The sequence below is a fragment of the Amycolatopsis arida genome, from assembly GCF_900115565.1.
Lineage (GTDB): Bacteria > Actinomycetota > Actinomycetes > Mycobacteriales > Pseudonocardiaceae > Yuhushiella > Yuhushiella arida.
The window spans coordinates 463,245-520,699 of record NZ_FOWW01000002.1; the positions used below are offsets into that span (position 1 = coordinate 463,245).

The following is a 57,455-nucleotide window of genomic DNA, read 5'->3' on the forward strand; positions in this document are numbered from 1 at the left end:
GGTGGACGTGTTCACGCGCTTCCTTGCCCCCGAGCTCGGCGCGAGCGTCTCGCCATTCGCCATGGCCCCCGCGGCGATCGCGGAACTGTCGTTCATCGCGTGGCTGCTGGTCAAGGCGGTGCGGGTTCCCGAAACCCGGCACGTGGGTTCCTGCCATCTCCCACTCCGGCCCTAGTTGGGCTGTCCAGGGAGGTGGTTCAGTCGGTTGACGGGTGGTTGGTCGTCGACCTCGCCGGGGTCGACGACCGCGCGGAATGCCGTCCGTGCCCCGAAGATCGAGCTGTGGAAGGCCGGCTACGGTCGCCACGCCCACCGAGTCCCCCACGGGTCGAGCCGACGGCCGAGCGGCGCATGTGGGCGTACCACATCACCGAGCGGTCCAGCTCGGGCACCACGCTTCCGCCGGACCTGGGCCGTCCTTCACTCGGCTGAGCCAGTTCTCGGTGGTCGGTGGCGTGTTGGGGACAGATGAAGTCGGATCGGGAGATCGAATTTCGGCATGGGGCGCCGGTCCGGGTGTGCCGTCCGCACCCTCTCACGCCACCAGCAAGCCAGTTAGTCGGTGACACACCGCCGCTAGTGCGTTCGGGGGGACCGGTACTGGTGGCCTCGATCTGGACGACGGCGACGACTTATGGTGGGTCCCGGGGATCTGACCATGGGTGCGCCTTCGGCCCGAACCGTCGCGCTCCGCGGCCCGTGCTCTGTTGGGGCGGTAGGGAGGCGGGCAGCCGTGGTGGGCGTGGTGGGGCACCGCGGACGCCACGCGGTGCGTCGTGGGCCGCGGTGGCGGGCGACTGGAGGGCGAGGGGGGATGAGAGGTGACGCGGGCCTCTGATCGGGTGTCGTTTCTGGGTGTACTTCGAATACGAGAGTTCCGGGCTTTGTGGCTGGCGGAGCTGCTGTCGGTCCTGGGGGATCAACTCGCTCGGGTGGCACTGGCGGTTCTGGTGTTCCAACGCACCGACTCCGCCGCGCTGACCGGACTGACCTACGCGTTGACGTTCGTGCCGAGCCTGATCGGCGGGGTCCTGCTGGCCGGCTGGGGCGATCGCCGTTCCCGGCGCGAGGTGATGGTCACGGCCGACGTGATCCGTGCGGTGCTGCTCGCGCTGATGATCATTCCGGGGGTGCCCTTGTGGGTGCTGTGCATCCTGGTGGCGGCGGTGACGCTGTTCGCGGGTCCGTTCAAGGCCGCCCAACAAGCGTTGTTGCCGGACGTGTTGCCAGGCGAGCGGTACATGGTCGGCATGGCCATCCGCAACATCACCAGCCAGTCAGTTCAGGTCGTCGCGTTCGCGGGCGGCGGAGTGCTCGTCGCGGTGGTGACCCCGACGGTCGGCTTGGCCATCGACGCGGCCACGTTCGCGGTCTCGGCCATCCTGATCTGGCGCGGGGTACGGTGGCGTCCCACGCCGGCCAGGGTCGCGCCGCTCGGGTCGGGGTGGCGATCGTTCGCCGCCGGGACAGCCGTGGGAGCGCGGGCGGTGTGGCGTGACCCCGCGCTGCGCACGCTGCTGGCGTTGAACTGGCTGGCCGGGTTCTACATCGTCCCGGAGGCGCTCGCCGCGCCGTTCGCGGCGAGCATCGGGGCCGGGGCGGCGGCCGTCGGCTGGCTGATGGCAGCCGATCCGATCGGCAGCGTGGCGGGGGCGGTCGTGTTCGGACGGTGGGTGCCCGAACCGGTACAGGTTCGAGCCCTCGGCCTGCTCGGAATCGCCGCGGGCGTTCCGCTGGTCCTGTGTGTCCTGCGGCCCGGCCTGGCGCCCGCCATCGTGCTGTTCGCGCTGTCCGGGATGCTGGCCACCGGCTACAACATCCAGGGCACGGTGTCGTTCGTCCGGCGCCTGCCCGACGACCAGCGCGCGCAGGGCTGCGGGCTGAACTCGTCCGGACTGATCACGGTGCAGGGCCTTGGCGCGCTCGCGGCCGGGGTGCTGGCCGACCTGGTCGGCCCGGCCCACGCCATCGCTGTCGCCGGCGCCGCTGGAGCGCTGGTGGCGGTGCCCATCGCGGTGGCGTGGAGCCGGGCAGGGCGCGGCGCGGCGCCTGCTGTCGTGAAGGGAGCGGTGTAATGGCGATCAGTTGTCGCGGTTACGCATCGCGCGCCTCCCGTCGGTCTGTCGCGGGTTCGCTGGGGTCAGCTGTTGAGAACGGCAACAGCGGGGGGCCTAGTTGTCGCGGTTGCGCACGGCGCACCTCCTTCCTTCAGTGCCCTGGCGGCCCCCACGACGCGTTCTGCCCTGGACGGGTCGTCGACCCGTCGCCGCTCGGCGCCACGCCCGGAGGCACACGATGAGTATGAGCGTTGAACATCAACCCTCGGCAACGGTCGAGCCGGTTCGGGAGAGCCTCGTCCCGCCACGGCGGTGGGCGCTGTGGGAGCAGCGGCCACGCGTCATCGCCTACTGCCTGACCAGCGAACTCGTCGCGCTGCTGGCCACCATCGCCTGGTGGCGAGCACACCCGCCGCGCGCCATCGACGTCGCGGTGCTCGGTGCGCTCGCCGGGCTCGGCCTTCTGCAGGCCGAACTGGGGCGACGGGTCGAGCGGGTGCGCCGTCGAGTGGCCGGAGCCGCGCACATCAACATGACATCCGTCTGGACCGTGGCTGGCGTGCTGCTGCTGCCGCCGGCCCTGGTCGGGGTGCTGACCGCGCTGCTCTACGCACATCTCGCGGTGCGCAGTTGGTACCGGCTGCAACGCGTGCCCGCGTTCCGCACCGTGAACAACGCGTGCGTCATCGTGCTCACCTGCTACGCGGCCGGCCTCGCGCTGACGGCACTGGGCACGCCGGGCATCCACTCGGCGGTCACCGCCGGTTGGGCGGGAGCCGGTGCCGTCGCCGTCGCGCTCACGGTCTACTTCGTCGTCAACGCCGCGCTCGTGCTGCCCGCTCGTCAGACAATCGGTCGAACCCTCGTCGACCTCGCCGGCGGGTGGACGGACAACGCGCTGGAGTTCGCCACCCTGTGCCTGGGTGTCCTCAACGCACTGGCGCTGGCCACCCTGCCCGGCCTGGCCCTGCTGGTCCTGCCACCGCTGCTGATCCTGCACCGTGCCGTCCTGGTCCGACAGTTGGAGGCCGCGGTCAACCGCGACAGCAAGACCGGAGTCTTCAGCCTCGCCGGATGGCACGATCTCGCCGAGCGCGTCCTGGCACGCGCCGAACGGACTTGCTCGAGCTTCGGCCTCTTGATGATCGATCTGGATCACTTCAAAAAGATCAACGACACCGCCGGCCATCTGGCAGGCGACCAGGTCCTCACCGCCACCGCCAACACCATCACCAACGCCGTTCGCGACCACAACGACGCCGTCGGCAGATTCGGCGGCGAAGAGTTCGTCGTGCTGCTGCCCGACGTCTCCGCCGCCGACATCGATGCCGTCGCCGAACGCATCCGCCACGCCGTCAACACACTCGTCGTCGAAGTCGACCTCCCCACGCCGGACGGCAACGGCCCGACCACGCTCATCAACGAGCTGTCCGTATCCATCGGCACCGCCATGTACCCGACCGCCGGAACCGGCATACGACGACTACTCGACGCCGCCGACCGCGCCCTGTACAGCGCCAAGAACACCGGCCGAAACCGCGTCGTCCACAGCACAACAGCACCCTGACAAACACCTGCTCAGCGGGCGGGCGTCACTTGTGTAGGTGCTGTCCGTGCCCCCGACCGGGCTCGAACCGGCACTGAATCGATTTTAAGTCGACCGCCTCTGCCAATTGGGCTACGGGGGCACCGTGAGCCTATGGCACTCCAGGTCAGGACTTCGAGGCGCGGGTGAACTCTTCCTTGGGGTTGTTGATCTGCCCGAGGGAGACCACCTCGCGGCGGAACAGGCCGCTGAGCAGCCAGTCCATCGTGATCCGCACCTTGCGGTTGAACGTCGGCATCGCCTTGACGTGGTAGGCGCGGTGCATGACCCACGCCGGGTAGCCCTTGACCTTGACGTTGAACGTGTCCGCCACACCCTTGTGCACCCCGAGGCTGGCCACCGAGCCCACGTTCTTGTGGCAGTAGTCCTTCGGCCGGCCGCCGCGCAGCGTGCGGATGACGTTCTTGGCCAGGTGCCGCGCCTGCCGCACCGCGTGCTGCGCGTTGGGCGGGCAGGTGGCGGTGGGGTCGGCCTCGGTGCGGGACAGGTCCGGCACCGCCGCGTTGTCCCCCGCCGACCACACGTCCGGGTGGCCGACCACCTGCAGCCCGGCCGTCACCTGCACCCGGCCGCGCTTGTCCAGCGGCAGGTCGGACTGCGCGAGCACCGGGTTGGCCTTCACCCCGGCGGTCCAGATGATCGTGTCGCTGTCGAACTCGGTGCCGTCGGAGAGCACGACGTGCCCGTTCTCGAACGACTTCGCCGCCGTCGACAGGTACACCTCGATGCCGCGCTTCTCCAACTGCTCGACCGTCCACACGCCGAGCGTCTCGCGCACCTCCGGCAGGATCCGGCCGGCCGCCTCGACCAGCACCCAACGCAGGTCCTCGGGCTCGATGTTCTCGTAGTACCGGCACGCGAAGCGGGTCATGTCCTCGAGCTCGGCCAGCGCCTCGATCCCGGCGAACCCGCCACCGACGACGGTGAACGTCAGCAAGCGCTTGCGCAGCTCCGGGTCGAGCGTGCTGGCCGCCTCGTCCAGCTTGGTCAGCACGTGATTACGCAGGTAGATCGCCTCGCCGATGGTCTTGAACGCGATGCCCTGCTCGGCCAGCCCCGGGATCGGCAGGATCCGGGCGACCGAGCCGAGCGCCACCACCAGCACGTCGTAGGACAGCTGCTCGACGTGCCCGTCGGCGGCCTCGACGGTGACCGAGCGTCGGCCGTGCTCGATCCTGGTCACCCGCGCGGTGAGCACGTGGCACCGCTTGAGCAGCCGGCGCAGCGGAACCACCACGTGCCGCGGCTCGATGGACCCGGCCGCCGCCTCGGGGAGGAACGGCTGGTAGGTCATGTGCGGCTGCGGATCCACCACGGTGACGGACGCCTCGTTCGCGCGGAGCATCTTCTGCAGTCCCAACGCGGTGTAGAGCCCGACGTACCCACCACCCAGAACCAGGATCCGGGTCGGTTCCGACTTCGCTGCGGCCATGGCAGTATCGTCGCACCTCCGGCTCCGTGCCGCTCGTGGGCCCCAACCGGCTGTGACCTGCGTCGCCGGCCCTTCCGGAACGATTCAGTACGGGATTCGGCGCGGCTCGACCCGAACCATGTGCGGCATCCCGCTCGAGGCGGTCACCGCCCGCTCGGCGCGCTCACCGGCAGGCCCGCCGCCGCGCCGGCCGCGCGCAGCACCGACCGCAACATCTCCATGCTGAGCAGCCCGGTCTGGGTGTTGCGCTGCGACACGTGGTAGCTGCCGAACAGGTGCAACGCCGGCTCGCCGGGCAGGACGTACCGCACGCCGTGCCCGAACTTCGGCCGCGGGCGCGGCACCGGCCAGCCCGCCTCGGCCAGCACCGGCAGCAGCGCCTGCCAGCCGAACGCCCCGAGCACCACCACCGCGCGCACGGTCGGCCGCAGCAGGGCCAGCTCCGCCGCCAGCCAGTGCCGGCAGGTGTCCCGCTCCCCCGGCGTGGGCCGGTTGTCCGGCGGCGCGCAGTGCACCGGCGCGGTCACCCGGGTGCCGTAGAGCTCCAGGCCGTCGTCGCGGTGCACGGCGGTCGGCTGGGAGGCCAGCCCGACGTCGTGGAGCGCCTGGTAGAGGAAGTCCCCCGACCGGTCACCGGTGAACATCCGCCCGGTGCGGTTGCCGCCATGCGCGGCCGGCGCCAGCCCGACGATCACCAGCGCCGCGTCCGCCGGACCGAAGCCGGGCACCGGGCGCCCCCAGTAGGTCTGGTCGGCGAACGCCGCCCGCTTGGTCGCGGCCACGTGCTCGCGCCAGGCCACCAGCCGCGGGCAGGCGCGGCACTCGCTGACCGCCGCGTCGAGCTCGTCGATCGTCCCTGGCGAAACCGTCACCCTCCCATTGTCCCGTCCTCTACGTTGGTCGCATGCCCGAGAAAGCACGCAACGACAATGCGGAGCCGAACAACACCGCGCAGCCACGAGCCGACGCGGAGACCAAGCCCGCCGAGCCCACCGACGACCTGGTCACCAGCCAGCACACCATTGGCGTCGAAGGGCGCGAACTGGCCTACACCGCCCAGACCGGACGGATCGTGCTGCGCCAGGAGGTGCTCACCGACGGCAAGTTCGAGGGACACCAGGCCAAGGCCGAGTTGTTCGTCACCGCCTACACCCTCGACGACACCGATCCCGAGACCCGGCCGGTGACCTTCGCCTTCAACGGCGGCCCCGGCTCGTCCAGCGTCTGGCTGCACCTCGGTGTGCTGGGCCCGCGCCGCGCGGTGTCCGGCGACGTGGACTCCCCCGAGCCGCCGCCGTACCGGCTGGCCGACAACCCGGCCACCCTGCTGACGCACAGCGACCTGGTGTTCATCGACCCGGTGTCGACCGGCTACTCCCGGGCCGTCAACGGCGAGAAACCCAAGGACTACCACGGCTTCACCCCGGACGTGGAGTCCGTCGGCGAGATCATCCGGCTGTGGACCTCACGCAACGGCCGCTGGCTGTCGCCGAAGTTCCTGGCCGGCGAGTCCTACGGCACGTTGCGGGCCGCGGCGCTGGCGACGCACCTGCAGCATCGGCACGGGATGTACCTGAACGGGTTGATGCTGATCTCGGCCGTGCTGGACATGGGCAAGATCCGGTTTAGCGAGGGCAACGACCAGCCCTACGCGCTGTTCGTGCCGACGTACGCGGCGATGGCCCACTACCACGGCCGGCACGGCGACCGGCCGCTGGCGGACGTGCTGGCCGAGGCCGAGGAGTTCGCCGCGCGGGACCTGCCGTGGGCGCTGGAGCGCGGCGCGCGGCTGACCGCCGAGGAGCGCGCCGACGTGGTGCGCCGGCTGGCCACGCTCACCGGGCTCGCCGAGTCCTATGTGGATCGAGTGAACCTGAGGATCGAGCACGTGCGGTTCTTCACCGAACTGCTGCGTGACCGCGGATTGACGGTGGGTCGGATGGACGGCCGGTTCACCACGTGGGAGCCGGACGGCGGCCGGGAGCTGATGAGCGACGACGCGTCGATCTCCCGCATCCTGGGCGCGTACTCGGCGTGCTTCAACCACTACGTGCGCGCCGAGTTGGAGTACGCCAACGACCTGCCCTACGAGATCATCTCGATGGACGTCAACAAGGCGTGGTCGTACGCGGACTTCGAGGGCAGGGCGGTGTCCGTCGTGGACGGGCTCAGCGCGGCGATGCGGGCCAACCCGCATCTGAGGGTGCACGTGGCGTCCGGCTACTACGACGGCGCGACACCGTACTACGCCGCCGAGCACACCCTGGCCCAGCTCGCGATTCCCGGCGAACTCCGGTCCAATCTCGACACTGCGTACTACCCTGCCGGACACATGATGTACGTGCACGACGAGTCCCGGGCCCAGCAGGGCGCCGACCTCGCCGAGTTCGTCCGCACCGCCAGCAACCGATAACCCGGCCGGCGTGGGTGCCCGCGGCGCCGGCGGGCACCCACGACCTGCGGACGGATAGACCTCTGGCCGCTTCCCCTTCCCTCGATCGGTGGGAATGTGTCACTCCGTCGGCGGATACCGTCGCCACGCGGTCCGCGACGGGGACTGTCCTGGTATCCGACCCGGTACTGTTCCGCCCGCATCGCATCGTTCATGCGAAAGAAAGGGAAGACATGAGGAGAATCGCCTCGTCGGCGACGTTGCTGGCGGCAGCGTTGTTCCTGGCGAGCCCGGTGGCGAGCGCCGAGCCGGCCCAACCTCCAGCGGGCTCGATCGAGCAGGGGGATGGTTACGCCTTCTTCGACTGGGAGAACTGGCAGAACCGGGCGGCGTGGAAACACTGGATGGAGCCGTCGGGAACCTTGAACCCAGAAAAGATGGCATTCACGCGCTCGGTTACTGACGTCGCGGATCTGTTCACGCCGATCGAGGATTGAGCGCACCGCGGTCCCTCGCTCCGGTGGTCACACCACTCGCCGGGCACCCCACCGATGTCACGTCCCTGGCCTGATCGGGCACCGGTCAGGCCAGGGACAGGGCGATGCCGTCGAGGATGTCGTGCTCGCTGACCACGAGGTCGGCTGGTCCGCCGCGGCGGACCAGCTCCTCGGCCAGCACCCGCACGATCACCGCGCCGCCGCCGATGACGTCGACCCGGCCGGGGTGGATCACCGGGTTGGCCGCGCGGGTGGCGTGGTCGACGGTGAGCAGCCGCTCCGCCACGCTGTCGATGTCCGCCTTCGACAACCGGGAGAGGTGGGTGCGGGTGGAGTCGTACCCGGGCAGCTCCATCGCGACGGCGGACAGCGTGGTGACGGTGCCGGCCACGCCGATCCAGGTGCGCGCCTTGCTGACGTCGACGGCGTCGAACGCCTCGGCCAGCACCTGCCGGGCCAGCTCGCGGGCCGCGTCGACCTCGGCGGGCCCGGGCGGGTCGGAGCGCAGGGTGCGCTCGGTGATCCGCACGCACCCGATGTCCACCGACCGGGCCGCGTGCACGTCGGCCTCGCGGCCGTCCCACGAGCCGAGCACCAGCTCGGTGGAGCCGCCGCCGACGTCGACGACCAGGAACGGGCCGTCGTCGGGGTCCTGCTCGCCGACCGCCCCGGTGAAGGACAGCCGGGCCTCCTCGTCGCCGCTGATGACCTCGGCGTCGACGCCGAGCACCTCGCGGGTCATGGCGAAGAACTCGTCGCGGTTCGCGGCGTCCCGGGTGGCCGACGTGGCGACCATGCGGACCCGCTCCACGCCCTTGCGCCGCGCGGCGATCGTGTAGTCGACCAGCGCGGCGCGGGTGCGCTCCAGTGCCTCGGGGGCCAGCCGCCCGGTGGCGTCCACCGCCTGCCCGAGCCGGACGATGCGCATCTCGCGGTGCAGGTCGCGCAGGTCGACGCTGCCGTCGTGGCGGTGCGTCAGCTCGGCGACGAGCAGCCGGATGGAGTTGGTCCCACAGTCGATCGCGGCAACACGTGGCATGCCGCCACCCTAGCCGGCCGCCGTTCCCTCAGGGGGTCGACGACCCGCTGCTGGGCTCAACGCCGGACGGCGTGTCCGAGCGGTTGGTCCCGGAGGTGGGCTCACCGGTTTCGGGGTCGCACGGCGCTGGCGACTCGGACCCGGACTCCGACTCGGACTCCGACCCGGTGGCGGCCTCCTCCCCCGGCGTCGGCGTCTCGCAGGTGTCCTCGCCCGGCTCGGTCGACGGATCGTCACCGCTCGGCGGCGGGTCGCTCGGCGTCGAGGGCGGGTCGCTCGGCGTCGAGGGCGGGTCGCTCGGGGTCGAAGGTGGGTCGCTCGGGGTCGAAGGTGGGTCGCTCGGCGTCGTCGGGTCGCTCGGGCCCGGCTTGCTCGGGTTCGTCCCGTTCTCCGCGGGGAGCTCGTTCGACGGCGAGCCAGGCCGGGTGGATGGCTGCCCGCCGGGCGCGGGCGTCGACTCGCCGGGCAGCCCCGGCGGCGGGACCGGCGCCGGCGCACCGGACACCGTCGTCGTGTTCACCGGCACGCCGATCGGCACCCGGCTGTTCGGCACCGCCGCCACCCCGCTGCGGTACGCCCGCGCCCACGCGATCACCGTGTCCACATAGCTCTGCGAGTTGTTGTACCGGAACAGCGCGGCCCGCAGCTGCGCGTCGTCGGCGAGGTCCAGTCCGCCCGAGCACAGGTACCGCCCGGTGGCCAGCGCGGCGTCGAAGATGTTGTTCGGGTCGGTCACGCCGTCGCCGTTGCCGTCCGAGGCGTAGCGCGCCCACGTCGACGGGATGAACTGCGTCGGCCCCACCGCGCGGTCCCACACCGGGTCCCGGTCGTGGCGGCCGCCGTCGGTGTCCCGGATGGCCGCCACCGGCCCGACGCCGTTGAGCACCGGCCCGAGGATCGGCTCCAACGTCGTGCCGTTCGCGTCGACGTAGCCACCGCGCGCGTGGTTCGACTCGATCCGCCCGATGCTGGCGATCAGCGCCCAGTCGAGATGGCATCCCGGCGCCTCGCGGGCCATGATGTCAGCCGCCCTGCGATAGGCGGCCAACGCGGTGTCCGGGATGCCGAGCGGCCCGGTGACCGACTGCGGCAGGTACGCGGGCAGCGCGGCGGGGGTGGGCGAGTCCGGCAGGCTGCCGTTCACCGACACCGTGGGAGCCTCGGAGGGCAGGCCACCCGCCAGCCCGGCGACCGGGTGGCCCGGCTCGTCGCCGGCGGCGAGGTTCACCCACTGTGCGCTGCTGCCGGTGACCAGCATCGTGGGCAGCACGGCCAGCGCACCGGCCAGCATGGCGGTGCCGGTCCGGTGCCGGACACCACATCTCCGCACCGCGCCGGACATTGCCTTCGGCACTCGATAGACCCGCACTCCCCAGCCTCCCGTGATCCAACACACCCGTGGGCAGTCCGATGTTGCGGCACACGATGTGAAACCCGTGTTGCCGAGCGCCCTCAGACTGACATTCGTACCGCCTCGGCCGAAGCCCCGACACCGTATTTCGGCGGGAATTGCTCCATCCGCAGCAACGATGCCGACGAGCACGTGTACCGCGGTGCGCCCGACCATCGCCGGAACGCTCACCGGGACGACAGGATCACTCCGCGGCGCAGTCGCCGGCGGGCCACTCGTCCCGCAGCAGCTCCACGGTCTCGTCGCCGAACGGGTTCACCCCTGGCCCGCAGGCCAACGTGTGCGCCAGGTGCACGTGCAGGCACTTCACCCGCCCCGGCATGCCCCCCGCGGTCACCTCGTGCCCCAGCGGCTCGATCGCGTTCCGCTGCGCCAGGTACGACTCGTGCGCCCGCCGGTACGCCGCGGCCAGGTCCGCGTCCTCGGCCAGCCGCTCGGTCATCTCCCGCATGACCCCCGACGCCTCCAGTGTGCCCACCAAGGACGTCAGGCGAGGGCAGGTGAGGTAGTACAGCGTGGGGAACGGGGTGCCGTCCGCCAGCCGCGGGTTGGTCTGTACCACCGCGGGATGCCCGCTCGGGCAGCGTGCCGCGACGGCCCGCAGCCCCCGCGGCGGCCGGCCGAGCTGCTCGGCGATGACCGCCCGGTCGTGCTCGGTCACGGGCTCGAGGTCGCTGTCCACCCGAGCAGCGTAACCAGGCGGCTCAGCGGCCGGTCGCGCTGTCCCACAGCCGTTCGTACCAGGTGCCCTCCGGTACCGACCGCTGCCCCGGCGGCGGCTGCTCGGCCCGCGTCCTGTCCTCGGGCAGCTGCACGATGTACGGCGTCTCGCCCGGCATCACGTAGCGCAGCCGCCGCCGCGCCTCGGCCTCGATCTGCGCCGGGTCGTTCTGCTCGGCCTTGCGCTGCTCGAGCCGCGCGACCCGCTGCTCCAGCTCGGCCTTGCGCTGCTCGTACTCGGCCAGCTCCGAGCGCTGGCTCAGGTAGGTGCGCAGCGGCACGGCGAGGGTGAACACCAGCGCGCCCACCACGATCGCGGCGAGGGCCGCCCGCCGCGTGGTGGACAGCCCGAGCACCTTGGCGGCGCCGGTGGCGCGGGTGGCGCTCAGCCCGCGGCGGAGCCGGGCGCGGCGGCCACCCCGGCGGGTGCGCTCAGGGCGGCGGGGGGACGAGCTCTGCGCCCGACCCCCGGCGCGCCGGCCGCGCGCTCTGCCCCGCTCCGCCACGCTGGGTCAGCTCTCCGGGGAGAACCTCGGGAAGGCCAGGTCGCCGGCGTAGCGGGCCGCGTCGCCGAGGGTCTCCTCGATCCGCAGCAGCTGGTTGTACTTCGCCACCCGCTCGCCGCGCGCGGGGGCGCCGGTCTTGATCTGCCCGACGCCGGTGGCGACGGCGAGGTCGGCGATCGTGGTGTCCTCGGTCTCACCGGAGCGGTGGCTCATCATGCACTTGTAGCCGTAGGAGGTGGCCAGCGACACGGCGTCCAGCGTCTCCGACAGCGTGCCGATCTGGTTGACCTTCACCAGCAGCGCGTTGGCCGCGCGCCGGGTGATGCCCTCCTCCAGCCGGTCGGGGTTGGTGACGAACAGGTCGTCGCCGACCAGCTGCACCCGCTCGCCGAGCTCGGCGGTCAGCCGCACCCAGCCGTCCCAGTCGTCCTCGCTCAGCGGGTCCTCGATGGACACCAGCGGGTAGGCGTCGACCAGCTCGGTGTAGTAGCCGATCAGCTGCTCGGCGCTGCGCTTGGTGCCCTCGAAGGTGTAGGCGCCGTCGGCGAAGAACTCGGTCGCGGCCACGTCCAGCGCCAGCGCGACGTCGCGGCCCGGCTGGTAGCCGGCCTTCTCGATGGCGGTCACGATGATGTCCAGCGCCTCGCGGTTGTTCGCCAGGCTCGGCGCGAAGCCGCCCTCGTCGCCGAGCCCGGTGGCCAGCCCGCGGCCCTTCAGCACCGACTTCAGCGCGTGGTAGACCTCGGCGCCCCAGCGCAGCGCCTCGCGGAAGGAGTCGGCGCCGATCGGCGCGATCATGAACTCCTGGATGTCCACGTCGGTGTCGGCGTGCGCGCCGCCGTTGAGGATGTTCAGCATCGGCACCGGGAGCACGTGCGCGTTCGGGCCGCCGAGGTAGCGGAAGAGCTCCAGCTCGGCGGAGTCGGCGGCGGCCTTCGCGACGGCGAGCGAGACGCCGAGGATCGCGTTGGCGCCCAGCCGGGACTTGTCCGGCGTGCCGTCGAGGTCGACCAGCTTCTGGTCGACGATCCGCTGGTCCACCGCCTCGACGCCGGCCAGGTCCGGGCCGATCTCGTCGAGCACCGCGGCGACCGCGCGCTCCACGCCCTTGCCCAGGTAGCGGCCGGCATCGCCGTCGCGCAGCTCGACGGCCTCGTGCTCACCGGTGGACGCCCCGGACGGCACCGCGGCACGGGCCAGCGTGCCGTCGTCGAGGGCGACCTCGACCTCGACCGTCGGGTTACCGCGCGAGTCCAGGATCTCGCGCGCGCCTACCTGCTCGATGACCGCCACGCCTTGCTCCTCACGGGTTGTGCCAGAGACGTCCGGCACCAGCGTAGCGGCCGGTCGAGGTCACCCGTCGGAGGCACGCAGGCCCGGCGGCGCGGTGCCGTTGCCGTGGTCACCCGGCCGCACCTCCTGCCAGCCGGAGGGCAGCTCCACCGTGTCGGAGATCCGCTGCCAGAACGACCAGCTGTTGCCGCCGCAGTCCTGCACGGAGAACACCCTGGCGCCGTAGGGCTGGTCCTGTGGCCGGCTGACCTCGGCCTGCTCGCCGACGGCCGCGCACACCCGCTCGTAGTAGGCGTCGACGTCGTCGACGTAGACCACGTTGAGCTGGCCGACCGGCCCGTCGACGCCCTTGGCCGCCCAGTAGTCGGCGCCGACGCCGGTGATGTGCACCTCGGCGGCGCCGACCAGCAGGGTGGCCTGGAACACCGCGCCGGCGGCGTCGACGTAGCGGACCTTCTCGGTGAAGCCGAAGACCCGGGTCAGCCACTCGACCGCCTCGGTGGCGTCGCCGTAGTAGAGGTACGGCGCCAGCCCGAGGTAGCGCGGCCCGGGGTCGCTCGTCACGGGATCGGTCATGGCCGACAAGTCCACCACACTCGGGTCAACCGGTCGGCGGCAGGTCACAGGTGCCCTGGCCGGGCAGGGGCCGGTCCAGGTCGAAGAACTCGCCGGGAACGCCGGGGTTGGGCAGGGTGTGCGGGGCCGGCTCGCTGTAGGCCGGGGCGAGCAGTCCCCTGGCCATCGGGCCGCAGGCGATCGAGTAGCCGTGGCCGCGGCCGGACTCCAGGTAGATGCCGCGGTTGCGCGGGTACCAGGTCTCCCCGACGCGCAGCAGGTAGGTGATCTCCCAGCGCTCGGCGGCGACGATGTCCAGCGGGGCCCGAGCGGCGGCCGGGTCACCGATGTCGAAGGCGTAGGCCACCACGTAGTCGGTGCGGACGCGCAGCTCGCCGCGCCGCTCACCGGGCTCGGCGGTCATGGTGCCGTTCACCCTCGGCTCGGCGGGCAGCAGCCGGAAGCCGGGGGCGACCCGGGTGGCGTAGTAGGACGGCCACCTGCCCGGGTCGGCGAACGCGCCGCGCACCTGGTCCTGGTAGCTCGGCGCGAAGTGGCCGACAACGGGCTCGACGTCACCGCCCTGGACGACCGACCGGTCCAGTCGCGCGCGCACCAGCAGCGACCTGACCTGTTCCAGCGCGGCGGCGACCTCGTCGGCGGAGAGGCTGCCGACCTCGTGCGGGGGTGGGAGCACGATGCCGTCGGCCCCGGCCGGCCAGTCCTGCGCCGGAGTTCCGGCGAACGGGCGGGCAAGGTCGATCTCCGGGGGTGCCGGGGGCTCGGGCTCGCGGATGTGCAGCGCGTAGGTGGCGGCGGCCACCGCGATGAGCACCGCGCCCAGGAGGAGTGCCGTACGCGGGAGCCGGAGGCGCCGGACGAGGGCGCGTCGGGCGGCGCGGCGCGCGTTGCGTTCGGCCCGCCGGTTCCATTCCGGGTCGCGCAGGTCCGGATGGTCGAACGGATCGGTGCGCACTCCAGCCCCCTTGTCGCGTTTTGCGGGTTGATCGGGCGCCGCGGTGTCCGCGTTAGCGAGGGTGTTGGCCGGGCGGATCAGCGGGTACCGTCGAAAGGACCATGACAGAGCAGGAACCGGACACCGGCGAGGATCGGCTGCGGGCGTTCCGCCGGGCCGAGGAGCTGGTGCGGCGGCGCCCGCTGGACGCGTTGAAGGCGCTGGAGCCGGTGCTGGCGGCCGAGCCGGACAAGCCGAGCGTGCAGTTGCTGGCTGGGCGGGCGTACTTCCACTCGGCGCAGTTGCGGCAGGCCGAGACGGCGTTGAGCCGGGTGGTGGAGCTGGACCCGGCCGACCACTACGCGCGGTTCGTGCTGGGCAGGACCCTGCAGCGCCTCGGCCGGCTGGTCGAGGCGCTGGGGCAACTGCGGATGGCCTCGGCGATGAACCCGGTGCCCGAGTACCAGGACGCCATCGGCGAGGTCCGCGCCCGGCTGGCGCTCGGCAGCTCCTGAGCGTTCCTGGCCTTCCTCGTCCGGCGGTGGGGCTGTCCTCACCCCGTCCTCTGTGGCCTGCCGGATGTTCGAGTTCCGGTCTCGCCCGTAACGTTCCGCGTGACCTCAACCGAGCGAAGGGGGACGATGTGATGCGGGCGAGAAGGGTTCGGCGGCTGGTGGCCGGCGCGTTGGCGCTGGCCGTCGGTGTCTCGTGCGTGACCGCCGGAACGGTCGCCGCGGAGCCGCGCGGCGGGCACGCCGACACCAAGGCGATCGTGGACGGCTTCGTCGAGCAAGGGGTGCCCGGGGCGATGGTCTTCGCCCGCGACCGCCACGGCAGCTGGACGGTCACCAGCGGCACCCGGAAGCTGGGCACCCATCGGCCGATCCGCCCGTGGGACCGGGCGCGGGTCGCCAGCAACACCAAGATGTTCGTCGCCGCGGTGGTGTTGCAACTCGTCGGCGAGGGCAGGGTAGGGCTGGACGCGCCGATCGAGGAGTACCTGCCGGGGTTGGTGCGGGGCAACGGGTACGACGGTCACGAGATCACCGTGCGGCAGCTGTTGCAGCACACCAGCGGGATGGCCGACTACGTCCGGGACGTGCTGACCGACCCGAGCGCCGGCGACCGGGTCTGGCGACCGGAGGAGCTGGTGCGCCTGGGGTTGAGCCATCCGCCGCTGTTCCCACCGGGCACCGGCTGGCAGTACTCCAACACCGGGTACATCGTGCTCGGGATGCTGGTCGAGGCGGTGACCGGAAACGGCGTCGGCACGGAGATCACCGACCGGCTCATCCGGCCGCACGGGCTGTGGCAGACCACGTATCCGGACGTCGGGCAGAAGCGAATCCGAGGTCCGCACGTGCGCGGCTACCACGCGTTCCCCGGCATGCCGATCGCCGACGTGACCGATTTCGAGCCCAGCATCGCCGGTGCGGCGGGGGCGCTGGTCTCCACCGGCCCGGACCTGACGCGGTTCGTGCGCGCCCTAGTCTCCGGGAAGGTGCTCCGCCCGGATCTGCTCGCGGAGATGCGCTCGACGGTGCCCGCGGGCGGAGGCGCCTACGGGCTCGGGATCAGGGAGTACTCCCTTCCCTGCGGTGGCGTGGCGTGGGGACATGGCGGCAACATGCCCGGCTTCGACTCGTTCACGGCGACCACGGACGACGGGCGCTCGGCGTTCGCCGTGGCCAACGGCCACCGCGCGGCCGGCGGCCCTGCCGACCTGCGGAAGGCGGTCGAGTCGGCGCTGTGCTGACCGATGCCGGAACGGCCCCGCCTTGGTCGGCGGGGCCGTTCCGGCATGGAGTCGCTGAGCTCCACGAGACTTCACTGGCCGGTGGCGTAGGTCTCGGCGGCGAGGAAGACGTCCTGGGCGTAGCCGACCGACTGGTTGTAGGTGAGCACCGCGGTCCACCACCCGTCGGGGCTGCCGAGGTCGCCGCCGCTGGCGCAGAGGTAGCGGGCGGCGGTGAGGGCGGCGTCGTCGATGTTCTGCGGGTCGGGTGGTGCGCCGTCCCGACTGGCGCGGGCGGACCAACGCGCCCACGTCGCCGGCAGGAACTGCATCGGCCCGACCGCCCGGTCCCACCGGGTGTCGCCGTCCAGCCGGCCGCCGTCGGTGTCCGGGATCTCCCGCACGCCGGGTGCGCCGTCCAGTGGCGGGCCGACGATCGGCGGTGAGATCACCCCGTTCGCGCTCACCTCGGCGCCACCGAGGCGGCCGTGCTGCGACTCCACCCGCCCGATCGCGGCGAGCGTCCCCCACGACAGTCGGCATTCCGGCGCCGCCGTGCGCATCCACATCTCCGCCCGGCCGTACGCCGCCAGCGCCCTCGCCGGCACCCGCGTGCGCGTCGCCATCTGCTCGGCCCACGCGTCGAGCTCGGCCTGGTCCGACGCGTCCAGCCGGTCCTCCGGCGCGGCCGGCGCCGGGGTGGGCGCGGCCGCCCACGGCTCGGGGCGCGGCGCCTCCACGCTCGGCTCGGCCGGCGGCGGCTCCTCGTCGTCCCGGTTGACGCCGATCGTGAGGACCAGCACGAGTCCCGCCACCACCAGCGCCACCGCGAGCGCGATCCGACCCAGCGCGCGGGGCGGCGGCAGGAAGCCGGGTAAGGAACCAGCGGTCACCCGGTCAGGTTACGGGGACAGTGACGGAACACCGCGTGGATCACCGCGGCCGCGGCCGGCTCGTGGTTTCCGGCGTGGCCCTGTGCGCAAGGATGACGCCATGGCGGACGACTCCACGACGATCGAACTCACCCGGTCCGAACTCCGGGAGGTCGCCGGCTACGCGGTGGCGTGCGCGCGGCCCGCGTTGGCGATCTTCGAACGTGATCGCCCTGACGATCGGCGCCCGCGAGCCGCCATCGACGCCGCGCGGGCGTTCGCGGACGGAGGCGAGCGGACCAAGGCGCTCCGGGACAGCGCGTGGGCGGCACAGCGAGCGGCTCAGGAGGCCCGCGATGCGGGACAGGCCGCGGCGAGCGACGCCGCGCGCGCGGCCCTCGCCGCGGCCGGTGCGGCGTTCCTCCACCCCCTGGCGAAAGCCACTCAGGTCAAGCACATCCTCGGGTCGGCCGCGCATGCCGCACGAGCGCTCGAACTCTCCGCCGGAGCCGACCCCGCCGTCGGAGCCGACCACATCGCACGGTCGCGGATCCTCGCGTCTCCCGTCGTGGTCGACGTCCTGCGGCGCTACCCGGCCGCCCCGAGTGGCGGTGGGCGGGTCGGAGAGCTGGTTCGTCAGCTGGACGCGTCGCTCCGGTGATCCCCGGCGGTGCGCTGGACGGGTGATCGGACGGTTTCGCCGTTGGCGGAAAGCGGATCCGCGGGCCCGTCGAGCCGCCTAGGCTGGCCGGGCAGCCCAGGAAACCGTAGGGGGACGTATGGAAATTGTTACCGGTACCGCGGCGGGCGTACCGTTCACGGCGCTGCCACCGGCCGGCGACACCGACGGCCCCGCGCCGTTGATCGTGACCTGGCACATGCTGGACGCGCCTCGCACGGACGCGGCCTTCGCGGCCGCACTGCCCATGACCGGGGTGCCCGCCTGGCGGGTGCACCTGGGCATGCCGATGTGCGGCGCGCGAATGGTCGACGGCCGTGTCGACGCCGTCATCGAGCTCATCCGCGAGGACCCGTTGATGGCGTACCTGGCCCCGTTCCTCTCCCAGGCCGCCGATGAGTTCCCGGCCGCGCTGGCCGCGCTGCGCGATCAACTGCCGGTCGACGACGAGCCGGTCGCCGTCCTCGGCGGTTCGCTCGGCGGAGCCGTGGCGCTGGAAGTGCTGACCACGGGGCGGATTCCGATCAGGGCGGTCGCGCTGGTCAACCCGGCGGTGCGGATTCGGTCCGCCGTGGAGCTCATCGAGGCCGGGTTCGGACAGGCCTACCCGTGGACCGCCGAGTCCCACACGACGGCCGACGAGCTGGACTACGTCGCCCGCGTCGCCGGAGGCGTTGCGGCACAACCGCCGCTGCTCCTCGTCAGCGGCGAGCGGGACCACCCCGCGTTCCGAACGGACGCGGCCGCTCTGGTCGACGCGCTGCGCGAGCGGTACGCGCGCCCGGACGACGTCGAGCTGACGACGGTGCCGGACCTGGCACACCCGCTGGCCGAGGAACCCGGCCTGGAACCGGCGCCGCAGCTACCCGTGACCAAGGTGGTCGACGACATCCTGACCCGGTGGTTCCTCCGGCAGCTCACCGCGACCTGAGCGACACCAAGATCACCGGCAGGTGCCGCGCCAGTGACCAAACTGGAACCGGCGACGCCCGTTGCCCACGCATGACCAACCCGATGGACAATAACCGTCTGCTACAAGGCCACGCCGCTCCTTGCGCACGCGTCGTTCGGCGCGCTTGGCACACCTACCAGTATGGCGCGGTCCGAACAGCGCCGGCGGCGGCCCGCGGAGGGCAACAACTCTCAGGATGACGCGCCGTAGCAGGTGGCGATCGCCGCGGCGCGGTTGCGCAGGGAGGAGCGCAACCACGGCGGGGCCAGGGCTTCCGCGTGCGTGGCGAGCTGCCACAGCGCCCATTCGGCGTGTCTCGGATCCTGGAAGGTCACCTCCAGCCGCAGCCAGCCGTCCGCGTCGGCTTCTTCGGCGCGGACGGCCAGCGCGGTACCCACCAGGTCCTCTCGCCGCGCCGGGTTCACCCGTACCAGCACGGCGACCTGGTCGCCGCCGGTCCGAAACCGCGTGCTGCGTTCCCGCCAGGCCCGGTCCAGATCGACGTGGTCTGGTCGCTGTGCGGGTTCGTCGAGTTCCTCGGCCGCCAAGACCCGGGACAGCCGGTAGGTGCGGTCCGCGCCAGACCTCGTGGCCAGCAAGTAGCCCTGGTCGCGTACGGTGACCAGGCCGATCGGGTCCACCGTGCGCCACTTCGGGGTCTCGTCCGCGGCCGCGTAGTGGATGCGCAGCTTGTGTCCGGCGAACACCGCGCTCCGGACCTCGGCCACGATGGTGTCGGGCACCTCCTCAGCGACGACGCGGCGCGAGAGGAGGTCGGTCTCCGGGTCGATGAGCAATCGCTGCGCCGCGCCAGCCGCGGTGTCCCGATAGCCTTCGGGCAGCGCGTCAACCACCTTGAGCATCGCGGAAGCGAGCGCCGAGCCGAGGCCGAACACCTGCACGCCGCGCCGGGATCCGGCGACCAACAGGGCGAGCGCCTCGTCGTGGTTCAGTCCGGTCAGCTCGGTCTGGAAACCGGGCAACAACGCGAAACCGCCGTGCCTGCCGCGTTCGGCGTAGACCGGGACGCCGGCCGCGGACAGCGCCTCGATGTCGCGCAGCACGGTGCGGGTGGATACCTCCAGCTCGCGGGCCAGCCTGGCCGCGGACAGCCGACCGCGCTGGCGCAGCAGCAGCACCAGCGAGACCAATCGGTCAGCGCGCACACGAAAACTCTACCGAAATACACGACACGGGATGTCGTGATTCGTTGGGAGGCTTTCAACACGGCGTCAACGATGGGCGGCTACCGAGCCGGCGGACGTACGTACTGTCGATGAATCGAATGGAGCTGATGTGGCTGTGGAGCGAACGGCGGTCAACCCGTGGACGTGGTCGGTGGAGATGGGGTACAACCAGGGTGAGATCGTCTCCGGGCGCACCCGGACCCTGTACTGCGCCGGGCAGACCGCGATGAGCGGCGACGGCAAGCCCCAACATGCCGGTGACATGGCGGCGCAGTTGGCGCTGAGCCTCGACAACCTGGAGGCCGTTCTCGGCGAGGCCGACATGTCCCTCGGAAACCTCGTCCGGCTCAACGTCTACACCACCGACGTCGATCTGCTCTTCCAGCACTACGGCGTGCTGGCGTCGCGGTTGGGCGCCGCCGGGGTGGCGCCGACCACCACGATGCTCGGGTTGACACGGCTGGCGATCCCCACCCTGATGGTCGAGCTCGAGGGGACCGCCGTCGCTTGATGCGACCTCGCCGCCTCCGCTGCAGGTGAGTGGTTTCCGGTGCTCAGGATGGTGACGATCGGCGACCGAGGACGACCGCCACGGGGTCGGCAAGCGCTCGCGCCGCGAGCTGGCAGTCGAGTACACCGGCCGCTACCCAGCGAGATCCTCGACCGCGCCGACCGCACGCCGATCGTGTTGGTGCCGTCGAGCAGGGACCGCGGCGCTGCTCGGTGTCGAGCGCGCCGCTGGGCATTCCACCGCTCGTTGATCGCCCAGCGGCTGACCGAGCAGCGCCGCGTCCCGATCGAGCGCCTGAACCCGTTCTGACGCGTGGATTTCTCGGGCACGAGGTCATCTCGTACTCTCGCGCAACCCCGTTGTCCCATGCCACACAGCGCGACCGCCGAGGTCGAGCTGCGGCGGCGGTATGTGCGGATGATCGCGCTGGTGGCCGAGGTGGAGCGGCGGGACCTGGGTCGGCGGTGGGGGTATGCGGGCAGCACCGGGGTGGTTTCGGGAGGAGCTGCGGCTCTCGCCGCGGGAGATCCGTACCCGGTTGGGGTTGGCCGCTCAGGGCGAGCACCAGAGCCGCCATCGCACCGGAGGCAGGGGATCCCCCGTGCTGAACGCTCCCGGGCGGAAAGTCAGCGGGGCCAGTAGCGGCGCCAGCCGTCGGCGTCCAGGGTGGCCGGCTCGATGCCGGCCGCCCGGGCGGCCCGCTCGGCGGCGCGCACCCCGCGGGCGAACTCCTTGGCCACCGCGCGCAGTGCGCCCTCCGGGTCGACCCCGGCCCGGCGGGCCGCCGCGGCCAGCCGGAACAGCTTCGCGCCCTCGTTCACCGGCTCGGGGAACAGGTCGAACGGCAGCCCGGCGCGCCCGGTGCGCTGCCCGAGCTTGCCGGCCAGCGCCGCCGCCGGCTGCCCGGTCGCCACGCCGTCCAGAATGGACTCGCGTTGCTTCTCCGTCTGCTTGAGCTCCTCCCAGCGCGCCTGCTGGTGCTCAGCGGAGTGCACGGCCTCACCCTCGCCGAACACGTGCGGGTGCCGGCCGACCAGCTTGTCCACCAGCGCCCGCGCCACCTCGTCGATGTCGAAGGGGTCGGCGGCGTCCTCGGCGGCCACCCTGGCGTGGAACAGCACCTGCAGCAGCACGTCGCCCAGCTCCTCGCACAGCGCGGCCCGGTCGCCCTCCTCGATGGCCTCGAGCAGCTCGTAGGTCTCCTCGACCAGGTACTGCCGCAGCGAGGCGTGGGTCTGCGCGGCGTCCCACGGGCACCCGCCGGGCGAGCGCAGCCGGTCCATCACCTCCGCGGCCCGGACCAGCGGCGGCACCGGCGTCGACACCACGGCCGCGCCGTGGGCGATCAGTGCCGCGGCACCGGGCTCGGCGGCGTCGGCCGCGACCAGCACGACGCCGGGCAGCCCGGTCAGCTCGCCGGGCGCCGGCGCGGGCTTGGCGTCCAGCGCGGTGCGGGTGGCCTCGGGAAGGTCGGCCGCGGCGTAGACGAACTCCGCGGCCCGCAGCACCGGCCACGCGGCGGCGGGCAGCACCCCCGGCAGCGACGCCGGGGTGAGCACCACCGTGGCGCGGGCGCGCGATGAGGTCATGGCTGCACGGTACGCGGGTGCAGCAGGTGCCCGGTCACCTCCTCCTCACTGGGCACCACGGACATCCCGGCCGCGTCCCACACGCCGTAGCGCGGGTTCACCCGCACGCCCAACTCCTCGGCGATCGGCTGGAGCATCCGCAGGCCGACGCGGTAGAGCTGCTGCGGGTCGGACTGCCGCGCGCCGTTCGGTTGCCCGGCCGCGCCGCCCTGGCTGGGATCCTCCTGCCCGGGGTCGGTCTGCGCCGGGTCGCCCTGGGATGGCTCGCCCTGGCGAGTGCCGGCCTGCGCGGCGTCGCCCTGGGACGGCGCACCGTGCGCCGCGTCCGGCTCGCTCGGGTCTGGCTGGGTGGGATCGGACCGGGTCGCGTCGGGCCGGTGGGGATCGGGCCGCGTCGGGTCCGCCTGCGCGGGCAGGCCGGGCACGCGAGCGGACTGGTGGGTGCCGCCGCCGTTGGCCGGGCGGAGCTGCCGGTCCTTCACCAGCGCCACCAGCCACCCGGACTCCTGCCGGCTCGGCTGGATCACCACGACGGTGCCGGGGGCCGAGCCGAACAGCGCGCTGCCGGCTAGCTCGGGGCTGGACTGGATGGCCTGGGCGAGGCTCATCCGCTGGTCGATCACCTGGTGACCGGCCTCCCGCAGGACGCGCGGGGCGGCGGCCGGGGCGGCGACGAGTCGCTCGCCGAGGTCGCGGGCCTGGTCCTCGGCGGTGTTGCCCGGGCTCTCCTGGGTGATCACCGTGCCGACGAAGTCCACGCTCAGCCGGTCGACGTAGCGCTGGCCGAGCTGCTGCAGCAGGAGCTGGTCGGCGGCGACGTCACGGATCCGGTCGGGCGTGACGCCCACCGAGCGGGCGGCCTGGTCGACCCCGCCGGCCGAGTCGACCAGCTCGGTCACCTCCCGCGGGTCCACCCGCAGCCCCTCGCGCTCGGTGGCGACGCCGAGCAGGTGGTGGACGATCCGGCTCTGCACGATCTGGCGGGAGATGGTGTCGAACTTGCGCTGCTCGCGAGCCTGCTGGGCCTCGGGCACGTTGTCCAGCAGCCACTGGATCTCGCTCTGCACCGCGTCGAGCGGGATCGAGTGGTCGCCGACGATCGCGGCCGACGTGACCTGGCTCGGGCCGGATCCGCAGCCGGCGAGCACGAGCGCGGAGACGACGGCGACGGCGACGGCACGAGCGGTGAGCAGCACCCGGGAACGACCGATGATCCTCATCACAACGGGTACCCTCTCACAGCCCCGCCGGCCGCCGGCAAGAGCCGGCCGGCTGCCCGCAACAGGGCGGCGACCCAACGGGCTGACCAGGGCGGCGGCCCGAAGGGCCGGGTCCACCAGGGCTGCCCCCGGGGCTGGCCACCGGGGCTACAGCCGGGCGAGGAGGGCGTGCCACGCGGCGGGCGGCACTTCCAGGTGGCCGGCGCCGGGCGCCTTCGAGTCCCGCACCGCGACCGCGGTCACCCCGTGCGCCACCTCCACGCAGTTGGTCTGACCGTTGGCCCCACTGTGGCTGCTCTTCTGCCACGCGACCTCCACGCAGTTGCTCTGCCCGTCGGCTCCGCTGTGCGTGCTCTTCTGCCATCCCACCTCGACGCAGTCGGTCTGACCGTTGGCGCCGCTATGGCTGCTCTTCCGCCAGGCAACCTCGACACAGTCGCTCTGCCCGTCGGCCCCGCTGTAGCTGCTCTTACGCCACGTGAGGTCCCTCGTCTCCTGGGGGATCATCGCCGCCGACCTCCGCTCGGTAGTACTCGCTTGCCAACTCGGCAAGCCACTCCCGAGATTCTTCCGCACTCAAGGCCACTTCGGCGAGCCGTCCGACGATCTTCTGGTTGGCCGCGACGTGTTCCGGTTCGTCGAGGAACACACTCGCGCTGGGCGTGTGGATGTACACCACCGGTTCGTACTGGGCGTAGCGCATGATCCGGAAGGCGCCGCCGAACGCGCCGAATGGGCCTGCCGACGCTGGGATCACCCGAATGTCGCAGTGCGCGCGGTTGGCGACCGAGAGCACGTGCACGACCTGCCGGTACATCAGTTCCGCGCTCCCCACGACCGAGCGGAGCGCGTGTTCGTGAATGTAGAAGGTGAACTTCAGCGGCCGTCGGCGGTTCAGCAGTGTCTGCCGAGCGCAGCGCACCTCAATGAAGTTTTCGATCTCCTTCTCTGGCACCTGCTTTCCCCAGCGGAACAGCTCGCGGATGTAGTCCTCGATCTGCAGCAGCCCCGGCAACACGATCGGCTCATAGCTGGTGATCGACCGTGCGGTGCCCTCGTGCACCATCAGCGAGCGCAGCTGCTCCGGGAGGAGCTGACCATGGGCCTGGAGTCGGTATTCGCCGTCGGTTTCTCGAACGAGACTCAGGATTCGTTCCATGTCCTCCCTGCTGGCGTTGCAGTGCGTGAGATACACCGCCGCCATCACCTCGCCGATCCCCCTGAGCCCGGTCTCCACCCGGGAAACCTTGCTGACCGAGCAGCCGATCCGATCCGCGAGGTCCTGCTCGGTCATGTTCGCCGCCTCACGGATTCGGCGGAGCTCGTTGCCGACTTCGCGCAACCGCGCGGTCGCTTCTCTCGATGCCATGGGACAACGCTAGAACGCCAGGCGTGCCAACGGGTTCAGGACGCGCGCCATTCACCACAAAGGAGGTCCGCTTGCCATCCCCGAAAGGAGTGCCGGCTTGCCGCGCCGGCACGAACAATGATCATTGTTCGGCCGCGGGGGCGTCACCGGTCTCCGGTGGAAGTGCCAGTGCGACACCGTCGAGCAGCCTTTGCAGGCCGAGCTCGAACAGCTGGTCCAGGTCGAGGTCGAAGTCGCCGGCGGCGAACAGGCGGCGCATGTGTGGGAAGTCGCCGCTTCCGATCAGCTCTTGATAGGCCGGCAACTGGTCGTCCATCCACTGGTCGCCGGTCCGGCCGGTGTCCGCCTCGGCCTCGGCCTCCCATTCCAGGTTCACCGCGATTCCGCGCACGTAGCCGAACAGCGTCAGGTGCAGCGCGAACATCTGGTGCACGTGCATTCCCCGACCGTCCAGCGCGGCCAGTGCCCACTCGGTGTGCAGCAGCGCGTTGCGCGACGGATGCGGCCGGGTCAGCGAGATCGCCTGGGCCAGCCACCGGTGCCGGCGGAACGTCCGCCACTCCAGGCGGGCCATCGACTCGAGGCGCTCCCGCCAGCCCGGCGGCGCGACCTCGGGCAGCGACTCCACGCCGAACGCGACGTCGATCATCGCCGCGACCAGCGCGTCCTTGCTCGGCACGTGCCGGTACAGCGCCATCGGCACCACGCCCAGCTCGGTGGCGATCCTGCGCATGGACAACCCGGCGAGCCCCTCGGCGTCGGCGATCCCAATGGCCGTGCGCACCACCCGATCCCGGCTCAGCTCCGGTGTGGACGGTCGGGTCGAGCTAACCGGACGCTCCACCACCACGGTGCCGATGCCCGGAACCGCGCGCACCAACCCTTCCCGCCGCAGCGCGGCGAGCACCTTGGTGGCGGTGGCGATCGCGACCCCGTGGTCGCGGCTGATCCGCCGGGCGGAGGGCACCCGGTCGCCGGGGGCGAGCTCGCCGGCGGCGATCCGCGCGCGGATCTCGGCGGTGATCCGCGCGTAGGGCGGGTCGGGCAGGGTCATCAGACCGTCCTCCGGGAGCGAGCGGGCCGGCGTTCTAGTACGCCTGGCCGGTGTTCTAGAACTCTAGCAGGTGTTCTGCCTCCTGTGTACGTTGTACACGTCAAGCGGAACGACCTGGGAGAACGACATGCGCGACACCACCGTCCTGATCTCCGGCGCCAGCGTCGCCGGCCCGGTGCTGGCCCACTGGCTGCGCCGGCACGGCTTCCGGCCGATCGTGGTCGAGCGGGCACCGGCGCCGCGGCCGGGCGGGCAAGCGATCGACATTCGCGGGGTGGCCCTCGACGTCGTCGAGCGGATGGGCGTGCTCGACGAGATCCGCGCCACCGCCACCGGTATGCGAGGAATGTCTTTTGTAGACGAGAGCGGCACGGAGCTGATGCGGTCCACCGAGGAGACCCTCACCGGTGGGCGGCTGGACAGCCCGGACGTGGAGATCATGCGTGGCGACCTCGCGGGCATCCTGCGCCGGGCGAGCGCCGGCGGCACCGAGTACGTGTTCGGCGACCGGATCACCGGGCTGGCCCAGTCCGCCGAGGGCGTGGAGGTGACGTTCGCGCACGGCGCGCCACGGACCGTCGACCTGGTGATCGGCGCGGACGGGCTGCACTCCGGGGTGCGGGCACTGGCCTTCGGCCCGGAGCGGGACTTCTTGCGGTTCCTGGGCACGTACGTCGCGGTGTTCAGCTGTTCCAACTTCCTCGACCTGGACCGGTGGCAGGTGTTCCACCGCTCGGAGGGCAAGATGACCGGCGTGTTCTGCGCGCGGGAGAACACCGCGGTGCGCGCGCTCATGGGGTTCGAGTCGGCGCAGCTGGACTACGACTCCCGCGACGTCGACGCGCAGAAGCGAATCGTCGAGGCGGCCTTCGCCGGCGAGGGCTGGGAGGCCCCTCGGCTGATCAAGGAGATGTGGGCGGCCGACGACTTCTACTTCGACTCGGTGAGCCAGATCGTGCTGGACCGCTGGTCGTCGGGCCGGGTGGCGCTGGTGGGCGACGCGGGGTACGCCCCGTCCCTGCTGTCCGGGCAGGGCACCAGCCTCGCCATCGTGGGCGCGTACGTCCTCGCCGGCGAGCTCGCGAGAGCCGGCGGCGACCACACCGTCGCGTTCCCCGCCTACGAGTCCCGCATCCGCGACTTCGTCGAACGGAACCAGCGGTTGGCCGACCATCCGAAGGACCGGGAGCCAGGCCCGGACGAGATCACCACCGTACTCCAGGACGCCGCCACCGCCCTGAACCTGCCGACCTACCCCTGACCCCCACCCACACGTGTCCGCGGTCCCTGCACACGTGTCCGCGGTCCCTGCACACGTGTCCGCGGTCCCTGTACGCGTGTCCGCGTCGCGCGGCGCGAACAGGCGTGCACAACGCGCGGACACGCGCTCGTAGCGCGCGGACACGGCGGATCGGCGGGTCAGGAGACTCCGGCGGCCGCCGGCTGCTTGGCCAGGCTCTGCAGGAGTTTGGTGCACCAGTCGAGCAGGGCCTCGTCCCGCAGGGGCGGCGCGCCGATCCGCCCACCGGCCGGGCCCTCGGTGGGCCTCGGCACGGCCACGGTGTTCGTCACCGCCTTGTACATCGCCTTCGGGTAGAGCCGCTTGAGGCGCACCAGCTGCGAGTCGGCCAGGGGCAACGGGGCGAAGCGGATCGTGTTGCCCTGGGTGGACACCTCGGTCACCCCGGCCGCCCGGCAGACGTGCTTGAACGCCGCCACCGCCAGCAGCCGCCGCACCGGCGCCGGTGGCTGGCCGTACCGGTCCACCAACTCGTCGTGCACCGCGTCCAGCCCCTCGGTGTCCGGCGCCGCCGCGATCTTGCGGTACGCCTCCAGCCGCAGCCGCTCCCCGGGTACGTAGTCGTGTGGGATGTGCGCGTCGATCGGCAGGTCCACCCGCACCTCGGTGGGTGTCTCGTCCTCGACCGGCTCGGCGCCGGCATGTCGGCGGAACACGTCCACCGCCTCGCCGACCAGCCGCACGTAGAGATCGAAGCCGACCCCGGCGATGTGCCCGGACTGCTCCGCGCCGAGGATGTTGCCGGCGCCCCGGATCTCCAGGTCCTTCATCGCCACGGCCATCCCGGAGCCCAGCTCGGTGTTCTGCGCGATCGTCGCCAGCCGGTCGTGCGCGGTCTCGGTCAGCGGCGCCTCCGGCGGGTACAGGAAGTACGCGTACCCGCGCTCCCGGCCGCGGCCGACCCGCCCGCGCAGCTGGTGCAGCTGGGCCAGCCCGAGCAGGTCGCCGCGCTCGACGATCAACGTGTTGGCGTTGGAGATGTCCAGCCCGGTCTCCACGATCGTCGTGCACACCAGCACGTCGTACTCGCGCTCCCAGAACCCCTGGATGATCTTCTCCAGCTTGTCCTCGTTCAGCTGCCCGTGCGCGGTGACGATCCGCGCCTCGGGCACCAGCTCGCGCAGCCGCCGCGCCGCCTTCTCGATTGACGACACCCGGTTGTGCACGTAGAACACCTGGCCGTCGCGCAACAACTCTCGGTGGATGGCCGCGGCGACCTGCTTGTCGTCGTAGGCGCCGACGTAGGTGAGGATCGGGTGCCGGTCCTCCGGCGGCGTCAGGATCGTCGACATCTCGCGGATCCCGGCCAGGCTCATCTCCAGCGTCCGCGGGATCGGCGTCGCCGACATCGTGAGCACGTCGACGTGCGTGCGCAACGCCTTGATGTGCTCCTTGTGCTCCACCCCGAACCGCTGCTCCTCGTCCACGATGACAAGTCCGAGGTCCTTGTACCGGATCCCGGTCTGGAGTAGACGGTGGGTGCCGATGACGACGTCCACCTCGCCGTCGGCCAGCCCGGCGATGGTGCGCTCCGCCTCGACCGGGTCGGTGAACCGGGACAGCCCCCTGATCGTCACCGGGAACGCGCGCATCCGCTCGGCGAACGTGTTCAGGTGCTGTTGCGCGAGCAGCGTGGTGGGCACCAGCACCACCACCTGCTTGCCGTCCTGGACCGCCTTGAACGCGGCGCGCACCGCGATCTCGGTCTTGCCGTAGCCGACGTCGCCGCAGATCACCCGGTCCATCGGCACGCCGCGCTCCATGTCCCGCTTGACCTCGTCGATCGCGCCGAGCTGGTCGGGGGTCTCGGTGAACGGGAACGCGTCCTCCAGCTCCCGCTGCCACGGCGTGTCCTGCCCGAACGCGTGCCCCGGCGCGGCCTGCCTCGCGGCGTAGAGCTGCACCAGCTCGGCGGCGATCTCCTTGACCGCCTTGCGGGCCTTGGCCTTCGTGTTCTTCCAGTCCGAGCCGCCCAGCTTGTTCAGCGTCGGCAGCTCACCACCGACGTAGCGGGACACCTGGTCGAGCTGGTCGGTCGGCACGAACAACCGGTCACCGGGGTGGCCGCGCTTGGCCGAGGCGTACTCCAGCACCAGGTATTCGCGGGTGGCGCCACCGACCGTGCGCCGCACCATCTCCACGAACCGGCCGATGCCGTGCTGGTCGTGCACCACGTAGTCGCCGGCCTTGAGCGCCAGCGGGTCCACCGCGTTGCGCCGCCGGGACGGCATCTTCGTGTTCAGGTCGCGTGTGGACTGTCCGGCGGTGGCGCCACGGCCGGTGACGTCGGACTCGCTGAGCACCACCAGCGCGCGGTCCGGGGACACGAACCCGTCGGTGATGCCGCCGCAGGTCACCGTCACCACGCCGGCCCGCGGCGGCTCGGTGACCCCCTCGGTGGCTCGCGTCGCCGGCACCTCGGCCGCGGCGAGCTGCTCGACGGTGCGGTCCGCGGTGCCGCCGCCGGCCACCACGATCACCGCGGCGCCGCCGGCGGCGGTGTGCGCGCGCAGGTCGGTCAGCACCCGGTCGAAGTCGCCGCGGTAACTCGGGGCGGCCTCGATCGGCAGCCGGTAGACGTCGGCGTCCTCGCTGGTGAGCTGGGACAGCGTCCACCACGGCCGCTTCGTCGCGCCCGCGTGCTTGGCGACCTCGCCGAGGTCACGGTAGGCCGACGCGCCGAGGTCGATCGGCACCTGCCCTCCCCCGCCGGCCACGTTCCAGGACGCCTCCAGGAACTCCTGGCCGGTGCGCACCAGGTCGTGCGCGCGGGCGCGGATCTTCTCGGGGTCGGCCAGCAGGACGTGGGTGCCCTCCGGCATGGCGTCGGTGAGCAGTTCCAACTCGCCCTCGCACAGCGCCGGGATCAGCGCCTCCATCCCCTCGCACGGGATGCCGTCGGCGAGCTTGGTGAGCATCTCCGCCAGGTGCGCGTCGGCGGCGTGCGCCTCGGCCAGCTCCCGGGCCCGCGCCTTGACCCGCTCGGTGAGCAGCAGCTCGCGGCACGGCGGCGCGAGGAACTCCTGGATCTCGCCCGGCAGCGACCGCTGGTCGGCGACGGCGAACGCGCGGATCTCGCTCACCTCGTCGCCCCAGAACTCGACACGGTAGGGGTGGTCGGCGGTGGGGGGGAACACGTCGAGGATGCCGCCGCGGACGGCGAACTCGCCGCGCTTCTCCACCATGTCGACGCGGGCGTAGGCCAGCTCGACCAGCCGGCCCAGCACGCCCTCGAACTCCTGCTCCTCGCCCACCCTGAGCTCGATCGGGGTGAGCGCGCCGAGCCCGGGCGCCATCGGCTGGATCAGGCTACGGACCGTGGCGACCACGACGCGGAGCCCGCCGTGCCCCGGCCGGGTGAGCTGGTGCAGCACGGCCAGGCGTCGCCCGACCGTGTCCGCGCGGGGGGACAGCCGCTCGTGCGGCAGGGTCTCCCAGGACGGGAAGTGCGCCACCGCGTCCCGGCCGAGCAGGCTCTCCAGCGCGGTGGTCAGCTCGTCGGCCTCGCGCCCGGTGGCGGTCACCGCGAGGACCGGCCGGCCGGCGCCCTCGGGCGCGGCCAGCGCGGCGGCCACCAGCTGGCGGGTCGCGGGTGGGCCCTCCAGCTCGAGCAGGGGCGCGCCGGCCCGCTCGACCACGCCGCGGAGCGCGGGATCGGGCAGGACGGCGGACAGCAGTCCGGACAGGCTTGCCTCGGTCACCGAAAGTTCCCCTCACGCACGGGCAGCCCCTGCCGTGGGAGGCGGGCAGGGGTTGGCACCCCCAGCCTACGTCCGACCGGGTCACGGCCTCCGAGTGGTTGGGGTGACACGGCGCAGTTCGGCGACATACGGCGAACCGACGCCAGCGGGCGCATCCTTGGGGCATGCGTGCGCGCCTGCTGGGAGTCGCCGCCCTGCTCGTCCTCGCCGCCTGCGCCGCCGAGACGCCGGCGACCGAGACGCCCCGCCCCGCGCCGGCCAGCGGGTTGCAGGTCGAGGAGGTGGCCGGCGGGCTGGAGCACGGCTGGGACATCGGGTTCCTTCCGGACGGCCAGGTGCTGGTGACCCAGCGGCCGGGGCGGATCTCACTGATCTCCGGCACCTCGCCCGGGGCGACCGTGACCGAGGTGGCGGCCGACCTCGACGACGTGCACGTCCGCGGCGAGGGCGGGCTGATGGGAATGGTCGTGCACCCCGACTTCGCGCGCACGCGGCGGTTCACCACCTGCCAGACGTACCGGGAGGGTGACGAGCCGGTGGACGTGCGGCTGGTTACCTGGACCCTCGCGCCGGACGGCCGCAGCGCGACGCGGGTGGCGAACCCGCTGACCGGGCTGCCGGTGAACGACAGCGGCCGGCACTCCGGCTGCCGGCCGACGATCGCCGCGGACGGGGCGCTGCTGGTCGGCACCGGGGACACCGCCGACGACCCGACCATCCCGCAGGACCGGCACAGCCCGGGCGGCAAGGTGTTGCGGATCGACCTGGACACCGGGGCGCCGCTGCCGGACAACCCGTTCGCCGGGTCGGCGCATCCGGCCGAGCAGCGGATCTACACGTACGGGCACCGGAACGTGCAGGGCGTCGCGGTGCACCCGGAGACCGGTCAGGTGTTCACCTCCGAGCACGGGCCGGTCGCGCACGACGAGCTCAACCTGCTGCGGCCCGGCGGCAACTACGGGTGGGACCCCTCGCGCGGCGGCACGGTCGACTTCTACGACGAGCGCGTGCCGATGACCGACCTCGAGCGGTTCCCGGACGCGGTGCGCGAGCTGTGGACCTCGGGCACGGTGACCGAGGCGCCGTGCGGGACGGCGTTCCTCACCGGGTCGCACTGGGGTCCGCTGGAGAACCGGCTGGCGATGGTGGCGCTGCGCGGGCAGAAGCTGTTGCTGTTCACGCTGGACGACGCCGGCGCGGTGACCGAGGTGACCATGCCGCCCGAGTTCGACGACCGGTTCGGCCGGCTGCGCGCCGCCCGCAGCGGCCCGGACGGCGCCCTGTACGTCACCACCTCCAACGGCGAGGACGACAAACTGCTCCGCGTCACCCCCGCCTGATCCTTCACTCGACGCCTCACCCAGGAAGATCGAATTCCGGAGTGGTGGCCCGATTGGCGGGGCTGATTGGTGCGCTCGGGTCACGCCGACTGGTGTGGTCTGTTCGGGCATTCCCCTAGTTGATCGTTGTTTCCGGCGCGACCGTTGCCCTAGCGTCGCCGTGACGCCCAGGGCGTACGGGCGCTCGTCGGGGTGGGCGCGTCATTGTACAGGGGGAGCTTCTGATGGCTCGCAGTCGATTGCGTGGCCGTGCGCTGCGCGAATTATCGTCAACGGCACTGGTCGCGACGTTGATCATTTCTTCGGTCAGCACACCGCCGGCGAACGCGTCGGTCAGCGCGGGCGAGTTGGTGATTCCGGGGTCGGCGTGGGCACCGCCGGACGCGGTGAACCGGGCTCCGGTGGGTGGTCCGCCCCCGCAGGGTGCGCCGCGCCAGGAGGTGAATCCGCAGGCCCAGCGGCATGATGCGGAGGTGGCGCGGGATTGGTGTGGCAATTCCGACTACGGGACAAAGCGGGATTATCCTTTGGAGCGGTTTCCGATCTCCGATCGGTCGGAGTTGCTGGTCAACACCGCCAACGGCAATGTGGTCATCACCGCCAGGGACCTGACGATCAAGGGGACGGGTCAGGACCTGTCGTTGAGCCACGTGTTCAACAGCACGGAGAGCTTCGACCGGTCGGCTGCCTTCGACGAGAAGTGGCGGCTCACCACGGGCGCCGATGTCCACCTCGACCTCAGTTTCAGTAATGGCGTGGTGTTGCGGGGGCCGAGTGGCTACTGCGTGATGTTCGACAAGAACGGCGACGGCTCCTTCCGGCCGGCACCAGGATTGGACGCGCGGTTGCGCCGGCTCGACAACGGCGGCTACGAGGTGACCTGGTACAACACCAACGAGCGGTGGACGTTCAACGCCGAGGGTTGGTTGCTGTCCCAGGCCGACCGCAACGGCAACACCAACTCGCTGCGCTACTTCGGCAATGGTGACCTGGCCTCGATCACGGACTCACAGGGCCGGGTGACGACCTTCCGCTACGACGACGGTGGTCGGCTCACCGCCATCGTCGACCCGACCGGGACGGTGGCCGCCAGCTATGCCTACCAGGACGGGCGGTTGGCCAGCTACACCGACCGCGCCGGTGACCGCACCACCCTGGAGTGGGACACCGGCACCGGCAACCTCCTCGCATTGACCGACCCCTCGCGGGGACGCTACGAGTTCATGTCCACCGAGTACGGGCGTATCACCGAGCTCGCCACCCCGGGGCCGAACGGCCCGGCCCGCACGCGCTTCGACTACGACAGCCAGGACACCTACGACGTCGACAAGACCATCAGGACCGACGCCAACGGCCACCAGACGATCTACGAGTACGACCGCCAGGGCCGGCAGATGAAGGCGACCGACGCGCTCGGGCACAGCCGGTCGCAGACCTGGACCGCCAACAGCGACATCGCCGTCACCACCGACGGGCTGAACAACTCCACCACCTACCGCTACGACGAGCTCAACAACCTGATCAGCACCCAACTGCCCACCGGCGCCACCACCAGCGTCGGCTACACCGACGCCGCCCACCCGCACCTGCCCACGACGGTCACCGATCCGCAGGGCAATCGGCTCAGCCGCGAGTACGACGACGCGGGCAACCTCACCAAGATCCACTCCGACGGCCTCGACGTCGACCTGTGGGTGCACACCTACCACCAGCCGCACGGCACACTGGCGTCCCGGAAGAACGGCAACGGGCACACCACCCGGTTCGAGTACGACGAACGGGGCAACCTCACCGCCGAGATCCCGCCCGCGCCGATGGGCGCCACCCGCTACACCTACGACTCCCTGTCCCGGATCACCAGCGTCACCGACGGCCGCGGCGTGCGCATCGACTACGCCTACGACAAACTGGACCGCGTGGTCGCCATCAGCCACGACGGTCGGGTTCTGCAAACCATGGACTACGACGGCATCGGCAACCTCACCGAGCGCGCGGTGCCCGGCGTGACCACCACGTTCCGGTGGACCAAGACCGCCGCGGCCAGCCAGCCCACCCGGGTCGAGCGCCGCGACGGCACCAGCACCGAGGTGGTCACCTACGGCTACGACCCGGTCGGCAACCTCACCACACTCGCCGACGGCGGCGGCACCACCCGCTACACCTACGACAAGGCCTACCGGCTCACCGCCCTGGCCGATCCCTTCGGGCAAACCACCACCTTCGCCTACGACGACACCGACCGGCGCACGCGGACGACCTTCCCCGGTGCCGGTACCCAGCACAACGGCTACGACAACTCCGGCCGCCGAACCAGCCTGCGCGTGACCAACACGGCCGGCACGGAACTGTTCGCGGCGACCTACTCCTACACGCGCGGCGACGGCAGCGACAGCGACCAGATCCAGTCCACCACCATCGCCGGCGTCACCACCAACTACACCTACGACAGCCTCCGCCGCGTCACCCGCGCCGGCAGCGTGACGTTCGGCTACGACAACGCCAACAACATGACCAACCGAGCCGGCACCACGTTCACCATCAACCCCGCCAACCAGTTCACCCAGGTCGGCGACCAGGTCAACGAGTTCGACGGCGCCGGCAACCTGGTTGGCTCCCAGAACCCGATCAGCAGCTTCACCTACAGCGCGACCAACCAGATGCTCGAGGGCTACCTCAACGGAACCCGCATCTTCGACGCCACCTACGACACCGTCGACCAAACCCAGCGACGCCGCATCACCGAAACCCACAACGGGGTCACCACCCAGCACGTCTTCCAGCAGACCGCGCTCGGGCTGACCCAGGTCATCGACAACGGCTACCGAACCAGCTACACCCGCGACCCCGACGGCACCCTCATCACCGAGAAAGCCGCTGACGGCACCCGCTACAACCTCATCACCGACCACCAGGGCAGCGTCCTGGCACTGCTCGACAGCGGCGGGAACCTCGCCGCCACCTACCGCTACGACACGTACGGCGCTGTCCACACCAACGGCTCCGCGGCCGAGGACAACCACCTACGTTGGCTGGGCCAGTACCAACTCCGCGGCGGCCTCCACCTCCTCGGCCACCGCTACTACAACCCCAGCTTCGGCCGCTTCACCCAACCCGACCCCACGAAACAGGAGCCCAACCCCTACACCTACGCCAACAACGACCCCATCAACAACAGCGACCCAACAGGAGCAGCGGTCAATTCTTGCCTCCAGTCAAACCTGGGCGCGATATCAGTCGCAGGTGGAAGCATGATTAGCATGGTCACCTTCGTAACAGCTGTCACAACGGTGAGCACGCTCGGTGTGGGGCTGGCTATTGGCGGCTTCGGTGTCGCTATCGTAGGAGCGGTGGCAAATACTCCTCCTCAGGAGGCATGTGGATGAGTGGATATTGGGGAATAATCTTCGGCGTGCTCAGTATGATACTGGCTCTTATTGGGCTGATCGTGGTAAGGCGACAAAATCGCGATAAATGATGGACGATTTGATATTCTCCGCATTGTGCAGCAATTGTAGTCGCGGTCTGGCCATCGAAGGAGGATCACGACCACTTCAACTGACGGAGCATCGGGTACGCGTACCTGAACATCGGCACAACGCATAAGCGAGTGGTGGTCGTGCAACGGAACCTCTCCAGTTGCACGACCACTGCTTGTTTCGACCAGCCGATCCAACAGGGGCGGCCGTGAATCAGCCCTACCTCGGGCCAAGGTGTCCGTCGTTCACCATTGGTCGGACAGCGCCGCCCGCAGCGGCCCGGACGGCGCCCTCTACGTCACCACCTCCAACGGCGACGACGACAACCTGCTCCGCGTCACCCGGTGTGATCGGGCACCACAACGGAGGACTTCACCTGATGCGTCCGAGGCGGCCACTCTGGATGACGTTCTGGGCCTTACTGGCACTCGCCCTGTGGAGCACGATGTTGTTTCTCGACGGCCCCGTCGTCATCGTTGCTTCCTTCGCCGCATGCGTGTCGCACTCTGGCCTTCTAAAGCCAATCAAGACTTCTTCACCTGACGGCCGGCCAGGACGTCACGACTCCGTAATGGTGTTCCTTGCCCGCGCCACCGCGCCGTTGACCCAAGATGGAGGCGACGAGCGATCCGACGAGGAGGACGGTTCATGGGGCGAGTGCGTTCGATCGGCGCGACCATCGCGGCGGCGCTGGCGGTGGTGGCGATCGCGGGCTGCGGCACGGAGGTCGACCCGCCCCCGGCACCACCCGCGGCAAGCCAGCCGACCATGTCGGAGACCGCGATGCCCGAACGGGACGAGACCGGCATGGCCGAGCAACCCGCCGTCCCCGAGCGACTCCGGTTCACCGGCACGACCCTCGACGGCACCCAGTTCACCGGCGAGAGCCTCGCCGGCAAGGCCGCCGTGCTCTGGTTCTGGGCGCCCTGGTGCCCGAAGTGCGCCGCCGAGGCACCCACGGTCGCCGAGGCCGCGCGGGACACCGCGGGCCGGGTCAGCTTCGTCGGCATCGCGGCCCAGGACGAGGTGCCGGCCATGCGGGACTTCGTCGGCAGGCACGGCGTCGGCGACTTCCCGCACGTCGCCGACGAGGAGGGCGCGATCTGGCAGCGCTTCGGCGTGACCTACCAGCCGGCGTACGCGTTCGTCCGTCCCGATGGGACGGTCGACGTGGTCAAGCAGCAGCTGTCCGCGCGGGAGCTCACCGAGCGCGTGAACGACCTGGCCGGATGAACCTCGAGACGCTCGGCTTCGCGCTCGCCGCGGGCATGGTCGCCTCGGTGAACCCGTGCGGGTTCGCCATGCTGCCGGCCTACCTCACGCTCGTCGTCGCGGGCGAGGGCGAGCGGAGCCGGCGGTCGGCCGCGGTGGGCAGGGCGCTGGCCGCCACCGCGGTGATGGCCGCCGGCTTCCTCGCCGTGTTCGGCACGTTCGGGCTGGTCGTGGCCCCACTGGCGGCCTCGGTGCAGCAGTACCTCCCGATCGTGACGGTGGTCATCGGGGTGGTGATGGTGGCCGTCGGCGCCTGGTTGCTCGCCGGCAGGGAGATCACCCTGCTGCTGCCCAAGCCGGGCAAGGGCGCCCCCACCGCGCGGCTCGGCTCGATGTTCGGCTACGGCCTCGCCTACGCGATCGCGTCGCTGTCCTGCACGATCGGGCCGTTCCTGGCGGTCACCGGCACCGCGCTGCGCGGCGGGTCGCTGCTCACCGGGCTGGCCGCGTACCTGGTGTACGGGGCGGGGATGGCGCTGGTGGTCGGTGTGCTCGCGGTGGCGGTGGCGCTGGTCGGCGCCTCGGCCGCCCGCGGGTTCCGCCGGATGCTGCCGTACGTGCACCGGGTCGGCGGCGGCCTGCTCGTGCTCGCCGGCCTCTACGTCGGCTACTACGGGGTGTACGAGCTGCGGTTGTTCCTCGGCGACGGCTCGGCCGACGACCCGGTCGTCGACGTCGCTGGCGCGGTGCAGTCCACACTGGCGCACTGGGTCGACTCGGTCGGCGCCGTGCCACTGCTGACCGCGCTCGCCGTCCTGGTCGGGCTCGGCGTGCTCGCCAGCCGGCGCCGCGCCCGCTCCCGCGGGTAGCGCACCGGGAAGCTCAGCTCAGCCGCAGCCTCGGCTTGTGCTCCAGATGGGACAGCCCGTTCCACGCGAGGTTCACCAGGTGCGCGGCCACCTCGTCGCGCTTGGGCTTGCGGGCGTCCAGCCACCACTGGCCAGTGAGCGCCACCATGCCGACCAGCGCCTGGGCGTAGAGCGCGGCGAGCTTGTCGTCGTAGCCCCTGGCGGCGAACTGCCGGCCGAGGATGTGCTCGACCTGCCCGGCGATGTCGTTGAGCAGCGTGGAGAAGGTGCCGGTGGCGCTGGCCACCGGCGAGTCGCGGACGAGGATGCGGAACCCGTCCTGCTCCTCCTCCACGTAGCTGAGCAGCGCCATCGCCGCCTGCTCCAGCATCGCCCTGGGATGCCCGCCGTCCAAACTGGACACCATCCGGTCGAGCAGCGCCTGGGTCTCCCGGTCCACGACGACGGCGTAGATGCCCTCCTTGCCACCGAAGTGCTCGTACACCACCGGTTTCGAGACGTTGGCCCGGTGCGCGATCTCCTCGATCGAGGTGCCGTCGAAGCCCTTCTCCGCGAAGAGCTCGCGGGCGATGTGGACCAGCTGCTGCCTGCGTTCCGTTCCGGTCATGCGCACGCGGGCCACCGGGGTCGGCCGCACCCCGGTGGCCGCGTCGCGCTTTCCCCTCCGTCTGGCCGCCACCACGGCAGCCTAGACCCATCGGCTCAGCCGGACTCGGTCGCCAAGCGGGCCAGCCGGCGCGGGGTGGGCCAGCGGACGTTGGTCGCCCAGCCGAGCTTCTCGAACATCCAGATCAGTCGCGCGGAGATGTCGATCTGGCCGCGCTTGACGCCGTGCCGGGCCGACGTCGGGTCGGCGTGGTGCAGGTTGTGCCACGACTCACCGAACGAGAAGATCGCCAGCGGCCAGAAGTTGGCCGAGCGGTCGCGCGCGGTGAACGGGCGCTCGCCGATCATGTGGCAGATCGAGTTCACCGACCAGGTGACGTGGTGCAGGAAGGCCACCCGCACCAGGCCGGCCCAGAAGAAGGCGGTCAGCGCGCCCCACAGCGACCAGGTGAGCAACCCGCCGAGCAGTGCCGGCAATCCCAGAGTGAGCGCCGTCCACAGAAAGAACAGCTTGTCCACCTTCACGATCGCGGGGTCGCGGAGCAGATCGGGTGCGAACCGCTCGGCGTTGCTGCGGTCGCGTTCGAACAACCAGCCCATGTGGGCGTGCCAGAAGCCCTTGGCGATGGCCAGCGGCGAGGTGCCGAACGCCCACGGCGAGTGCGGGTCACCGTCCCGGTCGGAGAACGCATGGTGCCGGCGGTGGTCGGCGACCCAGGTGATCACCGGGCCCTGCACGGCCATGCTGCCGGCGATGGCGAGCGCCACCCGCAGCCAGCGCTTGGCCTTGAACGAGCCGTGGGTGAAGTACCGGTGGAAGCCGACGGTCACGCCGAGCCCGGAGAGCGCGTAGAAGAGGACGAACAGGCCGACATCCACCCAGGTGAGCCCCCATCCCCAGGCGAAGGGCACCGCGGCGACGAGCGCCACCAGCGGTGCGATGACACCGATGTAGACCGAGACCTGGACTCCATTGGTGCGCTGTCCGTCGAGGATGGGCTTCGGGCCCTTCCGGTCCGCTGGCTCGCCGGTGGTCGAGGAGCGATCGAGGGTTGCCGTCATACGTCTCACTTCTTCCCGGATGACCCGGGTGAGGGTCACCTAACCTACGATGCCGTAACTTACGCTACAGGAGGTTTCCCGCGCTCCGATAGACCGAAACCAGGAGCCCTCGAAGTGAGCACCCGCACGGTGTGTGACCGGCCTCTCAGCCAGGTTCGGCCTGGTCAGGCGGCCGGCGTCGGGCGAAGGCGCGACCACGGCACACTCCCCCCGCCGGGGTGACTATCCTGACCAGGCACGATCCGCCGTAGTGTAATTGGCAGCACTTCAGATTTTGGTTCTGACGGTCCAGGTTCGAGTCCTGGCGGCGGAGCAGGTTTCCTCCAGCGGACTCTCGGCGAGGGGGTGGGTGCGGCTGCACGACGAGACCCCGGCGGCGCGGGACACCGAGCCCTGTGACGCCCGTTCCCCTGACGCGCCCTCGCCCGAGTCCCCGTCGCAGGAGGCCCAGCCGCGAGAGGCGCCGTCCCGGGAGGCGCAGCGCCCGGCGCTGGGCGACATGTCCGACGCCTGGTTGCTCGGGCGCGCCCGGGAGCTCATCGCCATCGTGCAGCGCAGCGACCGCGACGAGCAGCTGCGGATCATCGGGACCCTGGACGAGCTGCTCGAGGAGACCCAGCGCCGCGGAGAGCCGATCCTCGTCGCGCAGCTGCTGCGGGCCGCCGCGCTCGCCCGGCTGGTCACCCGCGGCCAGGCCGCCGAGGCCGAGCCGCGGCTGGACGAGATGCTCGCGCACACCAAGCGGCACGGCCTCGCCCTGCTCCGCGCCGACGCGCACGCGTTGCGCGGCCGGCTGCTCGTGTTGTCCAGCCAGGAGGATGCGGCGCTCACCGAGATCGCCAGGGCACTGGCCATTCTGGACGACTCGGCCACACCGGACGTCCAACTCGGCCGCCGCGCGTGGGACCGGCTGCTGTCCTCGGCGCTGATCGACTGCTGGATCGTGCTCAACCAGCTCGGGGTGTACGAGGCCGCCGAGGAGGTCATCGCGCGGGCCCACCAGGCGGTGCGGGACAGCGCGGGGCCGCACGAGATCACCCTGCAGCTCATCAACCGGGTGAAGATGCTGCTCGGCTGGGGCCTGCGGTTGGAGCGGGTCGGCCGTGCCGACGAGGCGGGTGAGAAGTTCCGCACCGCGGCCTCGATGGCCATCGCGGTGGAGGCGCCGTTCGCCGAGTCGCTGTTCCCCCGCCGGCCGGGCGTCGCCGCCGTGGACCAGGTGGGCGTCCTGGCCGCCGCGCTGGCGCTGGCCGCGCCCAGCGCCGCGCACATCGACCGGCTGCGCAAGCTGCACTCCAGCCAGGGCTGGCCGCACGAGCACGTGATCGTCACCATCGCGCTGTCCCGCTGCCTGGTGGTGGACGGCCGGCGGGACGAGGCGATGGAGGTGCTGGCCGCCGCGCGGCAGGGGCAGGCGGAGGACAACTCCCAGCCGTCGATGCGGCTCAACCTGGTGCGCGAGATCGCCAAGCTCGGGCAGGAGGAGGACGCCGCCGCCCAGACCGAGAGCACGGCCGCCACACTGCTCGCCGGCTACGTCGAGGCGCTGGAGGCCGAGCTGTGGTCGCTGCGCGAGTCGCAGATCGCCACGCTGAACACCCGCCGCGAGCACGAGCGGCTCTCCGCCGAGCACGGCGCCATCACCCAGCAGGCCCTGCAGGACCCGCTCACCGGGCTGCCCAACCGCAGGGCGCTCGACGAGCGGCTGCGGGAGCTGGCCGCGTCGGCCGCGGCCCAGCCGCTGGCGGTGGCGCTGGTCGACCTCGACGGGTTCAAGGACGTCAACGACCGGCACTCACACGCCGAGGGCGACGACGTGCTGCGGGTGGTGGCCAGCACGCTGCGTGACGCGCTGCGCGGGGACGACCTGGTGGCCCGCTACGGCGGCGACGAGTTCATCGTGCTGCTGCCGGGCGCCCCGGTGTCGGCGGCCAAGCAGGCGCTGGGCCGCGCGGTCAGCGCGGTGGCGTCGCTGCCGCACCACCTCTCCCACGGGGTGACGCTGTCGGTCGGCCTGGTGTCGCTGCGCCCGCACGAGCGGGCCGAGCAGGTGCTCTCCCGCGCCGACGCGGCGATGTACCAGGCGAAGCGGCGGGGCGGGAACCAGGTGGCGTCGGCCACCTCGGCGGCGGGCGACGGCCTGCCGCCGGAGTACGCCGAGGACGGCGCGTCCGGCGACCCCACGTGGGAGCTGGAGGAGCACCCGTAGGATCTGGTCCGGCGAGGCCGTTCGCGCCACGCCCGCCGGCGTCGCCCTCCAGAGCGGGCACGGCCGGCCCGACCAGCGCGAACAGCCCGACCAGACCGAGCCCCGGAGCCTGTGAGGAGTGCCGTGACCGGCCCGCTCAGCACCCTGATCCTCGCCGCGGGCGAGGGCACCCGCATGCGTTCGTCCGTCCCGAAGGTCCTGCACCCGCTCGCCGGCCGCCCGCTGGTGGAGCACGCCGTGCGGGCCGCCGCCGGGCTGGACCCCGAGCACCTCGTGGTGGTGGTCGGGCACGGTCGCGCCGCGGTGGCCGAGCACCTGGACGTCGTGGGCAAGCTGCTCGGCCGACCGGTCGCCACCGCCGTGCAGGAGCAGCAGAACGGCACCGGCCACGCGGTGTCCTGCGCGCTCGCCGAGCTGCCCGTGGGGCTCACCGGCACCGTGCTGGTCAGCTACGGCGACGTGCCGCTGCTGGACACCGACACCCTCCGCGGGCTGCTGGCCGAGCACCACGGCAGCGACAACGCGGTGACCGTGCTCACCGCGGTCGTGCCCGACCCCTCCGGCTACGGCCGGATCGTGCGGGACACCGCCGGCGCGGTGACCGGGATCGTCGAGCACAAGGACGCCACACCCGAGCAGCTGGAGATCACCGAGATCAACTCCGGGGTGTACGCCTTCGACGCCCAGGTGCTGGCCGCCGCGCTCGCCCGGCTGTCCACCGACAACGCGCAGGGCGAGGCCTACCTCACCGACGTGCTCGGCATCGCGCGGGCCGAAGGGCGGCGGGTCGGCGCGCTGGTGGTGGACGACCCGTGGCTCACCGAGGGGGTGAACGACCGCGTCCAGCTCGCCGCGCTCGGCGCCGAGCTGAATCGGCGGATCGTGCGGCACTGGCAGCGGGCCGGGGTGACCGTGATCGACCCGGCCACGACGTGGATCGACACCGACGTCACGCTGGAGCGGGACGTGGTGCTGGAGCCCGGCGTGCAGCTGCGCGGCGCCACGACCGTGGGCGAGGGCGCGGTGATCGGCCCGGACAGCACGCTCACCGACGTCACCGTCGGCGCCGGGGCCACGGTGATCCGCACGCACGGCGCGGACGCCGTGATCGGCGCCGGCGCCACCGTCGGCCCCTTCGCGTACCTACGGTCGGGCACCCGGCTCGGCGAGCGCGGCAAGATCGGCACATTCGTGGAGACGAAGAACGCCGACATCGGGCGGGCCACCAAGGTGCCGCACCTGACCTATGTGGGCGATGCCACGATCGGCGAGCACAGCAACATCGGCGCGAGCAGCGTGTTCGTCAATTACGACGGGGTGAGCAAGCACCACACCACGATCGGCTCGCACGTGCGCACCGGCTCGGACAACATGTTCGTCGCGCCGGTGACCGTGGGGGACGGCGCCTACAGCGGCGCCGGCACGGTCATCCGGCGGAACGTGCCACCGGGGGCGCTGGCGGTCTCCGGAGCGCCGCAGCGCAACATCGAAGGCTGGGTGGCTCGGCGGCGGCCGGGCACCCCGGCGGCGGAGGCGGCCGAGGCCGCGCTCGCCGCGCAGGAGGAGACCGAGAACGACGGGGAGTCGCAAGCATGAGTCCGAAGTCCGGCACGCCGAAGAAGAACCTGATGCTCTTCTCCGGGCGGGCACACCCGGAACTCGCCGAGGAGGTGGCCCAGCACCTCAACGTGACGATCACCCCGCAGACCGCGCACAACTTCGCCAACGGCGAGATCTTCGTGCGGTTCAAGGAGTCCGTGCGCGGCACCGACGCGTTCGTGATCCAGAGCCACACCACGCCGATCAACGAGTGGATCATGGAGCAGCTGATCATGGTGGACGCGCTCAAGCGCGCCAGCGCCAAGCGAATCACCGTGATCATGCCGTTCTATCCCTATGCCCGGCAGGACAAGAAGCACAAGGGCCGGGAGCCGATCTCGGCGCGGCTCATCGCGGACCTGTTCAAGACCGCCGGCGCCGACCGGATCATGACGGTCGACCTGCACACCGCGCAGATCCAGGGCTTCTTCGACGGGCCGGTGGACCACCTGCTCGCGCAGACCGTGCTGGCCGACCACATCCGGTCGACCTACGGCGACGCCGAGATCACCGTGGTGTCGCCCGACTCGGGGCGGGTGCGGCTGGCCGAGAAGTGGGCCGCGCAGCTCGGTGACCGACCGATCGCGTTCATCCACAAGACGCGGGACCCGGACAGGCCGAACCAGGCGGTGGCCAACCGGGTGGTCGGGCACGTGCGCGGCCGGCTGTGCCTGCTGATCGACGACATGATCGACACCGGCGGCACGATCGTGAAGGCCACCGAGGCGCTGCTCGACGAGGGCGCGTCGGACGTGGTGATCGCGTCCACGCACGGGATCCTGTCGCCACCCGCCACCGAGCGGCTGGCGAACTGCAAGGCGCGCGAGGTGGTGGTGACCAACACGCTGCCGATCCCCGAGGAGAAGCGGTTCCCCGGGCTCACCGTGCTGTCGATCGCGCCCCTGCTGGCGAGGGCCATCCAGGAGGTCTTCGAGGACGGCTCCGTCACCAGCCTCTTCGACGGCAGCGCCTGAGCCGGCTCCCCTCGCTGGCTAGCCGTCGAGGAACATGACGGTCTCGGCGAGTGGGGCGCGCTCGATGCGGGGTCGCGGCGTGGACGTGTCCTCGAATCCGATCGACATGCCGCAGAACAGGATGAGGTCGTCGGGAGGCGATATCACGTCCGCCACGGTTCGGCGGTACACCGACCACGCCATCTGCGGGCAGCTGTGCAGCCCTTCAGCACGGAGCAGCAGCATGACGGTCTGCAGGTACATGCCGACGTCGGCCCACTGGGCCGGCCCCATGTCCCGGTCGACGTAGCAGAACAGGGCGGTGGAGGCGCCGAAGCAGTCCCAGTTCGCGGCGACCGCCCTGCTCCGTGCCCGCCTGTCCGCGCGGGAGATCCCGAGCGCGGCATAGCGCTGCTGGACGGCGGCGAACCGGCGCTCACGGTACGGAGACTTCAGCCGCGGCGGGTACATCTCGTACTCCCGCGCGTCCCCGGGGTCGCCTGCCGCGACGCGCTCCGCCGTGCGCTTCTTCAGCTCCGCCAGCGGAGCGCTGGTCAACACGTAGCTGCGCCACGGTTGGAGGTTCGCCCCTGACGGGGCGTGGGCAGCCGTGGAAAGGACACGATCGAGCACCGCTCTCGGAACGGGCTCGCCGGTGAACGCGCGTACAGCTCGGCGACTCGTCACCGCCTGGTAGACGTCCAAGGGCCGCCCCTCCCGTGCCGGTCCCACGGGGCCCGCCATGTCGGGCCTCTCCACCGTGTTGACGGTTGGCGAAGAGAAAAGGTGACCGACGCTCCCTCGGCTCCCGGCGTCGAGCCGCAGAACCAAACCACCGGCCCGGCCACGCCCAGCGGAAACACAGCCAACCATCCATTCCGACCACCTCGGGCAGCCGGTGGGCGACCGGCTCGGCGCGACGGCTCGAGTTGGGCTGTTCGAGTGATTGTCCCGAGACGGCACTTGCCGCGGGCGCCGAGGCGGCGACAGCTGGTGCCGTTCCGGTTACGGTAGGACACTCGTTTTGGCCTTGTGCGGGTGAGCGCGATGTCCGGACCGATGCGTTGGTCACGCGAGCGAGTTCGGGGCTGGGAGTTGTGGCGCCAGCCCCGCCGGGTCGTGGTGTACGTGCTCACCATCAACGCCGTCGCGGTCACGGTCACCACCGCCACCGCCTTCCTGACCCCGGTGCACAGCGTCGACCTCGTGCGGTTCGGGGTGCTCGCCGTGTGCGCGGTGGTCGCCGTCGAGGGCACCCGGCACATCGAGCGGCAGCGGGAGTACCACCGTTCCCCGATCGTGGCGACCGTGGACACGAAGGCCGTGGTGTCGTTCGCCGCGGTGATCGTGCTGCCGCCGGTGCTGGCGAGCGGAACGGTCGTGCTCACCTACCTGCTGGCGTGGTGGCGGAGCTGGCCGCAGGGGCGACCGGTGCCGGCCTACCGGTGGGTGTTCTCCTGCGGCACCGTGCTGTGCGGGACGCAGGCCGCGGTCGTGGTGCTCGCCCTGGGCATGCACCAGTACCCAGGTGTCCCGGACCCGGCGCCGCTGGCGGGGCTGGCCGATCTCGGCGTGATAGTCGCGGCCGCGGTGCTGCGGTGGGCCATCAACGCGGGACTGGTCATGGCCGCCATCGCGTTGTCCACCCCGCGGGTGACCGCTGCCGAGCTGTTCTCCGGTTTCGCCGACCAGCTGCTCGAGGCCGGCGCGATGGGCCTCGGGCTCGTCGCCGCGGTGATCCTCGTCGGTCCCCAGCCGCTCGTCCTGGCCGGGTTGGTGGTCGCCCTGATCGCGCTGCACCGTGGCCTGCTGCTCCCCCAATACCAGCGGGCCTCGCGCACCGACGCGAAGACCGGACTGGCCGAGGTCCGCTGGTGGCAACAGGTCGCGCAGAGCCTGTTCGACGCGACGCGCGTCCGCGGCGGCGCGCTCGGCCTGCTCATCGTGGACCTCGACCACTTCAAAGAGATCAACGACACCTACGGCCACCCCAACGGCGATCTGGTTCTGCGTGCGATCGCCACCGAGCTCGCCGCCGCCACCCGCGCCCAGGACACCTGCGGTCGCTGGGGTGGTGACGAGTTCTGCGTCGTGGCGCCCGACATCGGCGGCGACCACCGACTGCACCAGCTCGGCGAGCGCATCCGCCACCGCGTCCACGCGATCGCCGTCGACCTGCCCACCGGCGAGACCGTCACCGGCCTCACCATCTCTGTCGGCGGCGCCACCTACCCCGCCCCCGGAATCGACGGCCTCGACGCCCTCCTGCTCGCCGCCGACACCGCTCTCTACCGCGCCAAGAAGGCCGGCCGCGACCGCGTCCAGCTCAGCGGCATGGCCAACCGGCCGCCGCCGCCTCGCCGGCCCGAGTCCTCCGACCGACCGGGAGAGGACACCGGCTCACCGCACTGACACCGGCACGCGAACTCGTTGTGGTGAACCGATACCGACCCGTCCGCCAGCCGAGCCCACTTGTCCAGAATGGACCCAGTGACGAGGGCGGGCATCCGTCGGCCTCGATCGGCCGAGGCCGGCCTGGCTTCGACGTCCGGCCGGCTGCGTCACCCGTTCCGGGACTCCACGCATCAGATGAACCTGTCCGTGGCCCGGCCGTCACCGCCTACGCCCATGACGAAAACGGTGCACTGGCGCAGGGCCACCGAATAGCATCCCCGCATGCGGAAGTTCCCGGTTCGGAGTGAGCATGTGGTCGGTCGGCGGCCGCGACGAGTGGACCGCGAAGTGCCGGCGCGCCGAGGAGTTGGGCTACGACTCGATCACCGTGCCGGACCACCTGGGCACCGCGCCCGCGCCGTTCCCCGCGCTGGCCGCCGCCGCGGCGGTCACCGAGCGCGTCCACCTCGGCCCGCTGGTGTTGAACGTCCCCTTCTACACCCCGGCGCTGCTCGCCCGCGACATCGCCGACACCGTACGGCTCGCCGGCGGCCGGTTCGAGCTCGGCCTCGGCGCGGGGCACATGAAGGCCGAGTTCGACGGCGCCGGGCTGCCGTGGCGACCGCTGCCGCACCGCGTCGACCAGCTCGCCCGCGCACTCGACGAGCTGCCCCGGCTGCTGGCCGAGTCGGCGGTGCCCACGCCACCGTTGCTGGTCGCCGGCAACTCCAACGCCGTGCTGACCCTCGCCGCCGAGCACGCCGACATCGTGGGGTTCGCCGGGCTCCGCCAGGTGCCCGGCCGCCCGCCCGGCACCTTCGACGTCGCCGGCGCCGACGCTCTCGCGGAACGGGTCGGATTCGTCCGAGCCAGGACCGCCCGCGACCCCGAGTTCAACTTCCTCGTCCAGCACGTCGCGATCACCGACGACCCCGCCGCGGAGCTTCGCCGCTGGGCGGCACCGGCCCCGTACCTCGACCCGGACACGCTGGCGGACGCCCCGCAGCTCCTGGTCGGCCGCATCGAGCAGGACCTGGTGGACCGGGTGGTCGAGCTGCGCCGGCGGTTCGGCTTCTCCTACCTGACCGTGTTCGAGCCCGCGATGGAGACCTTCGCCCCGGTGGTGCGGGCGCTGCGCGGCCGGTAGCGAACCCCGTAGGGCAACCCGCCGATCAGGTGAGCAACGCCGGGAATTAAACTGTGCAGGTTGTCTCGGCGAGGCGGGTGACACATGGTGCCCGACGTGATCGACGCGGCGGCTTGAGCGCCACGCGCCGACCGCACGTTGTGGAGCTCGCCGCCGGGCAGCCGCAAGCAACAGCCACGAGCAACACCGCCTGATCCCCATCGCAAGGAGAGCAAGACCGTGTCCGAGGTACGTCTGACCGTCGAGCCGCGCACCGAGTTCGGCAAGGGCGCCGCACGCCGCACCCGTCGCGCCGGCAAGATCCCCGCGGTGCTCTACGGCCACGGCACCGACCCGCGGCACCTCGCGCTGCCCGCCATTGAGTTCGCCCGCCTGATCAGGGAGAACGGCCAGAACGCCGTGCTCACCCTGAACGTCGCCGGCGCCGAGGAGAAGGCGGAGAAGGCCACCGAGCTGGCGCTCACCAAGACCATCACCGTGCACCCGCTGAAGAACTACATCGAGCACGTCGACCTGCTGGTCGTCAAGCGCGGCGAGAAGGTCACCGTGGACGTGCCGATCGTGCTGACCGGCGACCCGGCGCCCGGCAACCTGGTGACCCACGAGCTCGACGCCCTGCAGGTCGAGGTCGACGCGCTGCACATCCCCGAGCAGTTCGAGGTGTCCGTCGAGGGCGCCGAGGCCGGCACCCACATCACCGCCGGCCAGGTCGCCCTGCCGCGTGGTGCCACGCTGATCAGCGACCCCGAGTCCCTGATCGTCACCGTGAGCGAGGCCCCGAGCGAGGCCGCGATGGAGGCGTCGGTCGACACCGAGGGCGCCGGCGTGGTCGAGGACAAGCCGGAGACCGAGGAACCCGGCGAAGACGCCGAGTAACCGGCGGTGGCGCAGGACCTTCCGGGGGCCGGCGAGCAGGTGCTGCTCGTCGGCCTCGGCAACCCTGGCCCGCGCTACGCCGGCAACCGGCACAACATCGGCTTCCTGGTGCTCGACGAGCTGGCCGCGCGGATCGGCGGCCGGTTCAAGGCGCACAAGGGCGGCGCCGAGGTGCTCGAGGGCCGGCTCGCGGGGCGCAGGGTGGTGCTGGCCAAGCCGCGGTCGTTCATGAACCTCTCCGGTGGCCCCGTGGCAGCCACCGCGCGGTTCTACAAGATCGAACCGCAGGGCCTCGCCGTCGTGCACGACGAGCTGGACCTGCCGTACGGCGCGCTGAAGCTGCGGCTCGGCGGTGGGGAGAACGGGCACAACGGGCTGCGCTCGATCAGCAAGTCGCTGGGCACGAAGGAGTACTACCGGGTGCGCTTCGGGATCGGGCGCCCGCCGGGGCGGATGGACCCCGCCGACTACGTGCTCAAGGACTTCTCGGCGGTGGAGCGGCGGGAGTTGCCGCTCAACGTCGACCGCTGCGCCGACGCCGTCGAGGCGCTCGTCACCAACGGCCTGGCGGCCGCGCAGAACTCGTTCCACGCGAGCTGACCACACTGTCGCTCTCTGTGTTTGTCGGCTCACCCAAAGGCGTCGACTTTGCCCCCTGTTCGAGTCGAGGACAGGGTCAGGGCTGGCGGGCCGCACTCCCGGCCGATAGGACGGAAAGCGGTCAAGGGACAGGCCGCGCGACGACCACCGGGCATCGACCGAGCCCCGGCGAGGGAGGAGCGCAGGTGGGAGGAGTGCGGCCCAGAAGACACTGCCGACCAAGCCGAGCCCGGGAGAGAGCCGATCGATGTCCTTCACCGCTGACGACGCCACGCACGTCGAGTTCGCCACCGCACCCATCGGTCGCCGCGGCTACGCCAAGCACGAGGTCGACGACTTCGTCCGGCGGATCGCCAAGACGCTGGCCGGCGAGGACGATCTCACCGCCGCCGAGGTGCACCACGTCGAGTTCGGCCGGCCGCTCATCGGCAAGCGCGGGTACGACGAGAAGCAGGTGGACGAGTTCCTCGACGCCGTCGAGGACGAGCTGATCCAGCGCAGCGGGATGAGCCGGACCGCGCACCAGGTGCCGCCGGCCCGGCAGGAGGACCAGGCCACGGCGTCCCCCCGCGACCTGCAGGAGTCCGAACGCCGCTAGACGATCCCCGGGAGCAGCAGATGGCAGTCACCGTCGAGGACGTGCGGAACATCCGGTTCGAGCGGGCCGCCATCGGCACCCGCGGCTACCATCCGGCGGAGGTGGACGCGTTCCTCGACCGGGTCGTTGACACCCTCGCCGGAGAGGACCACCTCACCGCCGCGGACGTGCACAGCGTCGCGTTCGCCAGGGCGCCGCTGGGCAAGCGGGGTTACGACCAGGCCGCGGTGGACGCGTTCCTGCAACTCGTGGAGAGCACCCTGACCGGCCTCGGCGGCCCGACCGCCGCGAACGGCACCGCCTACGTCGCGCCGGCGCTGGAGCACAGCCACGTGCGCAAGCCCCTGTGGCGCCGGGTCCGTCCCTAGCCGGTCGGCATCGCGCGGAACCACGTGAACCCGATCAGTCGGCGTTGCCGGCGATGCGGTCGGCGTACTGCTGGGCGGTGGCGGCGCGGCGCACCTTGCCGGACGGCGTCTTCGGCAGCGAGCCGGGCGAGAGCACCACCACCGAGTACGGCCGCATCTCCACCGCGTCCCGCACGCGGGCCGCGACGTTCTTCGCCAGTGAGCGCTCCGCCTCCGCGTCACCGGCCAGTTTGGACTCCAGCACCACGGCGAACCGCTCCCGCCGGGTGCCCGCGTCGAGCCGCACCGCCACGGCGTTGCCGGCGCGCACGCCCTCCACCGACATCGCGGCGCGCTCGATGTCCGTCGGGTAGATGTTGCGGCCGCCCATGATGATGACGTCCTTGGCCCGGCCGCAGATCAGGAGCTGCCCGTCCACCAGGTACCCCAGGTCGCCGGTGGCCAGCCAGCCCTCGGCGTCCTGCGTCGGCCGTGGCCCTTCCATGGTCAGGTAGCCGGGGGTCACCGCCTCGCCGCGCAGCCGGATCTCCCCGACCTCCCGCTCGCCGAGCACGGCGCCGTGCTCGTCCACGATCCGCGCCTCCAACCCGGGCAGCGGGCGGCCGAGCTTGGCGAACGTCCGCACCTCGTCGGTGCCGCGCCGCGGGTCGCCCTCGGGCACCGGTACGGCGCGGTTCTCCGCCTCCAGCGCGTGCGCCTCCACCACGTCCATCGACAGCCCCGAGCCGACCGGCACGAACGACACCGCCAGCGTCGTCTCCGCCATGCCGTACGCGGGGAACACCGCCTCGGGCCTCAGCCCGAACCGGGCGCCCGCCTCGGTGAAGCCGCGCACGGCGGCCTCGTCGATCGGCTCTGCGCCGTTGAGCGCGATGCGCAGGCTGGACAGGTCGTAGGCGTCGTCGTCGTCGACCTTGGCCAACCGGCGCCCGACGATGGCGTAGGCGAAGTTCGGCGCGGCGGTGGCGGTGCCGCGGTACTTGCTGATCAGCTGGGGCCAGATCAGCGGGCCGGAGAGGAACTCCACCGGGGTGACCTTGACCAGCTCGACACCGAAGGTCATCGGCAGGGTCAGGAAGCCGACCATGCCCATGTCGTGGAAGGTGGGCAGCCAGGACACCATGATGTCCGCGTCGAACCGGAACTCCGCGGCCTCCACCATCGCGGTGATGTTCGCGAGCAGGTTGCGGTGGGTGATCCGGACGGCCTTCGGCTCGGCGGTGGAGCCGCTGGTGAGCTGTAACAACGCCTGGTCGTCCTCGCCGGTCGGCACCGGCTGGCCGATCGGCTCGGCGGTGAGCAGGTCGTCGATCATCGTGTGCCGGATGCCGTGCTCGGTGAGCACCGGGGCGAGCTGGTCGAACGGCGAGCCGAGCAGCACCAGCCGGGAGTCGATCATGCCGAGGACGCGGACGGTGTCCTCGGCCCACTCGGCGAGGTCGGTGCGCGGGGTGGGCTGGTGCAGCATCGTGACGCTGCCGCCGGCCAGCCAGACACCCTGCACGGTGGGGGCGATCAACGCCGGCGCGGCGGCCAGCACCGCGACGGCCGCGCCCGGCTCCAACCCGCCGGCGACGAGACCGCCGGCGACCCCGCGGGCCTGCTCGTGCACCTCCGCCCAGGTCTGGCGGACGGGCTCGTGCGGCTCCCCGGTGACCATGCCGCGCTGCCGACCACCCGCGGCCGCCGAGGCGACCATCGTCTCCACGAACCGACTCATGGGCTCACCTTAACCAGTCGGCGAGATCGACCGCGGGGCTATAGCTGCTCTATCGTCTGGCGATCATGACGGAGATCGCGCCATGGGCCGCGCCGGCGGCCCGCCGTCGGTTGCAGGAGGTGGCCGCCGCGGTCACCAACCGGACCGGCCCGACGGAGGTCGCCGAGACGGTGCGGGCCGCGCTGGCCGCGCACCGGCGGCAGTTCGACGACGAGGGGATCGTGCTCTACGCCGGGACCAACGTGCCGAGCTCGGCCGCGCTGGCGGCGTACGACCCGGCCGTGTCCACCCGGCCGAGCATGGGCTGGCCGGGCGAGAAGTACCAGACCGGTCTGGACCACCTGGACACGCTGGAGGTGCTGGCGCCGCTGCTGGTGGCCGAGCGGATGGCGGGTCGGTTCGCCGAGGTGCGGCTGCCGAGCGCGACGATGGCGAACCTGGCCGTCTACCGCGCGCTCGCCGAGCCGGGGGACACGGTCGCGGTGTTGCCGGAGGCCGCCGGGGGGCACGCGAGCCACCACGCGTACGGGGCGGCCGGGATCCGCGGGCTGCGGGTGGTGGACCTGCCCTACGACGCCGGGGCGCTCGGGATCGACCACGCGGCGCTGCCCGGGTTCCTGCGCGCGCACCGGCCGCGGCTGGTGGTGGTCGGGGCGAGCCTGATGCTGTTCCCGCACGACGTCGCGCGGGTGCGGGCGGCGGTGGACGAGGTCGGGGCGACGTTGGTGTACGACGCGTCGCACGTGGCGGGGCTGGTGGCGACCGGGCTGTTCCAACGGCCGCTGCCGGAGAGGGCGCACGTGGTGACGTTCTCGACGTACAAGTCGTACGGCGGGCCGCCCGGCGGGTGCGTGGTGACGCGGGACGAGAGGTTGGCGGAGCGGATCTCGCTGGCGGCGTATCCGGGGATGCTGGCCAACTACGACGTCGGGCGGCTCGGTGCGCTGGCGATCGCGACGGCCGAGTTGGGGACGCCCGCGGGTCGCCGGTACGCGGAGCGGTGTGCCGGCAACGCGCGGGCGTTCGCCGAGGCGCTGCACGACGCGGGTTTCGCGGTGACCGGGGCCGGGCGCGGGTTCACGCGGTCGCACCACGTGGCGGTGGACGCGGCCGGGTGCGGCGGCGGTGAGGCCGCGGCGGCCCGGCTGGCCGCGGCGGGGATCTACCTGAGCGCGATCGGGCTGCCGGGGCAGGGGCCGGTGGCGGAGGGGTTGCGCGGGCTGCGGATCGGCACCCAGGAGGTCACCCGCCGCGGCTTCGGGGCGGAGCACCTGCGGGTGGTGGCGGCCCTGATGCGCCACGTGCTCCTCGACGGCACCGACCCCGCCGAGATCCGCCCCGAGGTCGTCGCCCTGCGCCGCTCGGTGTCCGAAAAGGACTCGACCGACTGACTACCGCCGGCTCGGCCGTGGACCACGAGCTACACTGTGGACGGCGCCCATCCGGGCCGATTCACCGGCACGGCACGGGTTTTCACCGCATCAAGGGTTTCACCGCACCGTTTTCGATCTTCGCGGCCCCTCTAGAGTAGCCCCCACCCATCCCGGGGGCCGGCCCCGCTTCCAGTCTACCCGGCATCGGTGGGGAGGAGCTGGTTCTCGCGAAGTTGTGGACAACTCGCGGGGTTTTCGGGGTGTGAACGGGCCGTTCACGCCCGAGTTCACTCGGATGGGCGCCTTGTGGGAGTGGTGGCGGACGGCGCCGTGGCGGTCGTTACGGGCTGTCGGTCCTGCCGATCGTCGTGGCGGGCCGGAGCCACGGGCAGGCCACCACCGAGCTGGCATCGCGACAGCGGGAAGCCCGAGAGCCCCGGGAGGAACAGAGCGGCGTGACGGCTACTCCAGCGCCTCGGACACCGCCAGCCAGCGCTCCTCGACGCCCTCCTTCTCCGCCTGGAGCGCCTTCAGCTCCGTGTTGAGTCGCATCAGGCGGTCGGGGTCGGTGGCGGCCTCGGCCAGGGCGTCGTGGAGCTCCGATTCCTTCCGGTGCAACGTGTCCAGCCGCCGCTCGAGGCGGCCCAGCTCCTTGCCCGCCGCGCGGCGCTCGGCCGCCTCGCTCTTCCGCCGCTCGCTCGCGCCGGCTCGCTCGCCCGCGCCGGCCCGCCCGGCAGTCCCGGACCGCCCACCGGCGCCACCCCGCCCGGAAGCCGACACGCCGGCAACGAACCCGCCGGCAGCGGACCCGCCGGCAGCGGACCCGCCCGCCGCCGACGTACCGGCAGCGGGCAGCGTGTCCCGCCGGCTCAGGTACTCCTCGATCCCCCCGGGCAGGTGGGTCACCCGGCCGTCACCGAGCAGGGCGACCACCGTGTCGCACACCCGCTCCACCAGGTACCGGTCGTGCGAGACCACCACCAACGTTCCCGCCCACGAGTCGAGCAGGTCCTCCAGCTGCTGCAACGTGTCGATGTCCAGGTCGTTGGTCGGCTCGTCGAGCAGCAGCACGTTCGGCTCCGCCATCAACAGCCGCACCAGCTGCAGCCGCCGGCGCTCGCCACCGGACAGGTCCGCCACCGGCGTCCACTGCCGCGCCGGCGGGAACCCCAACTTCTCCGCCAGCTGCGACGCCGACAGCTCCTGCTTGCCCAGCACCACCCGCCCGGCGACGTCCTCCACCGCCTGCAGCACCCGACGGTCCCCCGGGAGATCCTCGAGCTCCTGCCGCAGGTGCGCCAGCCGCACGGTCCTGCCCTCGACCCGCCGCCCGCTCTCCGGCCGCACCTCACCGGCCAGCAATCGCAGCAGCGTGCTCTTGCCGGAGCCGTTGACCCCGACGACACCGATCCGATCGCCCGGCCCGATCCGCCAGGTCACCGAGTCCAGCAGGCACCGCCCGCCAACCGACAGCGACACGTCCTCCAGCTCCAGCACCGTCCTGCCGAGCCGCCGCCGGGCGAACGACATCAGCTCCACGGTGTCCCGCGGCGGCGGCACGTCCGCGATCAGCGCCTCGGCCGCCTCCACCCGGTACCGCGGCTTCGACGTCCGCGCCTTCGCACCCCGCTGCAACCACGCCAACTCCTTGCGCGCGAGGTTGCGCCGCTTCTCCTCGGCGTCGGCCGCCCGGCGGGCCCGCTCGGCCCGCGCGAACACCCAGTCGGCGTACCCGCCCTCGTACTGCTCGACCCGGCCACCGGCGACCTCCCAGGTCCGCTGGCACACCGTGTCCAGGAACCATCGGTCGTGCGTCACCACCACCACGGCCACCTTCCGCTCCCGCAGGTGGTCGGCCAGCCAGCGCACCCCCTCGACGTCCAGGTGGTTGGTCGGCTCGTCCAGCACCAGCAGGTCGAGCTCACCCACCAGCGCCGCGGCCAGCGCGACCCGCCGCCGCTCCCCGCCGGACAGCTGCGCCGTCGGCGTCTCCAGGCCGAGCGCCACCACCCCGAGCCCGGTGACGATCGACCGCACCCGCGCGTCGGCCGCCCACTCGTGCTCGGCGGCATACCCGGACAGCACGGCGTCACGTACCGAGCTCCCCGCCGGCAGCTCGGTACGCTGGGTCACCACCGCCATCCGCAGCCCGCTGGCCCAGCTCACCCGTCCCGCGTCCGGCCCGGCGATCCCGGCGAGCACCTCCAGCAGCGTCGTCTTGCCACCCCCGTTGAGCCCCACCACGCCGATCCGCTCACCCCGCGCCACACCGAGCGAGACGTTGTCGAGCAGCGGCCGGACACCGTAGGACTTGTGCACCGACTCCAGGTTGACGAGATTGACCACAAACGATCCTTTTCGGACGATCCAGAAGGGCGACTAGGCGTGCACCTGCGGCGGTGCCGGCCGCGGCGAGTCGTCGCCGCCGACCACCCGCGCGCCCGGCACCGGCCCGTGCGCCACCCGCACGGTCCGGCAAACCCCCGCGCCGGCCAGCTCGGCGGCCACCGCCAGCGCCGACTCCGCGTCGGTGCAGAGGAACGCGCAGGTGGGGCCGGAGCCGGACACCGTGCCGGCCAGCGCGCCGGCGTTGACCCCCGCCCGCAGCGTGCGGCGCAGCCCCGGCCGCAGCGACACGGCGGCGGCCTGCAGGTCGTTGCCGAGCAGCAGGGCGAGCTGCCGCGGATCCCCGGACGAGAGCGCCTCCACCACCGGGTCGTGCGAGCCCACCCGCGGCGGGTCGCCCTGCGCCCGCAGCCGGTCCAGCTCCTGGTACACCCGCGGGGTCGACAGGCCCCGCTGGTCGAACGCGAGCACCCAGTGGAACGTGTGCCGGGACAGCACCGGCACGAGCTGCTCCCCTCGGCCGGTGCCCAGCGCGGTGCCGCCGTACAGCGCGAACGGCACGTCGCTGCCGAGCTCCGCCGCGACATCGGCCAGCTCGTCCCGGCTGATGTCCAACCGCCACAACGACGCCAGCCCCACCAGTGTCGCGGCGGCGTCGGCGCTGCCCCCGGCCATGCCACCGGCCACCGGGATGCCCTTGTTCAGCACCACTCGCACCGCGGCCTCGCCGCCGGACCTGCCGACGTGCGCGGCCAACGTCTGCACGGCCCGCCAGGCCAGGTTGTCCGCGCCGGTCGGCACCGAGTCCTGCCCCTCGCCGTACACCTCGACGCCGGGCTCCTCCGCCACCGCCACGGTCACCTCGTCGGTGAGCGAGACCGCCTGGAAGACCGTGGCCAGCTCGTGGTAGCCGTCCGCGCGCAGGTCACCGACCGAGAGGTGCAGGTTGATCTTGGCTGGCACTCTCACGGTGACGGGCGGGGGTACGACGGCGAGCACGGTCCCAAGCCTACGTGGCCGAACCGCCCGATCGGCGCGGAACGGCCAGCTCGAGCGCGACCTCGAGGGCGACGTCCCGCGGCGGCGGCGCGACCCGGCCGGAGCTGAACATGGGGTTGGCCCCGAGGATCAGCGCCACCAGCGCCAGCCGGGCGCGCAACTGCGTCGCCGGATCCTCGTCGTCGGCGCAGATCAGCTGGAACAGCTCCGCCAGCTTCTCGCCGAGGGTGTGCTTGAGCCCCAGCTCGCGCATCGCCGGCATGTTCTGCTGCACGAACTCCATCACCGGCCCGAACCGCTGGTCGACGAGCGCGGCGAAGCGGCGCAACACCTCCTCGCGCGCCCGCGGGCGCTCCCCGGCCCACTCGAGCAGCTCGTCGAGCGCCGCGGAGAGGTCGGCGACGAGGCTGTGCACGATGTCCTCCTTGGTGCGGAAGTGGTAGTAGAGGGCGGCCTTCGTCACGCCCAGCCGCTCCGCGATCTCCCGCAACGAGGTCTTCTCGTAGCCCTGCTCGACGAACAGCTCCAGCGCCACCCGCTGGATGCGCTCCCGGGTGTCGCCGCGTCGACCCGCCATCCACGTCCTTCCTGAGAACCGCTCGTTCCGGAGCGCAGGAACTTACTTGACGGCCGGCTAGTTTTGGCTACCGTGACGAACAGGCGTCCTAACTAGCCGGCCGGTAAGTTCTCACCGCCGTCCGAGTCTACCGCCCGGCCCCGTCCCGCTGGTGGAGGAGAACCATGACCGCGCTCGCCCCGACACTCGCCGACCGGCGCGCCGAGCGCCGCCGTTGGTGGGGCCTCGCCGCCATCGGCATGGCCCAGCTGCTGGTCCTCGTCGACGTCACGATCATGACGATCGCGCTGCCCTCCGCCCAGCGCGACCTCGGGATGTCCGACGCCACCCGGCAGTGGGCGATCACCGGCTACACGCTCGCCTTCGGTGGCCTGCTGCTGTTCGGCGGGCGGCTCGCCGACCGGCTCGGCCGGCGGCGGACGCTGCTCGGCGGCACGGTCGGCTTCGCGCTCGCCTCGGCGGTCGCCGGCGCGGCCGCCACCCCGGAGACGCTCGTCGC

Annotated in this window: 50 protein-coding genes and 2 tRNA genes (2 of these 52 cut by a window edge); 27 read left to right on the forward strand and 25 right to left on the reverse strand. The window is 71.8% G+C overall.

Annotated features, from left to right (window positions below; translation table 11 throughout):
• The 3 genes from BM051_RS06995 to BM051_RS07005 all read left to right on the forward strand — a co-directional run.
• Positions 1-175, forward strand: partial view of a DUF4386 domain-containing protein gene (locus BM051_RS06995; RefSeq protein WP_134045871.1) — the final stretch only. 545 nt of this gene lie to the left of the window's left edge; 175 of the gene's 720 nt are visible here — the last part of the coding sequence; its start codon lies beyond the left edge, outside the window; its stop codon occupies positions 173-175.
• Between the two features lie 667 nt (positions 176-842).
• Positions 843-2,075, forward strand: a complete 1,233-nt coding sequence (locus BM051_RS07000) for an MFS transporter (protein ID WP_092529198.1) — start codon at positions 843-845, stop codon at positions 2,073-2,075.
• A gap of 220 nt (positions 2,076-2,295) precedes the next feature.
• Complete coding sequence (locus tag BM051_RS07005) at positions 2,296-3,624, forward strand: GGDEF domain-containing protein (RefSeq protein WP_342351646.1); 1,329 nt, start codon at positions 2,296-2,298, stop codon at positions 3,622-3,624.
• A 47-nt stretch (positions 3,625-3,671) separates the two neighbouring features.
• Here the strand turns inward: BM051_RS07005 and BM051_RS07010 are convergent.
• The 3 genes from BM051_RS07010 to BM051_RS07020 form a co-directional block, all read right to left on the reverse strand.
• Positions 3,672-3,745: transfer RNA gene (locus tag BM051_RS07010), tRNA-Leu, on the reverse strand.
• A gap of 24 nt (positions 3,746-3,769) precedes the next feature.
• Positions 3,770-5,095 carry an NAD(P)/FAD-dependent oxidoreductase gene (locus BM051_RS07015; protein WP_092529200.1) on the reverse strand — a complete coding sequence of 442 codons (1,326 nt, stop codon included), beginning with the start codon at positions 5,093-5,095 and terminating at the stop codon, positions 3,770-3,772.
• 143 nt (positions 5,096-5,238) lie between these two features.
• Complete coding sequence (locus tag BM051_RS07020; RefSeq protein ID WP_092529201.1) at positions 5,239-5,967, reverse strand: uracil-DNA glycosylase; 729 nt, start codon at positions 5,965-5,967, stop codon at positions 5,239-5,241.
• Positions 5,968-5,999: 32 nt separating this feature from the next.
• Here BM051_RS07020 and BM051_RS07025 point away from each other — a divergent pair, with 32 nt between their 5' ends.
• Positions 6,000-7,508, forward strand: coding sequence for a S10 family peptidase (locus BM051_RS07025; RefSeq protein ID WP_092529202.1), 1,509 nt, complete (start codon positions 6,000-6,002; stop codon positions 7,506-7,508).
• Positions 7,509-7,720: 212 nt separating this feature from the next.
• Positions 7,721-7,984 carry a hypothetical protein gene (locus BM051_RS07030; protein WP_092529203.1) on the forward strand — a complete coding sequence of 88 codons (264 nt, stop codon included), beginning with the start codon at positions 7,721-7,723 and terminating at the stop codon, positions 7,982-7,984.
• Positions 7,985-8,069: 85 nt separating this feature from the next.
• On the opposite strand, the gene BM051_RS07035 is transcribed toward BM051_RS07030, so the two are convergent.
• From BM051_RS07035 to BM051_RS07065, 7 genes are all read right to left on the reverse strand, one after another.
• Positions 8,070-9,023 (reverse strand): Ppx/GppA phosphatase family protein, encoded by a 954-nt coding sequence (locus tag BM051_RS07035; protein WP_092529204.1) that lies wholly within the window; start codon positions 9,021-9,023, stop codon positions 8,070-8,072.
• A gap of 28 nt (positions 9,024-9,051) precedes the next feature.
• A complete protein-coding gene (locus tag BM051_RS07040; RefSeq protein ID WP_243859205.1) occupies positions 9,052-10,392 on the reverse strand; it encodes a lytic transglycosylase domain-containing protein in 1,341 nt (446 codons plus the stop codon).
• Positions 10,393-10,618: 226 nt separating this feature from the next.
• The gene (locus tag BM051_RS07045; protein ID WP_092529206.1) at positions 10,619-11,116 is read right to left on the reverse strand and encodes a DUF501 domain-containing protein; all 498 of its coding nucleotides are present in this window, start codon (positions 11,114-11,116) and stop codon (positions 10,619-10,621) included.
• 22 nt (positions 11,117-11,138) lie between these two features.
• Complete coding sequence (locus BM051_RS07050) at positions 11,139-11,660, reverse strand: FtsB family cell division protein (protein ID WP_092529207.1); 522 nt, start codon at positions 11,658-11,660, stop codon at positions 11,139-11,141.
• Positions 11,661-11,666: 6 nt separating this feature from the next.
• Entirely contained in the window at positions 11,667-12,953 is a 1,287-nt protein-coding gene (eno, locus tag BM051_RS07055) for a phosphopyruvate hydratase (RefSeq protein WP_092529208.1), read from the reverse strand.
• 60 nt (positions 12,954-13,013) lie between these two features.
• Entirely contained in the window at positions 13,014-13,529 is a 516-nt protein-coding gene (locus tag BM051_RS07060) for a VOC family protein (RefSeq protein ID WP_092529209.1), read from the reverse strand.
• A gap of 25 nt (positions 13,530-13,554) precedes the next feature.
• Positions 13,555-14,484 (reverse strand): hypothetical protein, encoded by a 930-nt coding sequence (locus tag BM051_RS07065; RefSeq protein WP_092529210.1) that lies wholly within the window; start codon positions 14,482-14,484, stop codon positions 13,555-13,557.
• Between the two features lie 101 nt (positions 14,485-14,585).
• Between BM051_RS07065 and BM051_RS07070 the strand changes: the two genes are divergently transcribed.
• Together BM051_RS07070 and BM051_RS07075 are read left to right on the forward strand one after the other, a co-directional pair.
• Positions 14,586-14,978: a tetratricopeptide repeat protein gene (locus BM051_RS07070; RefSeq protein ID WP_092529211.1), complete on the forward strand. Its 393-nt coding sequence runs from the start codon at positions 14,586-14,588 to the stop codon at positions 14,976-14,978.
• A gap of 131 nt (positions 14,979-15,109) precedes the next feature.
• A complete protein-coding gene (locus tag BM051_RS07075; RefSeq protein WP_092529212.1) occupies positions 15,110-16,219 on the forward strand; it encodes a serine hydrolase domain-containing protein in 1,110 nt (369 codons plus the stop codon).
• A gap of 71 nt (positions 16,220-16,290) precedes the next feature.
• Here BM051_RS07075 and BM051_RS07080 read toward each other — a convergent pair whose 3' ends face one another.
• Positions 16,291-17,091, reverse strand: coding sequence for a lysozyme family protein (locus BM051_RS07080; RefSeq protein ID WP_341770748.1), 801 nt, complete (start codon positions 17,089-17,091; stop codon positions 16,291-16,293).
• Between the two features lie 100 nt (positions 17,092-17,191).
• Between BM051_RS07080 and BM051_RS07085 the strand changes: the two genes are divergently transcribed.
• Complete coding sequence (locus BM051_RS07085) at positions 17,192-17,731, forward strand: putative immunity protein (RefSeq protein ID WP_092529213.1); 540 nt, start codon at positions 17,192-17,194, stop codon at positions 17,729-17,731.
• A gap of 118 nt (positions 17,732-17,849) precedes the next feature.
• The gene (locus BM051_RS07090; protein ID WP_092529214.1) at positions 17,850-18,680 is read left to right on the forward strand and encodes an alpha/beta hydrolase family protein; all 831 of its coding nucleotides are present in this window, start codon (positions 17,850-17,852) and stop codon (positions 18,678-18,680) included.
• A 212-nt stretch (positions 18,681-18,892) separates the two neighbouring features.
• On the opposite strand, the gene BM051_RS07095 is transcribed toward BM051_RS07090, so the two are convergent.
• Positions 18,893-19,867 (reverse strand): helix-turn-helix transcriptional regulator, encoded by a 975-nt coding sequence (locus BM051_RS07095; RefSeq protein WP_092529215.1) that lies wholly within the window; start codon positions 19,865-19,867, stop codon positions 18,893-18,895.
• A gap of 136 nt (positions 19,868-20,003) precedes the next feature.
• On the opposite strand from BM051_RS07095, the gene BM051_RS07100 reads away from it, so the two are divergent.
• The gene (locus BM051_RS07100; RefSeq protein WP_092529216.1) at positions 20,004-20,399 is read left to right on the forward strand and encodes a RidA family protein; all 396 of its coding nucleotides are present in this window, start codon (positions 20,004-20,006) and stop codon (positions 20,397-20,399) included.
• Between the two features lie 626 nt (positions 20,400-21,025).
• Here the strand turns inward: BM051_RS07100 and BM051_RS07105 are convergent.
• From BM051_RS07105 to BM051_RS07125, 5 genes are all read right to left on the reverse strand, one after another.
• Positions 21,026-21,988 (reverse strand): nucleoside triphosphate pyrophosphohydrolase, encoded by a 963-nt coding sequence (locus tag BM051_RS07105; RefSeq protein ID WP_092529217.1) that lies wholly within the window; start codon positions 21,986-21,988, stop codon positions 21,026-21,028.
• Positions 21,985-23,208, reverse strand: a complete 1,224-nt coding sequence (locus BM051_RS07110; protein ID WP_092529218.1) for a SurA N-terminal domain-containing protein — start codon at positions 23,206-23,208, stop codon at positions 21,985-21,987. The genes BM051_RS07105 and BM051_RS07110 overlap by 4 nt, the downstream gene beginning before the upstream one ends.
• A gap of 147 nt (positions 23,209-23,355) precedes the next feature.
• Positions 23,356-23,715 (reverse strand): DUF397 domain-containing protein, encoded by a 360-nt coding sequence (locus tag BM051_RS07115; RefSeq protein ID WP_092529219.1) that lies wholly within the window; start codon positions 23,713-23,715, stop codon positions 23,356-23,358.
• Positions 23,678-24,577: a helix-turn-helix domain-containing protein gene (locus BM051_RS07120; protein ID WP_092529220.1), complete on the reverse strand. Its 900-nt coding sequence runs from the start codon at positions 24,575-24,577 to the stop codon at positions 23,678-23,680. Before BM051_RS07120 ends, BM051_RS07115 begins: the two co-directional genes overlap by 38 nt.
• Before the next feature lie 121 nt (positions 24,578-24,698).
• Positions 24,699-25,631, reverse strand: coding sequence for a TetR/AcrR family transcriptional regulator C-terminal domain-containing protein (locus BM051_RS07125; RefSeq protein WP_092529221.1), 933 nt, complete (start codon positions 25,629-25,631; stop codon positions 24,699-24,701).
• Positions 25,632-25,758: 127 nt separating this feature from the next.
• Between BM051_RS07125 and BM051_RS07130 the strand changes: the two genes are divergently transcribed.
• On the forward strand, positions 25,759-26,892 hold the full coding sequence (locus BM051_RS07130) for an FAD-dependent monooxygenase (RefSeq protein ID WP_092529222.1): 1,134 nt from the start codon (positions 25,759-25,761) through the stop codon (positions 26,890-26,892).
• A gap of 158 nt (positions 26,893-27,050) precedes the next feature.
• Here the strand turns inward: BM051_RS07130 and mfd are convergent, their stop codons facing one another.
• Entirely contained in the window at positions 27,051-30,617 is a 3,567-nt protein-coding gene (gene mfd / locus BM051_RS07135) for a transcription-repair coupling factor (protein ID WP_092529650.1), read from the reverse strand.
• 179 nt (positions 30,618-30,796) lie between these two features.
• On the opposite strand from mfd, the gene BM051_RS07140 reads away from it, so the two are divergent.
• The 4 genes from BM051_RS07140 (at position 30,797) to BM051_RS07155 (ending at position 37,529) form a co-directional block, all read left to right on the forward strand.
• A complete protein-coding gene (locus BM051_RS07140; RefSeq protein ID WP_092529223.1) occupies positions 30,797-31,972 on the forward strand; it encodes a PQQ-dependent sugar dehydrogenase in 1,176 nt (391 codons plus the stop codon).
• 527 nt (positions 31,973-32,499) lie between these two features.
• Entirely contained in the window at positions 32,500-35,355 is a 2,856-nt protein-coding gene (locus tag BM051_RS07145; RefSeq protein WP_177216897.1) for an RHS repeat-associated core domain-containing protein, read from the forward strand.
• A gap of 741 nt (positions 35,356-36,096) precedes the next feature.
• Complete coding sequence (locus BM051_RS07150) at positions 36,097-36,681, forward strand: protein disulfide oxidoreductase (protein WP_208325827.1); 585 nt, start codon at positions 36,097-36,099, stop codon at positions 36,679-36,681.
• Positions 36,678-37,529 carry a cytochrome c biogenesis CcdA family protein gene (locus BM051_RS07155; RefSeq protein WP_092529225.1) on the forward strand — a complete coding sequence of 284 codons (852 nt, stop codon included), beginning with the start codon at positions 36,678-36,680 and terminating at the stop codon, positions 37,527-37,529. The genes BM051_RS07150 and BM051_RS07155 overlap by 4 nt, the downstream gene beginning before the upstream one ends.
• A gap of 13 nt (positions 37,530-37,542) precedes the next feature.
• On the opposite strand, the gene BM051_RS07160 is transcribed toward BM051_RS07155, so the two are convergent.
• Positions 37,543-38,136: a TetR/AcrR family transcriptional regulator gene (locus BM051_RS07160; RefSeq protein WP_166677580.1), complete on the reverse strand. Its 594-nt coding sequence runs from the start codon at positions 38,134-38,136 to the stop codon at positions 37,543-37,545.
• Positions 38,137-38,231: 95 nt separating this feature from the next.
• Positions 38,232-39,197, reverse strand: coding sequence for an acyl-CoA desaturase (locus BM051_RS07165; protein ID WP_092529226.1), 966 nt, complete (start codon positions 39,195-39,197; stop codon positions 38,232-38,234).
• A gap of 241 nt (positions 39,198-39,438) precedes the next feature.
• On the opposite strand from BM051_RS07165, the gene BM051_RS07170 reads away from it, so the two are divergent.
• From BM051_RS07170 to BM051_RS07185, 4 genes are all read left to right on the forward strand, one after another.
• Positions 39,439-39,510: transfer RNA gene (locus BM051_RS07170), tRNA-Gln, on the forward strand.
• 186 nt (positions 39,511-39,696) lie between these two features.
• Positions 39,697-41,406, forward strand: a complete 1,710-nt coding sequence (locus BM051_RS07175) for a GGDEF domain-containing protein (RefSeq protein WP_092529653.1) — start codon at positions 39,697-39,699, stop codon at positions 41,404-41,406.
• Between the two features lie 123 nt (positions 41,407-41,529).
• Complete coding sequence (glmU, locus tag BM051_RS07180; protein ID WP_092529227.1) at positions 41,530-43,002, forward strand: bifunctional UDP-N-acetylglucosamine diphosphorylase/glucosamine-1-phosphate N-acetyltransferase GlmU; 1,473 nt, start codon at positions 41,530-41,532, stop codon at positions 43,000-43,002.
• Positions 42,999-43,979, forward strand: coding sequence for a ribose-phosphate diphosphokinase (locus BM051_RS07185; protein WP_092529228.1), 981 nt, complete (start codon positions 42,999-43,001; stop codon positions 43,977-43,979). Before glmU ends, BM051_RS07185 begins: the two co-directional genes overlap by 4 nt.
• 18 nt (positions 43,980-43,997) lie before the next feature.
• On the opposite strand, the gene BM051_RS07190 is transcribed toward BM051_RS07185, so the two are convergent.
• Complete coding sequence (locus BM051_RS07190; RefSeq protein ID WP_425319711.1) at positions 43,998-44,831, reverse strand: nitroreductase; 834 nt, start codon at positions 44,829-44,831, stop codon at positions 43,998-44,000.
• A 186-nt stretch (positions 44,832-45,017) separates the two neighbouring features.
• On the opposite strand from BM051_RS07190, the gene BM051_RS07195 reads away from it, so the two are divergent.
• The 6 genes from BM051_RS07195 (at position 45,018) to BM051_RS07220 (ending at position 49,941) form a co-directional block, all read left to right on the forward strand.
• Entirely contained in the window at positions 45,018-46,370 is a 1,353-nt protein-coding gene (locus tag BM051_RS07195) for a GGDEF domain-containing protein (RefSeq protein WP_243859206.1), read from the forward strand.
• Positions 46,371-46,656: 286 nt separating this feature from the next.
• Positions 46,657-47,499 carry a TIGR03621 family F420-dependent LLM class oxidoreductase gene (locus BM051_RS07200; RefSeq protein WP_425319712.1) on the forward strand — a complete coding sequence of 281 codons (843 nt, stop codon included), beginning with the start codon at positions 46,657-46,659 and terminating at the stop codon, positions 47,497-47,499.
• A gap of 219 nt (positions 47,500-47,718) precedes the next feature.
• Positions 47,719-48,375, forward strand: a complete 657-nt coding sequence (locus BM051_RS07205) for a 50S ribosomal protein L25/general stress protein Ctc (protein WP_092529230.1) — start codon at positions 47,719-47,721, stop codon at positions 48,373-48,375.
• A gap of 6 nt (positions 48,376-48,381) precedes the next feature.
• On the forward strand, positions 48,382-48,975 hold the full coding sequence (gene pth, locus BM051_RS07210; RefSeq protein WP_092529231.1) for an aminoacyl-tRNA hydrolase: 594 nt from the start codon (positions 48,382-48,384) through the stop codon (positions 48,973-48,975).
• Positions 48,976-49,222: 247 nt separating this feature from the next.
• Entirely contained in the window at positions 49,223-49,573 is a 351-nt protein-coding gene (locus BM051_RS07215; protein WP_092529232.1) for a DivIVA domain-containing protein, read from the forward strand.
• Between the two features lie 20 nt (positions 49,574-49,593).
• Complete coding sequence (locus tag BM051_RS07220) at positions 49,594-49,941, forward strand: DivIVA domain-containing protein (RefSeq protein ID WP_092529233.1); 348 nt, start codon at positions 49,594-49,596, stop codon at positions 49,939-49,941.
• A 34-nt stretch (positions 49,942-49,975) separates the two neighbouring features.
• Here the strand turns inward: BM051_RS07220 and BM051_RS07225 are convergent, their stop codons facing one another.
• The gene (locus tag BM051_RS07225) at positions 49,976-51,661 is read right to left on the reverse strand and encodes a fatty acyl-AMP ligase (protein ID WP_092529234.1); all 1,686 of its coding nucleotides are present in this window, start codon (positions 51,659-51,661) and stop codon (positions 49,976-49,978) included.
• Between the two features lie 65 nt (positions 51,662-51,726).
• On the opposite strand from BM051_RS07225, the gene BM051_RS07230 reads away from it, so the two are divergent.
• Positions 51,727-53,052: a serine hydroxymethyltransferase gene (locus tag BM051_RS07230; RefSeq protein ID WP_092529235.1), complete on the forward strand. Its 1,326-nt coding sequence runs from the start codon at positions 51,727-51,729 to the stop codon at positions 53,050-53,052.
• A 444-nt stretch (positions 53,053-53,496) separates the two neighbouring features.
• On the opposite strand, the gene BM051_RS07235 is transcribed toward BM051_RS07230, so the two are convergent.
• From BM051_RS07235 to BM051_RS07245, 3 genes are read right to left on the reverse strand one after another with little or no spacing between them, the layout of a single operon-like run.
• Positions 53,497-55,380: an ABC-F family ATP-binding cassette domain-containing protein gene (locus BM051_RS07235; protein WP_092529236.1), complete on the reverse strand. Its 1,884-nt coding sequence runs from the start codon at positions 55,378-55,380 to the stop codon at positions 53,497-53,499.
• A gap of 33 nt (positions 55,381-55,413) precedes the next feature.
• On the reverse strand, positions 55,414-56,379 hold the full coding sequence (locus BM051_RS07240) for a 4-(cytidine 5'-diphospho)-2-C-methyl-D-erythritol kinase (RefSeq protein ID WP_092529237.1): 966 nt from the start codon (positions 56,377-56,379) through the stop codon (positions 55,414-55,416).
• A 10-nt stretch (positions 56,380-56,389) separates the two neighbouring features.
• Positions 56,390-56,956, reverse strand: coding sequence for a TetR/AcrR family transcriptional regulator (locus BM051_RS07245; RefSeq protein ID WP_092529238.1), 567 nt, complete (start codon positions 56,954-56,956; stop codon positions 56,390-56,392).
• A 164-nt stretch (positions 56,957-57,120) separates the two neighbouring features.
• Between BM051_RS07245 and BM051_RS07250 the strand changes: the two genes are divergently transcribed.
• Positions 57,121-57,455 carry the beginning of an MFS transporter gene (locus BM051_RS07250; protein WP_092529239.1) on the forward strand. The gene runs 1,156 nt beyond the window's last position, so 335 of the gene's 1,491 nt are visible here — the first part of the coding sequence; the start codon lies at positions 57,121-57,123; its stop codon lies beyond the right edge, outside the window.

What these genes read in the sequence shown, in the direction of transcription:
- BM051_RS07120 (WP_092529220.1), bottom strand. Translation starts at nt 24,577, where the DNA reads ATGGCATCGAGAGAAGCGACCGCGCGGTTGCGCGAAGTCGGCAACGAG.
- BM051_RS07125 (WP_092529221.1), bottom strand. Translation starts at nt 25,631, where the DNA reads ATGACCCTGCCCGACCCGCCCTACGCGCGGATCACCGCCGAGATCCGC.
- BM051_RS07110 (WP_092529218.1), bottom strand. Translation starts at nt 23,208, where the DNA reads ATGAGGATCATCGGTCGTTCCCGGGTGCTGCTCACCGCTCGTGCCGTC.
- BM051_RS07230 (WP_092529235.1), top strand. Translation starts at nt 51,727, where the DNA reads ATGACGGAGATCGCGCCATGGGCCGCGCCGGCGGCCCGCCGTCGGTTG.
- BM051_RS07015 (WP_092529200.1), bottom strand. Translation starts at nt 5,095, where the DNA reads ATGGCCGCAGCGAAGTCGGAACCGACCCGGATCCTGGTTCTGGGTGGT.
- BM051_RS07215 (WP_092529232.1), top strand. Translation starts at nt 49,223, where the DNA reads ATGTCCTTCACCGCTGACGACGCCACGCACGTCGAGTTCGCCACCGCA.
- BM051_RS07105 (WP_092529217.1), bottom strand. Translation starts at nt 21,988, where the DNA reads ATGACCTCATCGCGCGCCCGCGCCACGGTGGTGCTCACCCCGGCGTCG.
- BM051_RS07030 (WP_092529203.1), top strand. Translation starts at nt 7,721, where the DNA reads ATGAGGAGAATCGCCTCGTCGGCGACGTTGCTGGCGGCAGCGTTGTTC.
- BM051_RS07185 (WP_092529228.1), top strand. Translation starts at nt 42,999, where the DNA reads ATGAGTCCGAAGTCCGGCACGCCGAAGAAGAACCTGATGCTCTTCTCC.
- BM051_RS07090 (WP_092529214.1), top strand. Translation starts at nt 17,850, where the DNA reads ATGGAAATTGTTACCGGTACCGCGGCGGGCGTACCGTTCACGGCGCTG.
- BM051_RS07155 (WP_092529225.1), top strand. Translation starts at nt 36,678, where the DNA reads ATGAACCTCGAGACGCTCGGCTTCGCGCTCGCCGCGGGCATGGTCGCC.
- BM051_RS07035 (WP_092529204.1), bottom strand. Translation starts at nt 9,023, where the DNA reads ATGCCACGTGTTGCCGCGATCGACTGTGGGACCAACTCCATCCGGCTG.
- BM051_RS07175 (WP_092529653.1), top strand. Translation starts at nt 39,697, where the DNA reads ATGTCCGACGCCTGGTTGCTCGGGCGCGCCCGGGAGCTCATCGCCATC.
- BM051_RS07165 (WP_092529226.1), bottom strand. Translation starts at nt 39,197, where the DNA reads ATGACGGCAACCCTCGATCGCTCCTCGACCACCGGCGAGCCAGCGGAC.
- BM051_RS07195 (WP_243859206.1), top strand. Translation starts at nt 45,018, where the DNA reads ATGCGTTGGTCACGCGAGCGAGTTCGGGGCTGGGAGTTGTGGCGCCAG.
- BM051_RS07025 (WP_092529202.1), top strand. Translation starts at nt 6,000, where the DNA reads ATGCCCGAGAAAGCACGCAACGACAATGCGGAGCCGAACAACACCGCG.
- BM051_RS07060 (WP_092529209.1), bottom strand. Translation starts at nt 13,529, where the DNA reads ATGACCGATCCCGTGACGAGCGACCCCGGGCCGCGCTACCTCGGGCTG.
- BM051_RS07115 (WP_092529219.1), bottom strand. Translation starts at nt 23,715, where the DNA reads ATGATCCCCCAGGAGACGAGGGACCTCACGTGGCGTAAGAGCAGCTAC.
- BM051_RS07220 (WP_092529233.1), top strand. Translation starts at nt 49,594, where the DNA reads ATGGCAGTCACCGTCGAGGACGTGCGGAACATCCGGTTCGAGCGGGCC.
- BM051_RS07160 (WP_166677580.1), bottom strand. Translation starts at nt 38,136, where the DNA reads ATGACCGGAACGGAACGCAGGCAGCAGCTGGTCCACATCGCCCGCGAG.
- BM051_RS07085 (WP_092529213.1), top strand. Translation starts at nt 17,192, where the DNA reads ATGGCGGACGACTCCACGACGATCGAACTCACCCGGTCCGAACTCCGG.
- BM051_RS07130 (WP_092529222.1), top strand. Translation starts at nt 25,759, where the DNA reads ATGCGCGACACCACCGTCCTGATCTCCGGCGCCAGCGTCGCCGGCCCG.
- BM051_RS07005 (WP_342351646.1), top strand. Translation starts at nt 2,296, where the DNA reads ATGAGTATGAGCGTTGAACATCAACCCTCGGCAACGGTCGAGCCGGTT.
- BM051_RS07070 (WP_092529211.1), top strand. Translation starts at nt 14,586, where the DNA reads ATGACAGAGCAGGAACCGGACACCGGCGAGGATCGGCTGCGGGCGTTC.
- BM051_RS07190 (WP_425319711.1), bottom strand. Translation starts at nt 44,831, where the DNA reads ATGGTTGGCTGTGTTTCCGCTGGGCGTGGCCGGGCCGGTGGTTTGGTT.
- BM051_RS07225 (WP_092529234.1), bottom strand. Translation starts at nt 51,661, where the DNA reads ATGAGTCGGTTCGTGGAGACGATGGTCGCCTCGGCGGCCGCGGGTGGT.
- BM051_RS07075 (WP_092529212.1), top strand. Translation starts at nt 15,110, where the DNA reads ATGCGGGCGAGAAGGGTTCGGCGGCTGGTGGCCGGCGCGTTGGCGCTG.
- BM051_RS07140 (WP_092529223.1), top strand. Translation starts at nt 30,797, where the DNA reads ATGCGTGCGCGCCTGCTGGGAGTCGCCGCCCTGCTCGTCCTCGCCGCC.
- BM051_RS07245 (WP_092529238.1), bottom strand. Translation starts at nt 56,956, where the DNA reads ATGGCGGGTCGACGCGGCGACACCCGGGAGCGCATCCAGCGGGTGGCG.
- BM051_RS07150 (WP_208325827.1), top strand. Translation starts at nt 36,097, where the DNA reads ATGGGGCGAGTGCGTTCGATCGGCGCGACCATCGCGGCGGCGCTGGCG.